The organism is Lysinibacillus sp. NPDC096212 (genome assembly GCF_044763105.1).
Classification (GTDB): domain Bacteria; phylum Bacillota; class Bacilli; order Bacillales_A; family Planococcaceae; genus Lysinibacillus.
Window position 1 is genome coordinate 1 of record NZ_JBIWFQ010000040.1, and the last position, 40,801, is coordinate 40,801.

General features: G+C 35.9%; 35 protein-coding genes, 5 pseudogenes and 1 riboswitch. Of the genes and pseudogenes, 8 read left to right on the forward strand and 32 right to left on the reverse strand.

Annotated features, from left to right (window positions below; translation table 11 throughout):
* Positions 1–175: 175 nt before the first annotated feature.
* Together ACIQ7T_RS25525 and ACIQ7T_RS25530 are read right to left on the reverse strand one after the other, a co-directional pair.
* A complete protein-coding gene (locus tag ACIQ7T_RS25525) occupies positions 176–496 on the reverse strand; it encodes a hypothetical protein (RefSeq protein WP_370079915.1) in 321 nt (106 codons plus the stop codon).
* A 366-nt stretch (positions 497–862) separates the two neighbouring features.
* Positions 863–1,096 (reverse strand): hypothetical protein, encoded by a 234-nt coding sequence (locus ACIQ7T_RS25530; protein WP_370079911.1) that lies wholly within the window; start codon positions 1,094–1,096, stop codon positions 863–865.
* Between the two features lie 506 nt (positions 1,097–1,602).
* Here ACIQ7T_RS25530 and ACIQ7T_RS25535 point away from each other — a divergent pair.
* Positions 1,603–2,049 (forward strand): hypothetical protein, encoded by a 447-nt coding sequence (locus ACIQ7T_RS25535; RefSeq protein WP_370079857.1) that lies wholly within the window; start codon positions 1,603–1,605, stop codon positions 2,047–2,049.
* Positions 2,050–2,351: 302 nt separating this feature from the next.
* On the opposite strand, the gene ACIQ7T_RS25540 is transcribed toward ACIQ7T_RS25535, so the two are convergent.
* The 15 genes from ACIQ7T_RS25540 to ACIQ7T_RS25610 form a co-directional block, all read right to left on the reverse strand.
* Positions 2,352–2,942, reverse strand: coding sequence for a hypothetical protein (locus ACIQ7T_RS25540; RefSeq protein ID WP_370079855.1), 591 nt, complete (start codon positions 2,940–2,942; stop codon positions 2,352–2,354).
* Positions 2,943–2,968: 26 nt separating this feature from the next.
* Positions 2,969–3,205 (reverse strand): hypothetical protein, encoded by a 237-nt coding sequence (locus ACIQ7T_RS25545; RefSeq protein ID WP_402874665.1) that lies wholly within the window; start codon positions 3,203–3,205, stop codon positions 2,969–2,971.
* Positions 3,206–3,293: 88 nt separating this feature from the next.
* Positions 3,294–4,652 carry an acetyl-CoA carboxylase biotin carboxylase subunit gene (gene accC / locus ACIQ7T_RS25550; protein WP_370079851.1) on the reverse strand — a complete coding sequence of 453 codons (1,359 nt, stop codon included), beginning with the start codon at positions 4,650–4,652 and terminating at the stop codon, positions 3,294–3,296.
* A 13-nt stretch (positions 4,653–4,665) separates the two neighbouring features.
* Entirely contained in the window at positions 4,666–5,166 is a 501-nt protein-coding gene (gene accB / locus ACIQ7T_RS25555; protein ID WP_370079849.1) for an acetyl-CoA carboxylase biotin carboxyl carrier protein, read from the reverse strand.
* A gap of 200 nt (positions 5,167–5,366) precedes the next feature.
* Positions 5,367–5,924 (reverse strand): SpoIIIAH-like family protein, encoded by a 558-nt coding sequence (locus ACIQ7T_RS25560; protein ID WP_370079847.1) that lies wholly within the window; start codon positions 5,922–5,924, stop codon positions 5,367–5,369.
* Positions 5,925–6,344, reverse strand: a complete 420-nt coding sequence (locus ACIQ7T_RS25565) for a hypothetical protein (protein ID WP_370079845.1) — start codon at positions 6,342–6,344, stop codon at positions 5,925–5,927.
* A gap of 62 nt (positions 6,345–6,406) precedes the next feature.
* A complete protein-coding gene (locus tag ACIQ7T_RS25570) occupies positions 6,407–6,550 on the reverse strand; it encodes a hypothetical protein (protein ID WP_199777723.1) in 144 nt (47 codons plus the stop codon).
* Position 6,551: 1 nt separating this feature from the next.
* Positions 6,552–7,463 (reverse strand): stage III sporulation protein AE, encoded by a 912-nt coding sequence (locus ACIQ7T_RS25575; protein WP_402874669.1) that lies wholly within the window; start codon positions 7,461–7,463, stop codon positions 6,552–6,554.
* A 12-nt stretch (positions 7,464–7,475) separates the two neighbouring features.
* Positions 7,476–7,853: a hypothetical protein gene (locus ACIQ7T_RS25580; protein ID WP_370079841.1), complete on the reverse strand. Its 378-nt coding sequence runs from the start codon at positions 7,851–7,853 to the stop codon at positions 7,476–7,478.
* Positions 7,854–7,858: 5 nt separating this feature from the next.
* A complete protein-coding gene (locus tag ACIQ7T_RS25585) occupies positions 7,859–8,068 on the reverse strand; it encodes a hypothetical protein (protein ID WP_012295089.1) in 210 nt (69 codons plus the stop codon).
* Between the two features lie 136 nt (positions 8,069–8,204).
* The gene (locus tag ACIQ7T_RS25590; protein WP_402874672.1) at positions 8,205–9,212 is read right to left on the reverse strand and encodes an NAD(P)H-dependent flavin oxidoreductase; all 1,008 of its coding nucleotides are present in this window, start codon (positions 9,210–9,212) and stop codon (positions 8,205–8,207) included.
* A 266-nt stretch (positions 9,213–9,478) separates the two neighbouring features.
* Positions 9,479–10,036, reverse strand: coding sequence for an elongation factor P (efp, locus tag ACIQ7T_RS25595; protein WP_370079837.1), 558 nt, complete (start codon positions 10,034–10,036; stop codon positions 9,479–9,481).
* A 17-nt stretch (positions 10,037–10,053) separates the two neighbouring features.
* Positions 10,054–11,115, reverse strand: a complete 1,062-nt coding sequence (locus ACIQ7T_RS25600) for a M24 family metallopeptidase (protein WP_402874675.1) — start codon at positions 11,113–11,115, stop codon at positions 10,054–10,056.
* Positions 11,116–11,117: 2 nt separating this feature from the next.
* Positions 11,118–11,552, reverse strand: coding sequence for a type II 3-dehydroquinate dehydratase (aroQ, locus tag ACIQ7T_RS25605; protein ID WP_053483682.1), 435 nt, complete (start codon positions 11,550–11,552; stop codon positions 11,118–11,120).
* Positions 11,553–11,612: 60 nt separating this feature from the next.
* Entirely contained in the window at positions 11,613–12,038 is a 426-nt protein-coding gene (locus tag ACIQ7T_RS25610; RefSeq protein ID WP_402874678.1) for a hypothetical protein, read from the reverse strand.
* A gap of 170 nt (positions 12,039–12,208) precedes the next feature.
* Here ACIQ7T_RS25610 and ACIQ7T_RS25615 point away from each other — a divergent pair, with 170 nt between their 5' ends.
* The gene (locus ACIQ7T_RS25615; protein ID WP_402874681.1) at positions 12,209–13,141 is read left to right on the forward strand and encodes a DUF1385 domain-containing protein; all 933 of its coding nucleotides are present in this window, start codon (positions 12,209–12,211) and stop codon (positions 13,139–13,141) included.
* 57 nt (positions 13,142–13,198) lie between these two features.
* Here ACIQ7T_RS25615 and ACIQ7T_RS25620 read toward each other — a convergent pair whose 3' ends face one another.
* Entirely contained in the window at positions 13,199–14,107 is a 909-nt protein-coding gene (locus ACIQ7T_RS25620) for an NAD(P)H-dependent flavin oxidoreductase (protein WP_370079829.1), read from the reverse strand.
* A gap of 876 nt (positions 14,108–14,983) precedes the next feature.
* Here ACIQ7T_RS25620 and ppsA point away from each other — a divergent pair.
* On the forward strand, positions 14,984–17,584 hold the full coding sequence (ppsA, locus tag ACIQ7T_RS25625; RefSeq protein WP_402874684.1) for a phosphoenolpyruvate synthase: 2,601 nt from the start codon (positions 14,984–14,986) through the stop codon (positions 17,582–17,584).
* A 168-nt stretch (positions 17,585–17,752) separates the two neighbouring features.
* Here ppsA and ACIQ7T_RS25630 read toward each other — a convergent pair.
* The 4 genes and pseudogenes from ACIQ7T_RS25630 to ACIQ7T_RS25645 all read right to left on the reverse strand — a co-directional run.
* Positions 17,753–19,534, reverse strand: a pseudogene (locus ACIQ7T_RS25630) (vitamin B12-dependent ribonucleotide reductase); the annotation flags it as partial.
* A 228-nt stretch (positions 19,535–19,762) separates the two neighbouring features.
* Entirely contained in the window at positions 19,763–20,644 is an 882-nt protein-coding gene (locus ACIQ7T_RS25635) for an endonuclease domain-containing protein (RefSeq protein WP_402874687.1), read from the reverse strand.
* A gap of 93 nt (positions 20,645–20,737) precedes the next feature.
* Positions 20,738–21,532: pseudogene (locus ACIQ7T_RS25640) on the reverse strand (ribonucleotide reductase N-terminal alpha domain-containing protein); the annotation flags it as partial.
* A gap of 202 nt (positions 21,533–21,734) precedes the next feature.
* A complete protein-coding gene (locus tag ACIQ7T_RS25645; RefSeq protein WP_402874690.1) occupies positions 21,735–22,565 on the reverse strand; it encodes a lipoate--protein ligase family protein in 831 nt (276 codons plus the stop codon).
* Positions 22,566–22,917: 352 nt separating this feature from the next.
* On the opposite strand from ACIQ7T_RS25645, the gene ACIQ7T_RS25650 reads away from it, so the two are divergent.
* Together ACIQ7T_RS25650 and ACIQ7T_RS25655 are read left to right on the forward strand one after the other, a co-directional pair.
* Positions 22,918–23,307 (forward strand): rhodanese-like domain-containing protein, encoded by a 390-nt coding sequence (locus ACIQ7T_RS25650; RefSeq protein WP_132357268.1) that lies wholly within the window; start codon positions 22,918–22,920, stop codon positions 23,305–23,307.
* Between the two features lie 524 nt (positions 23,308–23,831).
* Positions 23,832–23,908: riboswitch (glycine riboswitch) on the forward strand.
* Between the two features lie 164 nt (positions 23,909–24,072).
* Complete coding sequence (locus ACIQ7T_RS25655; protein WP_370079821.1) at positions 24,073–25,413, forward strand: amino acid permease; 1,341 nt, start codon at positions 24,073–24,075, stop codon at positions 25,411–25,413.
* A gap of 139 nt (positions 25,414–25,552) precedes the next feature.
* Here the strand turns inward: ACIQ7T_RS25655 and ACIQ7T_RS25660 are convergent, their stop codons facing one another.
* The 3 genes and pseudogenes from ACIQ7T_RS25660 to ACIQ7T_RS25670 form a co-directional block, all read right to left on the reverse strand.
* Complete coding sequence (locus ACIQ7T_RS25660) at positions 25,553–26,521, reverse strand: glutaminase (RefSeq protein WP_370079819.1); 969 nt, start codon at positions 26,519–26,521, stop codon at positions 25,553–25,555.
* Positions 26,522–26,823: 302 nt separating this feature from the next.
* Positions 26,824–27,148: pseudogene (locus ACIQ7T_RS25665) on the reverse strand (amidohydrolase); the annotation flags it as partial.
* A gap of 224 nt (positions 27,149–27,372) precedes the next feature.
* Positions 27,373–30,234: a hypothetical protein gene (locus tag ACIQ7T_RS25670; protein WP_402874694.1), complete on the reverse strand. Its 2,862-nt coding sequence runs from the start codon at positions 30,232–30,234 to the stop codon at positions 27,373–27,375.
* A 406-nt stretch (positions 30,235–30,640) separates the two neighbouring features.
* Here ACIQ7T_RS25670 and ACIQ7T_RS25675 point away from each other — a divergent pair, with 406 nt between their 5' ends.
* The 3 genes from ACIQ7T_RS25675 to ACIQ7T_RS25685 are packed head-to-tail and all read left to right on the forward strand — an operon-like array spanning position 30,641 to position 33,282.
* Positions 30,641–31,090, forward strand: a complete 450-nt coding sequence (locus ACIQ7T_RS25675; RefSeq protein WP_370079816.1) for a hypothetical protein — start codon at positions 30,641–30,643, stop codon at positions 31,088–31,090.
* A gap of 10 nt (positions 31,091–31,100) precedes the next feature.
* A complete protein-coding gene (locus ACIQ7T_RS25680; protein WP_370079815.1) occupies positions 31,101–32,003 on the forward strand; it encodes a tetratricopeptide repeat protein in 903 nt (300 codons plus the stop codon).
* On the forward strand, positions 31,996–33,282 hold the full coding sequence (locus ACIQ7T_RS25685) for an AAA family ATPase (RefSeq protein ID WP_402874698.1): 1,287 nt from the start codon (positions 31,996–31,998) through the stop codon (positions 33,280–33,282). Before ACIQ7T_RS25680 ends, ACIQ7T_RS25685 begins: the two co-directional genes overlap by 8 nt.
* A gap of 82 nt (positions 33,283–33,364) precedes the next feature.
* Here the strand turns inward: ACIQ7T_RS25685 and ACIQ7T_RS25690 are convergent.
* The 7 genes and pseudogenes from ACIQ7T_RS25690 to ACIQ7T_RS25720 form a co-directional block, all read right to left on the reverse strand.
* A pseudogene (locus ACIQ7T_RS25690) lies at positions 33,365–33,976 on the reverse strand (SMI1/KNR4 family protein); the annotation flags it as partial.
* Between the two features lie 18 nt (positions 33,977–33,994).
* Positions 33,995–34,525: an SMI1/KNR4 family protein gene (locus ACIQ7T_RS25695; protein ID WP_402874701.1), complete on the reverse strand. Its 531-nt coding sequence runs from the start codon at positions 34,523–34,525 to the stop codon at positions 33,995–33,997.
* Between the two features lie 197 nt (positions 34,526–34,722).
* Positions 34,723–35,409 (reverse strand): endonuclease V, encoded by a 687-nt coding sequence (locus ACIQ7T_RS25700; protein ID WP_402874704.1) that lies wholly within the window; start codon positions 35,407–35,409, stop codon positions 34,723–34,725.
* Positions 35,410–35,666: 257 nt separating this feature from the next.
* On the reverse strand, positions 35,667–36,959 hold the full coding sequence (locus ACIQ7T_RS25705) for a serine hydrolase domain-containing protein (protein ID WP_402874707.1): 1,293 nt from the start codon (positions 36,957–36,959) through the stop codon (positions 35,667–35,669).
* A gap of 193 nt (positions 36,960–37,152) precedes the next feature.
* Positions 37,153–39,492 carry an ATP-binding protein gene (locus ACIQ7T_RS25710; protein WP_402874710.1) on the reverse strand — a complete coding sequence of 780 codons (2,340 nt, stop codon included), beginning with the start codon at positions 39,490–39,492 and terminating at the stop codon, positions 37,153–37,155.
* Entirely contained in the window at positions 39,483–39,644 is a 162-nt protein-coding gene (gene comX / locus ACIQ7T_RS25715) for a competence pheromone ComX (RefSeq protein WP_402874713.1), read from the reverse strand. The genes ACIQ7T_RS25710 and comX overlap by 10 nt, the downstream gene beginning before the upstream one ends.
* 322 nt (positions 39,645–39,966) lie before the next feature.
* A pseudogene (locus tag ACIQ7T_RS25720) lies at positions 39,967–40,616 on the reverse strand (SMI1/KNR4 family protein).
* Positions 40,617–40,801 lie beyond the last annotated feature (185 nt).

Below are 40,801 nucleotides of genomic sequence, written 5' to 3' on the forward strand. Positions count from 1 at the left end.
GAGTTAGCCCAATTTATTTCACCAATCTGATGTTTAGATAAGGATCAGAGTTGAAAACTTTGTATAAAATTTTACACAATATTAAGGACTTGACTCCCTAATTGAATAAGTGAGAGTCTACATTACCACGCTTCTCACTTTATTAACTTATATAAATTATTGTGAATATGTAGTGTTACTGTCTCTTTTCAACAAATAACAAAATTAGTGTTGCTAATGGGCCTAACAAAAGAGAAAGTAAAAACCAATTGAACCCTGTTCTATTCTTCCCTTGTGCAAGTGCAGCATTTATCAACGCCAATGTACCCCAACCTACGACATATTGATTATCCATCATCTGTCCCCCTATTTCATTTAACCATACTGCACCGTTAGTGTAGATTTCTTCATAAATTTGATTATAACACATCCAAATAACATGCTTCATAAAAGGTGGCAATACTGTTAAATCAAATAAGCCTGACCTCGAATTCTGCTTACGAGTAATATAAACCATTACAACCTCCATAACTACCTAGCCTCTCACAATTCCGATATCTCCAAGACAAAAGCATTCTTATTAGTATGTAAGCCTAGCTTTATGCGTACTTGGTCTACTGATAAATTTCGTGTATGCACCGTCAATCACTCTCCTTAATTCGGAGTATAATGCCCTTGACACAACATGATAATCGGCTGTCATGACTTTTATTTTGGGCTATTAAAACGAGTTATGAGCTTATGGGGATTCCTGCGCTTATTTTTTTAACGCAAAACTGACGTAAGTTAATCGGGATAACTAAATTCTATATATTGCTCATGACTACCAACTATCCACTTAAACGATCTCGATACGTCTGACAGCGTTGAATAAGTGAGGTAACTAAAGAATGATAATTTCACCAGAGTATTCTCTTAAATGTTCAATGGCTAATGTCACTGCACCTTCTTCTGTCTCAATTAAACTCAATCCTATCTTTATTGGACTCCAAAATTCATATCCGCAGTCTTCTTGCCACATATATACTTCTGTTGTATAAAGACCATCCCTCCTTTTTATAATTTGAACTTTATATTGATTACTTGGAGACATCATTTCCTTTATCATCTGTTCCATCGTTTCACCATCTTTACAAATATTAATGTGTATATTATAACTATTATTCTTCAAAATGTTTAAAAGCTGTGCGCAAGTTCCGAACACCAGAATGCACCTGTCAGAATAAAGGGCTTTGGGGTCACGCACTTTCAACGCAAAAAAGAACGACCAACAAACGAGATTTAATTCTTTCGTTGATCGTTTTGTTATCGTTTTATTCCTTCACGTCCAAGCAATCGATAAATTGTTCCTTTTCCGGCTTTGTAAGTCTTGCGAATGTCAACAATTGAAACGCCGTATTGATAATCCTTAATGATTGCGTTGCGTCTGACTTCTTCTTCTTCGCCTTCAACTAACTTCGTTTACGCTCTTTAAACTTTCCTTTAGCTTTAGACCCCTTTATTCAAATTAATCATGAATAATAATCCTGTTTACCTTGATAAGAATAATACGATAAAATATGTTAGGCCAACTTCAAATTTGCACAAGGAAATATTCAACAGTTATACATAGGAAGTGAAGAATTGTATTATATAGTACTCTCAATAGGATTAATACTCGCTCTCTCGCAAGCTATATCATTAATTTTTATGTATCAAGACAAAGAATTGCTATCTTTCGATGGATTTAAGTCTCTTTTTGGTTTTTTAGTAGGTGTTACGTTATTAGTGATTACCCTACCGAGTCTAAAATCTATTATCCAAAAAGATTATGACGTTATTAGTGGAGAGTGTACGATCGAAGTTGGTTCATTCGGACGCCGTACATCAGCAACTTTTGAAATGATCGAAACTGGTGAACAATATACCTCATTCGATATTCCTGAACTGGATGCTTATGGTATGTCAATTCCTTACTATTGTAAGGTGTCAGTTGCAAAAGAAAATATGTTTACAAAAGACAATATGTTTACTATGGGTTACGAAATTTACGATGTAAAATCCCGAAAATTAATATTAAAAAATGACTAGAGACGAATGCAAACGTCTCTAGTTTTTTTTAATCACTATTGGCACAAAGACCGTGTATGGGATTGTTGGCAAATGAAATGCTTGGAGATAATTTTAAAAAAGAGCAATGCATTAGCGATTTTGATGCCCTTCTCCTGACTACTCCCACAGCTAAAGCAGTGGGGTTCTTATGTACTTAAGAGAAGCGTTACAAAGCTCTCCACAGATGGTGTTGCCATGTCCTGTGTACAACATCTTTGATTTATCCTCTGTTCCATAAGACTTTCTTATTTACACAACCGATGTTGTGTTGGCAATAAGTTTTAACGAAGGCAGGTAGCTCTACCTACGAAGGAATACCCCTCAATTACAAACAAATCTTGTTTGCGAATACGCACAGGAAGGGTTAATCCATTCCAATAGACAATATTCTCTTTAAATCGAATGCCTGCTTTATTAGATTTCCCTTCTACAGAATGAAGCATTCCGTAACGTTTAAAGTGTTCTTTACTCCCTTTAAATAGAACATCTTGAACCGCTTTCCAGACAGTAGAGGCGATCTTCTGAGAAGTATTGCTATCTATATGTTTTTTATAGTTATGTTGATGCTTTTTAATATACGCATGCAGTTGATATTCACTTAACCCAAAAGATTGACGAATGTTATCTAATTCTTTTGCAGTCTGCTTCAACTCTTTTGAATCATTCGATTTTTTCGCTTTTTGGTAGCAACGTAATTGTTTTCGATAGTGTTTTGATTCTTGCATTAAAGTATATTGTTTTACTGCATAAGACAAAGTTGTATTATAGAGTGTACGGGCAATTTCAAAACGTTTTAATAGAATATCCTTTTGCCATGTATCTATAAGTAACTTGAGTTCTATAACAAAACAATCTTTCTTCCCTTTCGTCATTACCCGTCACTCCTTTCTTTTTTTGATTATTCACAATATACAATATAAACATATGTTCTATAAAGAAAAAAGCACTTCATTCCTTCCATCTCTGAAGAAGTGGGCTTCCAGAAGCTCAATTCTGTGACGTCCACTAAAAATTTTGGAGGTGCAATTAGCTCTTTGTCATCCTGTTGAAATGCTCCATTAAAGTTTGGTATCTGTATGCCTCCTGTAAAGTCATTCAAATCAAATATCCCTGTTCTCTGTATATTTTGGGACATAAAAAAACCTCCTAACTAATAAAAGTTAGGAGGTAATAAAATTAAGAACTTTGATGGGTGTTCTATTCCCTAAATCCACAAATCACAATTACTTGCTTTTCCCCAAAACATCATTCTCTTCTAGGAACTTCGTATTGAATTGCGCTGATTTGAACACGTCATTGTTCATCAATGCTTGGTGGAACGGAATTGTTGTATTGATCCCAGGACCAGATACTTCAAATTCGCTAAGCGCACGATTCATTTTCGCGATCGCTTCTTCACGTGTATTGGCATGAACAATTAGTTTCGCAACCATTGAGTCATAGTATGGTGGGATTGTATAGCCAGCATATACAGCAGAGTCAATACGTACACCGTAGCCACCTGGAGTTACGTAAGTATCTACAGTACCAGCTGATGGCATGAAGTTTTTATAAGCATTTTCTGCGTTAATACGGCATTCAATTGCCCAACCATTTAATTGTATATCATCTTGAGTGAAAGGAAGTTTTTCACCAGATGCAATTTTTAATTGTTGTTGTACAAGATCCACACCAGAAATCATTTCAGTTACTGGGTGTTCTACTTGGATACGAGTATTCATCTCCATGAAGTAGAATTTATCTTCTTGATAGTCATAAATAAACTCGATTGTTCCGGCACCTTCATAGTTACAAGCTTCAGCAGCTTTAACGGCAGCGGCACCCATTTCAGCACGACGCTCAGAAGATAGCGCTGGAGATGGAGCTTCCTCTACTAATTTCTGCATACGGCGTTGAACGGTACAGTCACGTTCACCTAAATGTACAACGTTACCATAGCCATCCGCTAATACTTGGATTTCACAGTGACGGAAGTACTCGATGAATTTTTCTAAATATACGCCTGGGTTACCGAATGCTGCAGCAGCCTCTTTTTGCGTAATTTCAATGCCTTTTACAAGGTCTTCTTCTGTACGAGCTACACGGATACCTTTACCGCCACCACCAGCAGTTGCTTTGATGATCACAGGGTAACCAATTTTAGCAGCCCATTCTTTACCTGTTTCGATATCTGGAACAATACCAGTACCCGGAACAAGTGGAACACCTGCTGCTTCCATTGTTGTACGTGCAACGTCTTTAATACCCATAATTTTAATAGAATCAGATGAAGGTCCAATGAACTTAATGCCTGCGTTTTCACAAGCCTCAGCGAAGTCAGCGTTTTCAGATACAAAACCGTAACCTGGGTGGATACCGTCTGCACCAGTTTTTTCTGCTACGCTAAGTAAAGCTGGGAAGCTAAGATATGAATCTTTTGAAAGCTTTGGCCCGATACAATATGCTTCGTCTGCTAATTTCACATGTAATGCGTCAGCGTCTGCTTCTGAGTATACGGCAACAGATTGAATGCCTAACTCTTTACAAGCACGAATAATACGCACAGCGATTTCGCCGCGGTTTGCAATTAAAACTTTTTTCATGGTTGTGCACTCCTTACTCAGCTTTTACAAGGAATAATGGTTGACCGTATTCTACTAATTCACCGTCTTTAACAAGTACTTCAACGATTTCCCCTTGAACTTCTGCTTCAATTTCGTTGAATAGTTTCATAGCTTCTACGATACATACGATTGTTTCATCACCAACTTTGTCCCCCACTTTAACGTAAGCTGGTGAATCTGGATTTGGAGATTGATAAAAAGTTCCAACCATCGGTGACACAATTTTATGTAACGATGGGTCGTTATTTGCTGGTGCTGCAGCTGGTGCTTCTTCAGCTTTTGCTGGAGTAGCTGGTGCTACAGGAGCTGCTACAGGCGCAGACTGTTGTACAACAGGTGCAACTACTTCTTTTTTAGGTGCTACAGTATCAGTAACAACAACACCATTCTTTTTTAATTTAACTTTTGCGCCATCTACTTCGTAAACGAACTCGTCAATCGAAGAAGAATCTACTAATTTAATAATTTCGCGAATTTCTTGAATTTTGAACATTTCTAACTCTCCTTATGAAATAAAATCTACTACAAATACTATTTTATATTTTTTTCGAACAATTTGAAATACTTTAATGCAAATTAAGTAAATATGAACAAAATAAAAGGCTTTCCTTTACTAAACGAAAGCCTTTTCATTATACTGATATATAACAACAGTTTCAAATAAACAGAAAATTCCTCTTTTTCTCTCTATTTTTAATAGTTATTCGCGCTGAATTTTACTTGGACGTCATTTGCGCCTTCCATCTCTGTTTTTACCAAGTAAATAATTTCATTTGCTTGAGCTTTTGATAGCTCCTCAGCCATAACAGTTACCTGTACTTTATCACCATCTGCTCGAACAAACGCATCGGAGTAACCTGAAGATTTAATAAGCATTTCTAACATTGCTTCAGAGGATTCTTGTTTTATAAGGTTATCCATTTCATTATAAGCTTCACTTTTTTGTTCTGCTGTGTAATCTTTTGAACCGATCTTCTGCTCTAATTGCAAACGAAGCTGGCTTCTTTCATCACTAACTTGCATGCGCATTTCTTCAAATAAATGACTTGGAGAAGATACTTCCTTCGTCTCTCCCTCTTTCGTTGCTTCTTGATCAGTCACACCCGTTACCGCAGTTTGCTGTAATGCGTCATCTGTGAAAATAGTTAGTCCATTAAATTGTTTTGCTGGATCAACCAAATAATACACTGAGATAACCGCTACTAGACTTAATAATGTCATAAACCAAACTGTTCTTCTACGTACGCGCATTTACTTTTCCTCCTTATTCTCCATTGGAACGATAATAATTCGATGAATCGGCAATTGCATTACTTGACTAACAACAGCACGAATTTCATTTTTCACAAAGATATCTGATGCTCCTTCTGAAACAATTAGCATCCCTGTTACTTCTTTCGTGCCTTGTTCAGTTCCTCGAAAATATTGACTGAATAGTTTATTGTCATCCTTCTCAGCTGTCATATCTCCGTAATAAAAATAGACTTTAACCTCCCCAACACCTTTCATAGCCTTTAGTGTTTGTTCAAGTTTTTCTTCACTGGTCATCGAAGTTACTTGCCCATTCGTTGTACCCGTTTGATACATTGGTAAAATGATGAAAATTCCCACGGAGGCAGCAATAAGCATTAAGACTATAAATGACGTTGATTTTTTTCGTTTCTTTTCCACATCACTTGTACATTGCCTCCTTTCATCTTCTCTTTTTCAAGTGTATGTACGCTTGTTTCCTCCTATGAATTGATAAATGGAATCTTTAATAGCAATTGCAAAAATACTAACGTAATAACAAGCTTTGTAAGTGAAATTATTTCTTTATCTTCTGTTAAAAACACAAATATCTGACAGATAAAGAGCATCGCTAATAAAAGAATCAATCTATCTCCCCCCAGCCATAACTTGCACAAAAACGATGAGGAATAAACAAGAAAACATAAATGAAAAAGCAATTAGAAATGATACAGCACATAAGGTAAATAGAGATTTACTAACATGATCAAGTAGTTTACAAATATCATCAAAAGCAATCGGTTCTAAAATAGCAGCTAACATTTTCAACGAATACGCACTGACAACAAGCTGAACTGTTGGAATAAACGACACGGTAATAACCGCTATAAAAGCAGAAATACTAGTAATAGAAGAGGAAAATTGTGTCATATGCTGGAACATCGAAAAACTATCTACTATAAAGGAACCAACAACCGGAATATTTTCCTCTATTAATTTCTTCACAGGCTCTGCAACAGCTGCATTGACACTAAATGCGGCCACGCCACTCGCCGACATTAAAATGATGTAACAAATTACAGATGCCGAGACGATGCTCATAATGGTAAAACGAATCAATTCGGCAATTCTCGTAAACGAAATTTCTTTAACAATGACACTGCAGACATCAAACACAATGGCAAAAAGCACTCCTGGAATAAGCCATTTACTACTAATAATCGTTAAGACTTGTACAAAGAAAAGTAAAAAAGGCTGCCAAGAAGCAATCGCTGTAATACTGCTAGATAAAAGAAAACTTGAAGTAAGAATGGGATAAAATGCAGTAAATATATGTGCAAGTCCCTGTGCTATTTCGTCTATCAAATTAAATGAACTCACAACAACTGGTCCTATAGTCGCCAGTACAATAAGAAAAAAAAGTATCCTTGTCCCTTTTTCAAATTCTGGTAAAATCATATTAACAATCAAAATAATAATGACATAGCCACACAAAATAAGCGTCATCTTCAGCAATAGAAAAAATGGATCCGTTAAAAACGAAAATATTTGCTCCAGCAATGTCTTCGCCCCTTAGTTTAGCCGTTGTAAAATGGCCGACACCTCCTGTAAAACAGCCAAAAATTCCTTAAACCAGTACAACAAAATAACAATCTTGACCCCATCGTAGACAATATGCCCGAGTACTTTATAGCTTTGTTCTACAAGTAAAAAAGACACCCATTGCCCTACATAAAAAAGGCTAGCACTTACTACAATTGCTTTTGCATAAGGCAAAAAAGCTAATGTCTCAAGCAATTGCTTGATGAATGGCAATAGGAGTGTAGAAAACAGCATACTAAACAGCAAAAACGAAAACATTACACTAATCAGCGCATGGAGTGGCTTTATGACTTCTTTTATAAGCAATAATAAAAGCAGCATGACAACAGCTACAATGACAATTTCCATTTACATTACCCAGAAGAGGTCAGCCATTGAAAGAATGTAAGGATTTCATTGAAAAATAGACGTAAAAATCGCAGTAATTCCGCTGTCATATATAAGTAGGCAATGAAAAATAGGAAAAATGAAAATTCTTTTTTTCCTGTTTGATCAAAGAAGACATGAAGAAGCGCAACTACTAGTCCCACTCCAGCGACTCTTAATACGTCTTGTAATTCCATTTCATACGCCCCCTCGTGTACAGCAATATATGTTGCTACCCCAAAAAAAAGACCTCTATACATACGTATAGAGATCTTAGTATTTTTATGAAATTAATGATGCCTTGGCAAACCTACGTCCGGGATTGGAAATAAGTTACAGTAGCTTTTCAATGATGCTTTTCACAGAACCTGGTTGTTTCACTAAATAGCTCTTTTCACCCATCCACATCGATAAATATTCGGCTTTGCTCTGTTTTGCACTTTCTTTACGAATAGTTGTAGTTAGATCATTTTGCAATGGATAAGGTGCTACAACAGCATCCTTCATACGTTCCGTAAAAGCATTTGCTAAGCCTCTTGCTGGTTTACCAGAAAAAGCACGAGTAATCGTCGTCTGCTGCGCTTTCGATTCAAGCAAGGCATTTTTATAAAGAGGTGAAATTTCACACTCATCTGCTACTAATAACGCTGTACCAATTTGAACCGCTTGAGCACCTATTGCTAGTGCTTTACTTACATCTTCCTTTGTGACAATGCCCCCAGCACCAATAATCGGTATGGAAATTTGTCCTACTACTTGCTGCAGTAAATCATGCAAATCAATTAATTGCATTGGTTCAGTGAAAGAACCACGATGACCACCGGCTTCACCACCCTGAAGGACAACAGCTTGCATCCCTGCTTGTTCTACACGCTTCGCTTCCTCTAATGTAGTAGCTGTACCAATAACATAAACATTGTTGTCCTTTAAACGATGAATCACATCTGCTGAAGGAATGCCAAACGTAAAGGAACAAATGGCTACATTTTCATCAAGAACAGCTTGTACTTGTTCTTCAAATACTTCCTTGGACGTGACACTTTGTACAGGCGAAAGCCCAAGCTCATCATAAAACGGTTGTAAAGCCATTCGAGCTTTTTGAAGTACATCGATATCAATACGTGGCTCTTCCTGTACAAATAAATTAACAGCAAATGGCTTTTTCGTTAGCTTTTTAACTTCCTGAATAAAACTTTTTGTTTGCTTGCCATCTAAATAGCCTGCTCCAATCGAGCCTAAAATACCTTCCTCTGCACAGGCAGCCACAAATTTTGGCGTAGTTACACCAGCCATTGGCGCCTGTATTATTGGAGACGTGGTCTCAAAAATTGTTTGTAACATAGCATTCACTCCTTACTATTATTGTAAACAACTTTTCCAAATATGACCACATACCAAATGGTAGAAACTACTTTTTATAAAAATAGTAAAGGTCGCTATTTCTCTATCTATTGTCACAAAAAATAACTTTATATGTATAGAATACGAGCAGATATTTTTTGTACCGAAAGCGTAGCGACAGGTACAGATGTTTTGACACCCCTGAAAGAAGTTAAATAAAAACCTACCCTTTTGTTAAAAAAGAGTAGGCTGAATGTTTTTATTTATTACGCACGAGAAACGTAAGAAGCTTCTTCTGTATTGATGATTAACTTGTCACCTTGGTTTACGAAGAATGGCACTTGTACAATAAGACCTGTTTCAAGAGTTGCAGGTTTTGTACCACCAGAAGCTGTATCACCTTTAATACCAGGCTCTGTTTCTGTTACTTCTAGCTCAACAGTATTTGGTAATTCAACACCTAGCATTTCACTTTGGTATGATTGAATATGAACTTCCATGTTTTCTTTTAGGAATTTTAATTCATATTCAATTGCAGCTGAAGCAAGTTCAGTTTGCTCATATGATTCTAAGTCCATGAAAACATGCTCGTCACCTTGTGCATAAAGGTATTGCATTTTACGGTTATCGATTTGTGCTTTTTCAACTTTCTCACCAGCACGGAAAGTTTTTTCATTTACTGAACCGTTACGTAAGTTACGTAATTTAGAGCGTACGAACGCAGCACCTTTACCTGGTTTAACGTGTTGGAAATCTAACACGCGATATAATTGGCCATCTACAACAATTGTTAGACCTGTACGGAAATCGTTTACTGAAATCATTTGTGTTCCTCCATAGTTTATAAAATAATAAGTTCTTTTGACGAATGAGTTAGCAGTTCATTACCTGTCTCTGTGATTAAAATATCGTCCTCGATACGTACACCACCGATTCCCGGTAAATACACTCCTGGTTCAATCGTTACGGCCATACCTGGCTCTAGCACCGCTTCTGAACGCATTGATAAGCCAGGGCCTTCATGTACTTCAAGACCAATCCCATGTCCTAATGAATGACCAAATGCCGTGCCATATCCTTTTTCTGTTAAGTAGTTACGTGCAATCGCATCTGCTTGTATCCCTGTGAAGCCAGGCCCAACCTTTTCAAGTGCTAAGAGCTGGGAAGCAAGGACTGCGTTGTACATATCCACTAATTTTTCAGATGGCTCGCCAACTGCCACAGTACGTGTAATATCCGAGATATAGCCATTGTACAGTGCTCCATAGTCTAATGTGACAAAGTCGCCTTTTTCAATCACTTTATTCGTTGCAACGCCATGTGGTAAAGCTGAGCGAAGACCAGACGCAACAATTATATCAAACGAGGATTGAGTTGCTCCTTGTTTACGCATGAAAAATTCTAATTCATTCGAAACCTCAAGCTCTGTTTTACCAGGCTTAATGAAGTTTAAGATATGTGTATATGCGTGATCAGCAATTTCACACGCAACCTTAATAATATTAATCTCTTGTTGCGTCTTAATCAAGCGAATTTTTTCAATTAGCCCAGAAATCGGCACTAAATCAGCTTGAATTTTATTTTTATACAGCTCATACGTGCCATAGCTAACAGTATCTTTCTCAAAGCCCAATAATTTGATGCCCATATTTTTTACTTGTGTTGCAATTTCTTCAATGATCGTCGCCTCATGCTTTACAATTCGGAAGTCCTGTACTTGCGCAGCTGCTTGCTCTGTATAACGAAAATCCGTGATAAACACAGCATCATTTTGAGACACAATCGCTACGCCCGCTGTTCCTGTAAAACCAGTCATATAACGACGATTGTACTCGTTTGTAATTAAAATACCGTCAATATTTTGTTCCTGAAGTGCCTTACGTAGCTTTTGTAATTTCATCATAATCAATTCTCCCTCTCAATAAATGTGCGTAGTGCCAGTTCATAGCCTTTCGTACCTAGTCCACTGATTTGACCAAGGCATGCCGGAGCGAGATAAGAATGATGACGGAAAGCCTCACGTTTATGGATATTTGAAATATGTACTTCTATAACCGGCACAGAAATCCCTGCAATTGCATCATGTAACGCAATGCTTGTATGGGTATATGCACCGGGATTAAAGATTATACCATCATATTTTTCGTCCTCTGCTTCATGTACCCAATCAACAAGTACCCCTTCATGATTAGATTGACGAAACTCGACAGTTGCACCTAAAGACGCCGCAAGATTCTGAACATTGTTTTTCACATCTTCTAATGTTTCATACCCATAAATATGTGGCTCTCGTTTACCTAGTCGATTTAAGTTAGGTCCATTCAAACATAATAACTTCACGCATATTCGCCTCTTTCTATGTACTTGCCATTATTTTATCATACAAGGCGCAGACAGCAACTAATTTCCTTTTTGTGCTGTGTGTTCCTTTTGATGAAAATTCGCAGTTTCAAGCAAGAAACGTAATAGACAAATAACAATGACCATGAAAGGGATTGATAGTTTTTTAAAGGAAGAAGATTGTAAAGGCAAATCCAGAACAATCCATTCTAATGTGATGGACAAAAATAGGCCAAGTAGAAAAGAAGATAGCACAGCTGGGATAATATAGATATATCTCAATGTAATAAATAATAAAAATCCAATAAAAAATAAGACTAGGATGAGAAAGCTCCATTGAAATAGTTTTGAGCTACCTTCAAATATATCCCACTTCTTATAAAAACCTATTGGATTCCATTTAATGAGTTGAAAGTATTCAAGTCCCTTTAAACACAATGCTAAAACAAGTGCACTGACGAGCGATGTTATACTAGCTACTTTCAAGTAAAATCCTCCTAACTTGTACCACGAGTTTATTTTCAAACGTTAATCATTTCCTAAACTGTACGATTAGTGTAACCATATAGAAATTTTACTATGCGTAACTCTAGAGGTTTTTCACTAAATTTAGTACAATGGTACAGTTGAAATATATAAAGAGAGTGGTGTTAGCCTTGAGCAATTCACCTGTATACGGGGGACAAGCACAATTAGAAGGTGTAATGTTCGGAGGAAAGGAACATACGGTTACCGCTATTCGCCGTAACGATGATTCCATTGATTATTATCATTTTAAAAAAGTTCAAAACCCTATTTTACAAAAGCTTAAAAAAATTCCATTGGTACGGGGCGTTGTAGCACTGATTGAATCAGCTGGTTTAGGCTCTCGCCACATGCAATTTTCAGGGGACCGTTTCGACGTTACACCTGGCGAAGAAGAAGAGCATAAAGAGGAAGGCTCGAGACTTCAAATGATTTTAGGCGTTGCAGTTGTAGGTATTCTTACCTTTTTATTCAGTAAATTTGCCTTTACATTAATTCCAGTATTTATTGCGGATTTTTTCTCTAAATGGATAGAAGGCAAAACTGGTCAAATTTTACTTGAAAGTGGCATTAAGTTAGTTTTACTACTTTCCTATTTATATTTTATATCTTTAACGCCACTAATTAAACGAGTATTCCAATATCATGGTGCAGAACATAAGGTTATCAATTGCTATGAAGCTGGTATGGACGTAACAGTGGAAAATGTGCAAGCACAATCACGCTTACACTATCGTTGCGGTAGTAGTTTTATGCTGTTCACTGTGTTCGTAGGCATGTTTTTATATTTCTTCGTGCCAACTGATCCACTTTGGTTACGCATTTTGGACCGTATTCTATTAATTCCAGTTGTTCTTGGTATATCATTTGAAGTACTTCAAGCGACAAATGCGTGCCGTAATATTCCCGTGTTACGCTTCCTGGGCTATCCAGGCTTATGGCTGCAATTACTAACAACACGTGAGCCTAAGGATGAGCAAGTAGAAGTAGCCATCGCATCCTTCAATATGCTGCTTCAAGTTGAACAGCAACCAGAAATCGCAGCTACTTTAAATCATGATTAAAAATTAAGGGCAAGTCCAACTGATGAGTTTGGTTGGACTTGCCCTTTTTTATAGTTTTTACAATGGCTGTACAGAAATTATTTGTTGCTTTGCTTTCTCGTACTCCGCTTCCAATGTTATGAGTATTTCACGAACCGATTCTCGCTTGATAACATTTGTGATACCATGACCCGCCGACCAAATATCTCGCCATGCTTTTACATTGACAAGATGTGTCAAATCAACATCCTCTCTTGGCTTCAATGTCGCTGGATCAATGCCTTCCTTCAATAAAGATGGAATTAACACATTAACATGGACACCGCTAAAGGCATCGGTATATAAAATATCAGAGGTATCACTGTCAATTACCATATTTTTGTACTCCTCAGGTGCATTTCCTTCATCACAAGCTAAAAAACGAGTACCCATATAAGCATAGTCTGCCCCCATTATTTGAGCAGCTAATACGTCTGCACCGCTAGAGATGGAACCTGATAAAATAATTGTCCCCGTAAAGAATTTCTTTACGGCAGATACAAAGCCAAATGGGTTCAGTTGCCCACCATGCCCACCAGCACCTGCACAAACAAGAATTAGTCCGTCTACACCCGTTGCAGCAGACTTTTCTGCATGCTTGACGTTCGCAACATCTGCATAGACCCTCCCACCATAGCCATGTACAATGTCCAAAACTCTCTTTGGATTACCGAGTGACGTAATGACAATTGGTGGCTGAAACTGTTCAATTAACTGTATATCTTCCTCAAAACGTGTATTCGCTACAGGATGACATATTAAGTTGACTGCCCATTGCTCAGTCGGTAGTGCCTTTTTTATTTCTTCTAGCCACTCAGCACATGTTGAAGCGGGTCTTGCGTTTAATAATGGAAATGAACCGATAGCCCCTGCTCTACTAGCTTCAATAACCATCTTAGGGTTAGAAACTAAAAACATCGGAGCTACTATAATTGGTAAACTAAACATACACTCTCCCCCTCTATACTTAAATATTTCGAGAGATTTCCTGAAAATCCTACTAAAAAAATTTAAATTTTAGTTCTGACCCCACATCTTACGTTGAAATGACAAGGACCCATCTCCCCTCTCAAAGGTGGGAGACTTCCGTAGCTAGGGTTTGTCTAAATGAAGATAAAAAAAGTACCTATCCGTCTTGTTAACGATATAGATGGTTACTTTGAAATAAAGTTCGATCAAAAATACCCCACAACCAGTATTTTACGATAAATAAAAAGAATCCATTTTGAACATAGATAGATCAAAATGGATTCTTATCCAGAAGAATTAATTATCAGTTTTATAAAAAAGTTTGATCATTTTCTACCTGCGTCCTTCACAATCGCGCCCTTTAATGGATATCATATTATTTTTATTATGTGGTTTTGTTGAAGAACATTGCTTAAGCGTAATTCAACATAAGCACCCGTTGGTGGCAAGATAATCCGTATAGGCAATTTTTAATGACGGTTATGGGTATAGTAAATCCGTTAGACGTGATCTAATTCGAATACGTCAACGTGAAGGAATTAATTTAGCGAAATAGGAAAGAAAAAACCGCAGAAGAGTTAAAAAGTATCTTAGGCATGCCGGGATTAACTATGTATTGAGTCGGATTAAATCAGGTTTTTGATGTGATTAGCGGAAGAGGGAAATCAAGAAGAGACTTGGATATTTTCACCAAGTTCTTTAATATTGCACAAAAACAGACACGAAGATATAATTATATTACAATTGTCGTCTACAAAATGTGCATAGTAATCCTATTTTATAATTTAATTATATCGCACTGGTAAGCTCTTGTCAAATATTTTTTCTCAATAAAATGGTTAGGAGAGATGCAGAATGAATTCTTTAGTTCTTGGTTTTCAGGAAATGGATAAAACACAGCTTTTGCTCGTTGGTGGAAAAGGGTCAAATTTAGGGGAATTATCAAAAATCGAAGGAATACAAGTACCAGAGGGATTTTGTGTTACAACGGTGGGTTATCAAAAAGCCATCGAACAAAACGAAACGTTTCAAATATTGTTGGACCAACTATTAACGCTAAAAGTAGAGGATCGAGATCAAGTTGGCGAAATCAGCAGGAAGATTCGACAAATCATTATGGAAGTAGAAATCCCTTCGGACGTTGTAAATTCAGTTGCACACACACTCTCTCAGCTAGGTGATGACCATGCTTACGCAGTGCGTTCTAGTGCGACTGCTGAAGATTTACCACATGCCTCTTTTGCTGGTCAACAAGACTCCTATTTAAATATCATCGGCAAAGATTCCATCTTGCAGCATATTCGCAAATGTTGGGCTTCCCTATTTACGGATCGCGCGGTAATCTACCGTATGCAAAATGGATTTGACCACAGTCAAGTGTATTTATCCGTTATCATACAACGGATGGTTTTCCCACAAGCATCAGGGATTTTATTTACCGCTGATCCGATAACTTCTAACCGAAAACTGCTATCAATCAATGCCAGTTTTGGACTCGGAGAAGCACTGGTCTCTGGCTTGGTCTCTCCCGATTGTTATAAAGTACAGGAAGATAAAATCGTCGATAAAATGATAGCAACCAAGAAATTAGCTATCTATAGCCTAAAAGGAGGAGGAACAGAGACACAACAGATCGATCCGAATCAGCAAAAGACACAAACACTTACCGATCAACAGATTTTACAACTAGCACGCATCGGCAGACAGATCGAAGCTTATTTTGATTGCCCACAAGATATCGAATGGTGTTTGGTTGATGATACATTTTATATTGTCCAAAGTCGCCCAATCACGACCCTTTTCCCCATCCCTAAAGCGAATGATCAAGAAAACCACGTCTATATATCTGTCGGTCACCAACAAATGATGACCGATCCTATGAAACCATTGGGATTGTCTTTTTTTCTGTTAACGACTTCTGCGCCCATGCGTAAAGCAGGCGGAAGGTTGTTTGTTGATGTTACGCATCAACTAGCTTTACCGGTCAGTAGAAACAATTTATTAAATGCTATGGGACAACACGATCCGCTCATGAAAGACGCACTTATGAACATCATTGAGCGTGGAGATTTTATAAAATCGTTACCGAATGATATTAAAGCACCGAGTCCCAACAGAGGCAATACAGATACGCTAGCACAAATTGAAAACAATCCATCAATCGTTTCTGAATTGATTAAGCGAAATCAAACATCCATAGAAGAGTTAAAACAAAACATCCAAACGAAATCAGGAATAGATTTATTTGATTTTATTCTAGAAGATATTCAGGAATTAAAGAAGTTTTTATTTGACCCACAAAGTTCAGCTGTATTTATGGCTGCTATAAATGCTTCAATATGGGTTAATGAAAAAATGAACGAGTGGTTAGGTGAAAAAAACGTAGCAGACACGCTTTCTCAATCTGTACCAAATAATATTACTTCGGAAATGGGTCTAGCACTATTAGATGTCGCAGATGTGATCCGTCCTTATCCAGAAGTAATTGCATATTTACAACACACAAAAGATGATACCTTTTTGGATGAACTAGTTAAATTCAATGGTGGACAGGAAGCTAGAGACGCTTTCTATGTTTTTCTCAACAAATACGGAATGCGATGTGCTGGAGAAATCGATATTACGAAACCTCGTTGGAGTGAAAAACCGATTACACTTGTCCCCATGATTCTTAACAATATCAAAAACTTGCAGCCTAATGCCAGCACTCGGAAATTTGAGCAAGGGCGACAGGAAGCTTTGAAAAAAGAACAAGAGTTATTAGAGCGATTGAAGCAATTACCGGATGGTGAACAAAAAGCCAAAGAAACAAAACGAATGATCAGCCTAATCCGAAATTTCATCGGTTATCGCGAGTATCCAAAATACGGCATGATTAATCGCTACTTCGTTTATAAGCAGGCTTTACTGAAAGAAGCCGGACAACTCGTACAAGCCAACGTTATTCATGAAAAAGAAGATATATACTATCTCACTTTTGAAGAACTTCGTGAAATCGTACACACAAATAAACTAGATTACCAGATCATCAGCGAGCGAAAAGACGAGTACAAATTATATGAAAGAATTACTCCCCCACGCGTTATCACGTCTGATGGTGAAATCATTGTAGGTGAATACAAACGAGAAAATCTCCCAGCCAAAGCTATTGTAGGGCTGCCTGTTTCTTCTGGAGTTATCGAGGGACGCGCTCGTGTCATCTTAAACATGGAAGATGCCGATATAGAAGAAGGAGATATATTAGTTACCTCCTTTACTGACCCTAGCTGGACACCATTGTTTGTATCCATAAAAGGTCTAGTTACCGAAGTTGGTGGACTGATGACCCATGGAGCAGTTATCGCGCGTGAATATGGCTTACCAGCAGTTGTTGGGGTGGAAAATGCCATTAAACTGATTAAAGACGGGCAACGAATTCGCGTACATGGAACAGAAGGGTATATTGAAATATTGTAATAACTAAAAACGTCAAGTAAGAGCCTCTGTCTTAATGGACGGCAATCGGCTTTGTGCTTAGGCCTCCCCCTCAAAGGTGGGGGTACTTCCGTAGTTAGCTTTTGTCTAAATGAAAATAAAAAAAGTGTCTATCCGTCATTTTGACGAGATAGACACTTTTTCATTATTTTATAGGCCACATTTCAACTGTGCAGCACAGTTTGTACATGTATTACAGCCACCAATTTCTTCAACAGTTCCTTTACGGCATACAGGACAAGTATTCCCTACATCCGAACCAATAACTGTTGTCGATTCTAATGCTTGAATCGTATCTACTAATACAACAGGACGCTTCGTTGGTACTTCTACTAATTCTTCTTCAAATGATAGTTGATCCATATCATTTTCTTCAGCTTTTAGTGTCAGTACTTGTGAATCACGGCTACCATCTACATAGACCGTACCACCTTTAGCGCCACCTTTATATAAGCGCTCGTATACTTTTTCAACTTGTTGTACTGTATAACCTTTTGGTGCGTTTACAGTTTTTGAAATAGATGAATCGATCCATTTTTGGATGATACATTGTACATCAGCATGTGCTTCTGGTTTTAACTCCATAGCCGTAACGAACCATTCAGGAAGTTCATTCTCATTAGCTTCTGGATGACGTCCTAAATATTCTTGTACGATTTCTGCTTTTACCTCGATGAATTTACCTAAACGACCAGAACGGTAATATGTGAATGAGAAGTATGGCTCAAGACCTGTTGCCACACCAACCATCGTACCAGTAGAACCAGTTGGAGCTACTGTCAGTAAATGTGAGTTGCGAATACCAGTTGCTAAAATTTGTTCTTTAATGTGTGCAGGCATTTTTTGCATAAAGCCTGTTTCAGTAAATGCTTTACGTAAACGTGCTGTCTCTTCCTCAGTTGCTCCTACAAGGAATGGGAAGCTACCGCGTTCTTTTGCAAGCTCCGTTGACGTCTCATACGCAGTTTCAGCAATCGTTTTAAAGATTTCATCAACTAGCTCATTACCCGCTTCTGAGCCATATTCTTTCTCACAATAAATTAGTAAGTCCGCTAAGCCCATTACACCCAAGCCAACACGACGCTCTCCAAGAGCTTGTACACGGTTTTCTTCTAAGAAGTATGGTGTAGCATCAATAACATTATCTTGCATACGAACACCAACACGAACTGTTTCACGTAGTGCTTCATAATCAATTGTTTGATCTTCCTTATTCGCAAACTGTGCTAAGTTCACAGCCGCTAAGTTACACACAGAATATGGTGCAAGTGGTTGTTCCCCACACGGATTTGTCGCTACAACGCTTTGACCATAAGCTTTTGCGTTTGTCATGTCATTAGCGTTGTCGATGAAGAAAATACCTGGCTCTGCAGAGTATGTTGCACAAACGTTGATTAAATTCCATAATTCCTTCGCTTTAATCGTGCGGTAAGTGCGTACTTTATAGCCCATTTTCTCCCATTCGCGTACATCTCCAACTTTATGCCATTCACTGTTGTAAATAGCCATCTCTTCTTTTGTATATTCTTCAACAGCTGGGAAACGAAGCTCAAAGTCAGCGTCATTTTCTACAGCTTGCATAAATTCTTTTGTTAATGTTACAGAAATATTTGCACCAGTTAAAAACTCTTGATTGTGAACAGTATAAGTACCACCATCACGAAGTTTGTTTTCTGCTTCACGAATAATAGCCGTATCAAAACCGCCTAAGCCTTCGATACCTTTATAGTTAACAATACCTTGGTACATAGCTTCCTCTTGAGATGAAAGAGGCTTAAAGTTTAATTTTTCTTTTGCTAGACGAATAATTGAATTATCCGTTGTATTTTCGATTAGGTATCGAAGAATACGTGGATTTTGCATTTTCGAAATAATAAATTCCACGATATCAGGATGCCAATCTGCCAGCATAATCATTTGTGCCGATTTCTTACGCGGGTTCGCTATACCCACTCTCTATGTCACCATAGAAGTTGAGACCATATCTTACATCTTATTAGATGTCCTCGCACTTCGGAGTGGCTTCACTCCTACTCTACTCACTTCCGCTAACATAGCGTGCTTTCGATGGTCGTTGAACCTTCCTCTCTGAAAGAGGCTTGGCTGCTGATTGTCTTTATCCCACTGCTATTTTCAAGCATTCACGCTTACCGTTTCCAGTTACGTTGTAGCTAGCAGTGCATTTATAATGCGTTTTTTAACATTTTCAAAATCATTTTTTATCTCATCTTCCCAGAAACGAAGTAAAGTGTACCCGTGAGCCGCTGCAATTCGATTTTTTTCAATATCCCTGGCTTTTATCCTCTTTTGAACTTCATAAAAAGTGGAATAAAATTTTGGATTCCCATGCCAAAAATCGCCATCACACTCAATTAGAATATTTGTCCCTAATAGTAGAAAATCAAATTGTGCTCCTTCAAAGATGAAGGAATATTTGTAGGGAATTGATTGTTCAACTAAGAAATGCTCTAAAGCTCTTTCAATACTAGTTTTTCTAAATGTTTCCCTCTCTAGTTGCTTTAATGCAGCTTGTCGAATCTTTTCGATGGTTTCTTCACTATAAACCCCTGTCTTACCGCTATTCCATGAAGGAGTTCCATTTATTTTTCTAGTTTTAGCTGTTTTTGAAATGATATTTTCAAAATGAACCTTCTTTTGTTCATCCGGCATTTCATTATGCCATTTTCCTGTATTTTGTGATCGAAGCCTACTCGCACACTCTTTACTACAAGTTTTAGTCTGCCGATGTTTTTCATCGAATAGTTTTCCACAAATTACACAAGTTAAAGGCTCACCTTTTCCTCGACAGCTTCTACTACAAAATTGATTGGGAATACCACGCCTCAATTTAACCTCTTTATTACATAAAATATATTGGCAGGTAACCATTTCTATTGGATAAAAATAAGATATTAAATAATTATCTAACGTTAAGTTATGCTCATTTTTCAAATGAGACGTATACCAACCTTGTTTATTATGATTTATTGTAAAACCACATATTAAACAAGTCTGTGGCTGTTTCGCATCATAAACATCCATAATTCCCACCTCGATTAAAGTGACAATATTTCCGTTAAAGAGTTTCCAGCAATTCACGAGGTTTGTTTACGCAGAAGCACCTAGATTATGCTTACCTCTGCGGCTACCACCTTGTTCAACAAGATGAGTCAGCTTCGCAATATCATCTAACCATGATACAGAGCCAGATGATTTACCATTTACACCACGTGCTAAAGTGTTACGTGGACGCAATGTCGAACCATTTGTCCCTACACCACCACCGCGGCTCATAATTTCCATTACTTGCTTACGGTGATCACTAATTCCTTCACGTGAATCTGCTACAAATGGCATTACGTAACAGTTGAAGAACGTTACATCTGTTTCAGATCCTGCTCCGTAAATAACTCGTCCAGCTGGAATGAATTTTAATGATACTAACTGCTCATAAAATTTCTCAAACCATTCTTGGCGTTTCTCTGGTGTTTTTTCAACAGAAGCAAGTCCTGTTGCATTTCGTTTTGCGATTTGTTCATAAAATATTTCAAGAGGCTTTTCTAGCACGTCAATTGAACGCGTAATCACACCCGTTTCTTGCTCTTTCGGATCATCTAAAGCACTACGGTAATCTTCCTCAATCAAAATTTCTGCTGTTTTTGTAGACATATCAAGCTTTTGGATTGTCCCTAAACCACGTGCAGGGAATTTTGGATCTGACTTCACTGTTAATACGACGAAATCACCGGCTTTTAACGTTTTCTTCTCCGTATCCTTAAACGAGTAGCGATCGATCATCACAAGTCTAGATACACCTTTATGCGTTATGTGCATATTAGGTGTTACAGGATGAACCTGTGGAAATTGTTCAATATCTTTGTTTAACTGTTCAAATTTGTTTACTTCGGGTTGATGATTTGTAAGTACCATCGTTTTGCCTCCCTTGTTTTCTGCATTACAATAATAAATACACAATATCATGTGTCGTTAAACACTACATATTGTGTATGTTTCTTTAAAAAAGATACTATATATAGTTTTTTAATTCAACTCTTGCAATTTCGAATAGAATCCGAACTGCTTGTTATTACAAGGGTTGAACGATAAAAAAATATTTTTCTTATACCATTTTTTATTTTTTGAAGTTCCAATCATCACATGCATATTTTTTTTCTTCTAGTGCATGTACATATTCTAATTGCTCCTCAGAAAGTGTAAATGGTTTTAAATCAATTTGCAACGATTTTGCAAAACCATCACGAAAAGCTGTCACACATTGTTCAATAGTCACTGGTTCTTTGACAAGGTTATTGATAGCAACCGCTTTCTCTGGCATCTTTCTACGCATGCGGTCCTTCGCTTCTTCACTTGAAAAATTGAAAACAGACAATAATTTCTCCTGATCTAAATCAAGTAAAATAGCTCCGTGCTGTAAAATAACACCTTTTTGACGAGTTTGTGCACTACCCGCTACTTTTTTACCTTCTACAACAAGCTCATACCAGCTTGGCGCATCAAAGCAAACTGCGCTTTTTGGTTTCTTTAAGTCTGCTCTTTGTTCTTCTGTATCAGGTACACTAAAATAAGCATCCATACCTAGATTATGAAAACCTTTCAATATACCTTCACTTAACACTCTATACGCCTCTGTCACTGATTCAGGCATATTTGGATAGCTTTCTGAAACAATGACACTATATGTCAATTCATGTTCATGTAAAACAGCTCTACCACCTGTTGGACGACGAACAAAGCCTAGTCCTTGTTCTCGTACCGCTTCTAGATTAATATCTCTTTTCGCCTGCTGGAAATAGCCAATCGAAAGTGTTGCTGGCTCCCACTCATAAAAACGAATAACTGGTGGAATTAAACCTTCACTATGCCAATCAAGTAATGCTTCATCTAATGCCATATTAAAAGAAGGGCTACATTTCCCTGAATTTAGAAAATACCAAGTTGTCATATTTTCATCTCCTACAAATATTTAATTAAACTTTAGCGAAAGTGTACAAAATAAGTCACCTTATATATGGCATTCATTTTAACAAATGTTATCCAATTCTTTGTTATGAGCCAAAAATAATGCTTCTCAAAATTTTGACACTCTGCTTTAAGTTCTATTCTTTATGAAAGTATCCACCACCCTAATCCAAGAAAATAGTGGAAAGATACTGTGACAGTTCACTAATAAAATCCATATAAATAGAGATAAATTAATTCTAGCCACAATCTAATTTATTTTATCAAACTCATTGGACTATCGCTAGCGCATCTTTTATAATAATAAAGAAGATAGAAAGGGGTAAGAAATTTTGTTGAACATACTTATCACAATCGGTGTTATTTTAGTAGTTGTAATTGCTTATATCGGCATTAACGCCCTACGACTAAAAAAAGCCGTAACAAACCTAACACAAGAACAATTTATTGAAGGCTATCGTAAAGCACAGCTTATCGACGTACGTGAACAAAAAGAATTTGATGCTGGTCACATCCTTGGTGCACGCAATGTTCCTTCAACTACTCTACGTCAACGTCACAAAGAAATCCGCCCAGATTTACCAGTATATTTATACTGTCAAAATACAGGCCGTAGCTCACGTGCTGCTTTATTTCTTAAAAAACGTGGCTACAACCAAATTTACCAACTTCAAGGCGGCTTCCGTACTTGGACAGGTAAAATAAAGTCCAAAAAACAAAATTAAAAAATCAATAAGACATTAGTGACTAATATAAATAAATCTACTCACGGAAACAAAGTAAATTTATTTATATTTACCTATATCACATTGTTTAAACTAAAAGAAACCATCTCAAATGACTATGAGATGGTTTACTTTTTGCAAAAAATTCTGAGTTTCTACTATATTATATATTTTGTTTAATGTCTGACAAGTTAGTTGGAGTAAGTTAAAGCAACGAAAGATACATACTCTCTTTCACATTCCTTTACCAAAATGCGAGCCGCTTCCTAAGCTAGTTCCAATTTTCATCTCTTCCAACTCCATATACCGCGAATTAAAACATTATCCTTAAATTTACATATGTCTAAAAATACTATTTTTCGTAAAGTATTTACCTAGATGAACTCCATTCTTCTTTTTTTCTGAAAATGTCTGAAATTTATCCTTGAATAATTAAGTAGGCACTGATAGGATTTATAATATCTTAAAATAATGTCATACAGACATACAATATAAGCTATGAATGCTATGGATAACACTATAGCAGGAGCAGTTCTGGAGAGAGCGCATTTTGCGTCGCCGAAGGGTTCACTATCTCAGGCAAAAGGACAGAGGAGTAATATCAACTTTCAACATGAAAGCTATACCACACGAATGTTTTCTTTTTTTACATACAACATCCGCAATTGGTATTTGTTATTCTGTCATTTACGAGACTAGTGTCACTACTAGTCTCTTTTTTTATTTTCCAGTCATAGTTTTTACGTATCTTTGAGGGGGATTAACGTGGAACAACAACAATTAAAACGTGAATTAAAAAATCGCCATGTGCAGCTCATAGCGATTGGTGGAACAATCGGTACTGGTTTATTTTTAGGATCAGGCAAAGCCATTGCTTTAGCGGGACCTTCCATTATCTTTGCTTATCTCATTGTCGGAACCGCCTTATTTTTTGTTATGCGGGCATTAGGTGAACTATTATTATCGAATGCTGGCTATACATCGTTTACTGATTTTGCATCCGAATACATAGGACCTTGGGCAGGTTACATCACTGGCTGGACATACTGGTTCTGCTGGATCATGACCGCTATGGCAGATATTATTGCTGTCGGCGTTTATGTACAATATTGGTTTGATATACCACAATGGGTGCCTGCAATTGGCTGTTTAGTACTGTTATTAATGTTGAATTTATTAACTGTAAAACTATTTGGCGAACTAGAATTTTGGTTTGCACTTATAAAAGTCATTACAATTGTGGCACTGATTGTGATTGGAGTATTCATGTTATTTACAGGTTTTCAAACAAGCTCTGGCACAGTTTCTGTTGAAAATCTTTGGGCACATGGCGGGTTATTCCCGAACGGCTTACACGGTTTCCTAATGGCATTCCAAATGGTTGTTTTCGCTTTTGTTGGTGTCGAGTTAGTAGGGGTTTCTGCTGCTGAAACAGCCAATCCTAAAAAAAATATTCCTTCTGCCATTAACAAAATTCCATTACGCATTTTATTATTCTACGTAGGGGCATTATTTGTTATTTTATGCATTAATCCTTGGAATGAAATGTCTGCCTCTAGTAGTCCATTTGTACAAGTATTTACACTAGCTGGTATTCCAATTGCTGCAGGTATTATTAATTTTGTCGTACTTACATCTGCCGCTTCTGCCGGTAATAGTGGTTTATTTTCTACTAGCCGTATGCTTTTTAATCTTGGGAACAACAAGCAAGCTTCGCCAAAGTTTGCAAAGCTCAATAAAAACAGTGTGCCAAGTAACGCACTCGTTGTTTCTGCAATTGTAGTTTCCGCTGGTGCATTACTAAGTAAATTAATGCCTGAAAACGCCTTTAGTGTTGTTACAACGATTAGTGCTATTTGCTTTATATGGGTATGGAGTATTATATTAATCTCTCATATCATTTATAAACGTAAAAATCGCGCACTTCATGAAGCATCGATTTTCAAGGCACCTTTTACTCCGTTCGTGAACTATTTAGTACTTGCCTTCTTTGCTTTTCTATTAGTAGTCATGTTCATTTCAGAGGCAACACGTACCGCATTACTGTTAACACCAATTTGGTTTATCATACTAATGATTATTTATAAAATGAAAAGAAAGAACTAATACGGTAAAATGAATTGTCCCGAATAGTGACACTTTTAAAGAAAGTGTACCTATTCAGGGCTTTATTTATTGTGCGAAAGCGAAGTAAAATCACAAAAAAGATGACTACGTCCATTTACGAAGTCATCTTTCATATTGATTAAAAAATATTCATATTCCACTCGGTAGCAATATGCTTGAGTAAATTCACTCCGGCTACACTGTTCCCAATGTCATCAATTGCTGGTCCATAAATGCCTATACCACAGCCGGTAGGAAAAGGTGAATCTAAGCCTGCGTGACTTGGTACAGCCGCCAAAATTGCCCCAGAGACACCACTTTTAGCGGGTAATCCTATAAATGCCGCAAATTTCCCAGAAGCATTATACATACCGCAAGTAACCATCAATGCCTTCGCTAATTTTGCTACTTGTTTAGGGAAGAGCTGTTTATTTAAATGAGGATGATAGCCATCATTGGCAATGACTAAACCAATCATTGCCAAATCCGAAACATTTACTTCAATAGCACATTGTTTCAAATATACCTCTAATGCTTCTTCTACAGGACAATTTAAAAAGCCCGAATCCATTAAATAATAGGCTAATGAACGGTTTCGATTTGCAGTTTGCCACTCAGATTGATAAACCTCTTCATTAACCTTTAATTCCTTGCCAACGATTTGTTCTAAAAATTGAAGGATTTTTGAAACCTTCTCTTGCGGAGAATTTCCATCAAGCATAGAGGATACTGTAATTGCACCTGCATTAATCATTGGATTAAAAGGTTTTCCAGGTTGATGGCTCTCTAGACGAATAATTGAATTGAAGGTGTCACCTGTAGGTTCAACATCTACTCGTTCTAAAACATAAGGTAGCCCTCGTTCCATACACGCTAAAATAAATGTAACGACTTTTGAAACACTTTGCAGGGTAAATAGTTCAGTTGTCTCTCCGGCTTTCATTTCCTCATTATTAGTACCGATAATCGAAATCGCTAATTGATTTGGATCTTTTTCCGCTAAAGCGGGAATATAGCTTGCGCATTTCCCCTCTTTTGCGTAAGGACGAAACTGTTTCACCCATTCTGCCGCAAGCTGATTATTATGATTGATATGTTCTGTCGGCATTTTGTGATCTCCTTTCAAAAAACGGCATTTTTACGCCATAACTACTCAATAAATACACTTTACTAAGAAAAAAACTTAATAATAGGCAAAAACAGAGTCTCCATAGTTTACCCTACGAAGACTCTATTTGGTATAACTTTTTAAAGACTTTTTAAAGTTTTCGAGGCTTAGCCTTCTGGAATTAGCGAAACATAAGTCTCCCCATCCAGACGTTCCTACCACTCTTTTTTAGCTTCTTCAATAAGTACTGGATTGTCAATTAAATCAACAGCAGTCTATTTCATAAGTTGGTATTCCTAAATCACTAAGTATGTCACCCCTGCAAATGGTTGAACGACATTTGGAGACGATCCTCCTATGTTTGTAACCGCATAATGCGTGCTTCTGGAATGATATGCTCATGTAAATAGTTTACCCCAACATTCATGAGTTCAACTGCATCTAATGCACTTCTTCCTAAATGTGATGTGGCTGCTTCTCGCTAAGCTTAAAAGTAGCTGCATAGTTTGCTAGAGAGGTGTAAGTCAAAACAGATGTAAAAGTACCAGGATGATAAGATATTGCATCATTGACATCATCAAAAATACCAGCTTTCTCCATATAAGCTTTACCTGAACCATTTTCCTCTCTCCAATCAACTTATCCACATGACATCCTTTTAACATAATGTCATTCAACTTTTGAATTTCATCGGAACATTTTTTTGTTTTATCAACCAACTTTTGAATTTTATCGACTAACTTTCACGTTTTATCACCCAACTTTTAATTTTTATCGACATCCACCTTCCAGGCACACACACTAAAACCCCGAATAAATTCGTTATTCGGGGTTTTAGTTTAAACTATTTTTTATAAATCGTTTGCATACATTTTATTATATAAAATTTCTAATTTTTTCGAGAGCTTACCGTAAGCAGTTTGCCAAGTTTTACGAGCTGCTGCATTCTCTTCTGTCGAAGGTACATAAAGAGCATGTACATCGGCTACCTTTTTCAAATCACTCTCGGCCTGTGTTAGCTTAGAATAATTTTTTACGATGCTCTTTTCTGAAGCACTAAGGCCATCATATGCTGTACGAATTTCTTTTACTTTAGTCTCCAAATCATCAATATATTCACCATTTACAAGGAGTGAATTAATTGATTCTACTAACTTCAAAGCACTTTCATTAGACTGTTGTTGACCTTGATCCTTATCGATAATGGATTGTCGTATTTCTGGACTGACTAAACTCATTTGTTTTGATGTTAGCTTATAAAAAGCTTTAATGACAGTTGTTGGGTTATTAGTAAATGATTTTTCATACGTCTTCATAAATGATTCTACTTTTTTCACATCGGAAACCGCTGTTGTTAAGATAGACGCATTCGTAATACGTTTTTTATCACTAGAGCTCAGCTTATTATATTGCGTTGAAAGCTCATTAATTTTTTCTATTGAAACTGTATACGTATCATTTGAGACAATTTTTGCAATTTCATTATTTAACTTTGTGATATCTGGTGCATTAACATCTTCTAAACGATGGTTAAGCAAGTCTTCATATTGCTGTTTTGCTAGAAACTGTTGATTTGCAGGTAGCTTTGCATAAGCAGTTTGTACTGTTTGAATTTTTTTCGCTTGTTTCGTAGCATCTGTTTCTTCTCTTGCAGTTTGCACTTTTTTATGGAATGACTTAACACCAGAAAGATCTTTACTAGCCGCTGTTAATAAATAATAGTTTGTTACGTACTTTCGTCCAGCGGAAGATAAGTTTTTATATTTTGTTGTTGCTGCATTAACAGCACTTTCGAATTGGGTAAACGTATATTTCGTTACATCAGTAAGCTTATCAACATCAGCCTTTAAAGCCAATGCAGCAGCTTTATCAGCAGGTTCCTTACCATTTAAATCAACCGTAATAGTCGGGGTATTTAATAAAAAATCGTTTGCATTATAAACAAGTGATTGTTGTAGACTAGTTAACTTATTATAAGCTTTCAATACATTAGTGTAATTAGTTTTCAACTTACTTTCAGCTACCCCTGGCGTTACTGATAGCTTTTGATAGGCGTCCATGTCCTTAATAATTTTTTCAGCTGCTTTAAAATCCTTTTGCAGGGTTACCATGCTATCATATCCGACAATTTTAGCCGCTGAATTTTTCGTTAAGCCCTTATATTCATTAATAATACGGTTTACATTATTAACATGACTTTGCCAAGAAGTTACTGACGGATCAATTGGGTAACTGTCATCCACATCGCCTACATAATTGTCAATCTCGATATTTAATCTGTCAATTTGACTGTTTTCTGCGTTTTCTGCTTGAAGTAATGTACTAATATATTTTGCTGGTACAAGTTGAAGTTGTTTATAAGTTAACTTTTCATAAGACGTACGAATTGATTTTGCTGTTGTCACCTGTTTGCTAGGCGAATCATTTTGTGACAGCTTATCGAAAAGTTTAATAAATTGTTCAATCTTTTTAATATCCGACTTAGCATCACTTAAAATTGTTTGATTTTGAACAGTTGCTCGGTAAGTTTGAGATAATTTTGCTATATCCTTTTCAATTGTTTCAACTGCTGTTTGTAAAGATTCTATGCTAGTAGGTACATACGTAACAAAAGAATTTTTATATGCTAACAATTCTACAATTGCCTGATTTAGTCTTCTAACTTCTTTAAATTCTTCGATATGTGACGGATCTATCAAAATGTTTTTAATACTATTGTATAAAGCATCATTTATATCTAAACTACGTTGTAATAAATCAAACTTATCATAGGACTCATCGATTTCTTTTAAATATTTCGGTAGGTCTTTTTCATTAACCTCTTTTACCTTATCTACTTTCTCATTTAACTTGCTAATTAAATCTACATCTGCAGCTGCTCTCTTTAATACGTCATAATTTGTCACATTCGCCTTTGCTGCAGTTGATAGTGCCTGATATTTACTTTCTAATGCCGTTACTTCTGCCTTAAAAGATTCTAAACTTGTTACATTATATTTGTTGTCATTTATTAGTAAAGTTTTTATTTCCTTAATCATTGACTCAGATGGTTCGTTAGATACTGTTACCACACTAGAAAACTCAGATTCTACGAAAGCAGTTCCTACCTTTGCCTTTACATTAACCATTATATCTGTGATGCCAATACTTAAAGCATTATTAGGAATTCGGTATGTGTCGTTAGTAGCTCCATCAATTATTGTGAAGGATTCACCTACTTTATAAAACCATTGATAGCTATATGTAATCTGACTGCTTTTCAACTTTGCTCCGGCATCATCGGTTACAATCGCACCTGCGACTTGTACCAATTCACCAGGTACTGCATAATTTGAACTACTATCAATTCTTGGCGCAGTTATTGAAAGTTTTAGTTCATTAATCGAACGGGGTTCACTCTTATACTTATCGCCATTTGTTGTAGTCGCTTCCACGAAAACTGCTTTGCCTGCCGCTTCTACTGGTATTGTAAATGACGCTGTTGTGGCACCAGAGATTGGTTTATTCGTTGAATCGTTAGAACCATCTACATAATACCACTGATAGCCTTTAACAATCGAATTTGCTGGTAAGTTTTCAATAGAAGCTTTTAAAGTTTCATTTACTGTATTTTGTCCTGTGATGGAAACTGTATTGGCTGCTGCTCCTGCAACTGTTGGTACAATAAGAGCTACTGGGATAGCTGCTGCTGTCAAAAATAATTTTTTATTCAAATTTTCATACCTCCTCTATCATCTATTGAATTATATCGGTTACATTTTTAATAATTCTCTTCATTTTATTGAATATTTCTAAAAAGTGTATTTCCTCCCTATTTCAATAACGAAAATAATAATATTTTGATTATCTATTGATTTTAATACTACTTATTTCCCCTTCCACATTTTCACAGCAAATGTCATTCACTTGAGATAATGAGATCCAAAACGACGAAACAAAAGAGATCATTGAATGAATTTGATTCAAAAAATTAACCTGAACAATATTGTAAGTAATGAGAATTAAGGAGCATAATAACTGTTTTACAATCCTGCAAAGAAGGTTTCCAGTTTCAAGAAATATATGTATAATACAACTATTATTAGGATATTAATAGGGAACAAGGAGCTTGATGGTATTATGGAAAATCTTTATGAACCTAGTTTAACAAACAATGAAGTAGACAGGACAAGAAGCTACGAGATTGGTAATCTATTTTTTGTTGCTATGTTTGGTGGTATTTTTGCCATTACCATACTAGGTATACAAAACGCTAAATGGCTAAAAATCGAGAAAAAATACATACAGTTGTTAACGATTATTAGTATTGTACTTATTATTGCGAAGCTTGCAATCGTTTACGCAATCGGTCAACAACTAATCCTCATAGATGAAAAGTATATTAAATTAGTTGGCCGACTATTTGGGGTTGCCTGTTTTTTCATTTTCTTCGTTTTTTTAGACGAGCCATATAAAGAACATTTAGCAGTAGATGGTGTTGCTGAATCATTATGGAAGCCAGGGTTTATCGCAATCATCTTCTCTGGCTTAATCGATGCTTTGATTACGTTATTCTTACTAGCACTATAGGAGGTATATTATGAGTGAATTCGAAGAATATGATGAATATGAAGAACCATCCTTTGAAGTTATCAATCATTATTTTAATATAGGGAAATATCCCCAAGTTATCGAGCTTATTAACGAGGAATTACAAGACAATATTGAAAATAGCGGGCTTTGGTATATGTTAGCTTACAGTAACTATGCAATAAATGAATTTGACGAAGCTGAAGAACAATTTCATGAAGCCATGAGATTAGGATTCGATGAGGAACTCATATTTTATTTTCTCGGCCATCTATACATGGAAACGGAGCGATGGCAAGAAGCAGAAAAAGCCTTTCTTGAATCACTTCGCTTAAATCCAAATAATGCAGAAACACATGCAAGCTATGCTGTTTTAATGAAACAAACAGGATATCGTAATAAATCAAAGTTATTAATCAATAAAGCATTAGAATTAGATCCAGAAAATTCATATGTGTTACGTAGAAACTTTATTTTACAAGGTGTACATGGAAGTAAAGAACAACAAATCCTTGCATTAGAACAATATATGAATTCAGCAGATAGTGAAGTTGCAAAATTGTTGCACCTTGGAATAAATGCCTCCTTCCGAAATAATGAAAAAGAAGCGAAAGAATATTACAGACAAGCCTTTCTTTTAAATCCTGAGGATCAAACATTACTATCTATATTAGAAGAGATGGAAATTACAACTCACCCTCTGCTAGCGCCTAATCGTTTTATGGAACGTTTAGGGGGTCCCTCTATCATGTGGCTTGTAGGGATTGGGCTAACCTTTTTATTAATAGCATTAGGGTTTGATAGTCTAGCCATGCTGTTTTTAAAATGCTATGTAGTACTTGCACTTTATACATGGATATCAGTTCCTTTGACAAAAGGGCTAAGAAAAATAAGGGGTTATCGATATGGATAAAATTAAATGGTTACAGCAAATGGTGGAACAAAGCCCAACTGACCCTCAAGCACATTACTGGCTTGGAAAAGAGCTTGCTGAAAACGATCGCTGGCTAGAAGCTGTACAATCGTATTCAACAGGAATTTCTCTCTGTACAGATGATACACTACGTATGGAAATCATTAATGAATTAACAAAAACGAGTATACAAATTCAGCAAACGAAGTCCATGGATATCCAATCACCAGTTATTGAGCAGGAAAGTCCTGATTTAGATGAAGTGATTGAGACTACTGAAGACATTGCCGCTTCAGCAGAAGAATTACTTGAAAGAGAAGTCAAAAGTGAAGAAACCAAGTCGGACCAATTAATAGACTTTACACCTAGGTTAAAAATTATTGATGGTAAAGCCCCTAAAACAGTAAAAAAAGGGAAGGAACAAATCACTTTTACGGATGTTGCTGGGCTTGATGACTTAAAAAAGACCATTACTTTACGTATTATTAGCCCATTTTATAACAAAGGTCTATTTGCTAAGTTTCGAAAAAAAGTTGGAGGCGGCGTTCTTCTCTATGGTCCCCCGGGTTGTGGAAAAACATTTATCGCCAAGGCAACCGCTGGTGAATGTAAGGCTAATTTCTATCCTGTTCATATTACAGACATATTAAATCGCTATATTGGAGAAAGTGAACAAAATTTAAAAGCTGCTTTTGATAAAGCGCGTTTTCAAAAGCCAAGTATTATGTTTTTTGATGAAGTAGATACGATTGGTATGAGTCGGTCTAAAGCTTCTGAATATACTCGAGGAATCATCGACACATTCCTTACAGAGTTAGAGGGAATTGATACAAGCACAGATGAAGTGCTTATTATGGCTGCTACAAATACCCCTTGGGATATCGATAATGCCTTAAAGCGCCCTGGTCGATTCGACCGTCTCATCTTTGTCGCTCCACCAGATAAAAAAGCGAGAGAGCAAATTTTTAAATTGAAGCTAGCGGGAAGATATGCTGAAGAAATAGATGTAGCAACACTAGCCGCTCAAACTGAATTTTTCTCAGGTGCAGACATTGAAAATATGATTGAATTAGCTACTGAAAATGTACTTGCTGAAATTTTAGCAACCGGTGATGAACGTCCAATCACAACTAATGATTTATTACACGTTTTAGAAGAGATACAACCATCTACATTAGATTGGTTACGTACTGCAAAAAACTACGTGAAATACGCAAATCAATCAGGGTTATACAATGATGTTGAAAAATATCTACGTACCCATGCTAAACGCATTTAAAGAATGACATCAAAGAGGCATCTCCATTGTTATTTGGGATGCCTCTTTCACATGTATGTTACTATCAATTATGCCTCGGCACAGGGTCTAGAACAGGCAATTCAATGGCGTTTAGTATATCTAAAAAATGGGTGCTGTTTACATAATTCCAGTAGATATAATCTTCTTCTTGTTCAATTTGATAATTACCCTGTACTATCGTTTCAGAAATAAATAGTAGGAATTCTGATAATTGATTTGCTATCACATACTTTATTTCCTCATCACGCCCAAAATTGATGACTTGCCCTATTCGCCCTTTCTTATCTGGATCGAGATCTATGCCGATATTATTGCCACCAAAATCTTTACTAATAGGTATCCACTTACGATTGATACCCCTCTCTTTTATGTATCCAGTTGGGACGGAATAAGAAGCACCTTCCAATGCAAATTTCTCTTCTAGCTGTGCCCATACATGCCATTCCTGTAAAACATCATCTAATGGTAAAAACGGCATTCCAAAAAACAAACCCGGCCCATCTTCGTTCTCTCCATTATGCAAAAGATAAAGCTCCCTTAATTCATCAGGAAATTTAATACCCATCTCAATTTCAGCCTTCTGTATCTCTTCCTCAGAAGCTGGTGGATTTAAAAAAGGTGAAAATAATTGGTCTAATTGAACCTTTAATTTGTTCATTATCAACTGAATCATCGTCGTTTACCTCCTTTTTTAAATAGTTTCTTCATTTAAAGCGATTTTTATAAATTCAAACAGACCATCTGCATCAATTGTTCGATCTCCCCAATCATGCCAAAAATACAACACTTGACCCACTACTCCTTTTTCTGTTGGATCTGTATCAAGACAAAGATAATCGCCTCCACCATTTTCAGCAATCGGAATCCATTTTTCATTCCAAAGCGTTGGTTTTACCTCAACAGCATACTCTGTATCTGAAAGCAAATCATCTGGATCAAACTCCTCCTGTAGAAACTTCCAATTGTCAATAATTTCAGAAATGGGGGAAAGTGTTAAATTCCTAACAAAGGGCTGTACACCTTGCGACCAGACTTGCCCATTACATATACGATAAAAATTTTTCATCTCTTCTGGAAGAGTAATACCTAATGTAGTTTCGATTAGTTGAAATTCTTCAGCTGTTGCACCAGGCTGAAGGTTTAATGCTTCTATACCATTCACTTCTAACTTCGAATTTTTTTCAATTATACGATTCCATAGAATTTCAGCTTCACTTTTCACTTGTTATCCCTCTCATTTTAATTATTAATTGAATTCCTTAACACTAATCAATTATGCCCCGGCATAATTGCGTCCGGAGGATTTAGGCCGACACGATGTCCGTCACTCAGGCGTTTTCACAGGATGTGAAGTACTTAGCCTGAGTTCCTCTATTTCAGCGAGTTTGAATACCCGCTGAAAGAAGTTAAACACTTACTCTAATCTCGTTGTATTTTTCTTGCCTGATGAGTCGCTAAATCCGCATATCTTGTAGGGATTGGTAAACGGCTGTCTTTTTTAATAAAATGCATCGTTATATTAGTTGCCGTATCTAAATCAATCTCGTTACCACATGACACAAATATCGGTTTAACATCCTTTCTACTTCTTAGAGCACGACCATACACTTCCCCATCAATCACAATATCAGTAAACGCTCCAGTTATATTTTCCGGCATTATAAAATCTGTGTTCTCTATTTTATAATAAGTTTTAGCAACTCCAATTGTCGGTTTTTCCAAGAAAAATGAGGCATGTGTAGCAATGCCCATATGACGACTATGTAAATAACCATTTCCATCAAACATATAAATGTCTGGATCCGTTCTCAACTTTTTAACAGCCTCTAATACAAGAGGCACTTCACGAAAGGCTAAAAACCCAGAAATATATGGAATTGTGATTTCATTTATGTACTCAACTTGTTCAACGATTTTTTTGGAACTAAAATCAATAACTTGAATGCAACAAGCTCCATATTCTTTATTATTTTCGCCCCAATAGGCAATATCCACCCCTGCAACGAGCTGAATTTGATCATTAGAAAAATTGTTTTGTAGGGAAATACGCTTCCTCAATTCATTTTGTTGCGATGTATAATTCAGGATCATTTCTTCCATTTCCATGAAGATATCATCTCCTCTCTATATAAATATACTATCATGATACATAAATAACAGTGTTTGTTATAGGAAATATAGCAACCAAAAGCAAAAACCTCCAATCCATACACGTACCGTGAATGCTGCACAATACGAAAAGTACCGGAAAGTATCTTCGGTTTCACGCTAAGCGCATATAATAAATAAAATCAAAGAGGCATCTCAACTAATGATTTGGGATGCCTCTTTCTAAGTTTCAAAATATAATATTGATGCTCCATCTATTGCTTATGAAGCGTATAAGTTTTTTCATAACAATCGACGTACTGCACACGCTCTATTTCGCCTGATAATGAATAATAAAATATCAATCGTTCATAAATCATCTCGGTTAAAAAAGCCGTTTTCGTTGCGTCATGACTAAATGGTATAAGCTTAAATTTATATAAAGCTCCATACATCTTAGGGACTGTTAGATAAAGTTCTTCATTTTTAATTGAAATAGTAAGTACTTTATTTTCCATTAAATATTGCCCCACGATAGATTCTTTCTTTGTGAATGCTATCGGAACTCTAGGTGCCGGTGAAGATACATTTTTATCAAAAACAATCTTTGCAATCTCTCTACTTAAGTGCATGACAGGTGTAACATTCATATTACTTAAAAAGATAATCGTAACTTGGTCATCAATAAATCTAAGGAAATCACTTGAAAAACCGCTAACATCTCCAAAATGATGCACACATTTTTTCCCCATTACTTCAGAGACCATCCAGCCACACGCATAGGATCCACGATTTGGAGTCAACATTTTCTCTGTTAATTCTTTGCGAAGTATTTTGGATGATGTTAATGCCTGATCCCAAATAAATAAGTCCTCTGTTGTTGAATATAAACCGTAGGAACCTAATGGGAATGACATATCCGCATAGGCTGAATGAATGGGTTCTTCCCAAAATGAATAACCAGAAGCTAAACCTGGAACAAGCTTCACCCCATCATCACAGCCTGTATGATACATACCTAATGGATAACATATATGCTGCTGTATGTAATCTGCATAAGACATGTCTGAAACTTCTTCAATAATAGCCGTTAACAACGCATACGCTGAATTCGAATAGCCAAATTTACTACCAGGTTCAAACTCTATTTCCCTTTCTTTAAAGGAATCAATTAGCTGATCTAAAGTTGATGGCAATCTCATTGTGCGAAACCAAAAATCAGGGGCATTTGTATAATTAGGTATTCCAGAACTATTAGTTAAACAATGAAATATTGTTATCTGTTGACCATTCGGATAATCTTGTAGATATTTTCCTACACAATCATTTATATTCAACTTTTGCTTTTCATGCAATTGAAATATTGCCATCGCTGTAAATGCTTTCGTGAGCGACCCTATACGAAATTTAGTTGTGGGTACATTGGGAATGCTATGCTCCCAATTCGCCATACCAAACCCTCTGTTTAAAAGAATATTCTCATTAGATGCAATTAATAAAGTACCATTCAAATAACCGTTTCGATTATAAGAATCTACCCAATTATTTAACCGTTCTTCTAATAGCATGTGAGTTTCTCCTTACTAAAATGAATAATCATTCTTTAATTTTTTTACCTGATGAGTTGCCAAATCCGCATATCTTGAAGTTCTATATACTTCAATGCAAAACCTCCCAATCCAACTCGCACTGTAATTTCTACACAATACGAGAAGATTAGGAGGTGTTTAAATGGTTCATATCTTTCTTTCTATTCATATATTATCCTCTACTAAGAGTTGGCTTTCTATTATAAGTATCGTAGTCATAGGAATGCGTATGATTTCCTTCATTTATCTTAATTCGAATGGACATTCCTTCTCCTACATTGGTATTGATAGAAAACTGGCCATTAAAAGCATGTACCCTCTCTTGCATCCCCCTGATTCCCATTGAATCAGAAACAATAATTCCATCCATTTTGCATCCTACACCATCGTCTAAATAAATAATTTCAAAGCCATCGTCTGTTTCTAACAAATGAATTTCGACAGTGTTGGCATACGAATGTTTTAATGCATTGTTTAACAACTCTTGAAAAAGCCGATAAATCATCAAGTTTAAACGCTCATCTTCTAAATATAGACGATCGATTGTGTAAACTAAAACAAAATTCGCACGCTTATGAACTTTTTGAATAAGCTTCTCAAGCGCAGCATTTAAGCCTAGTGTATCTAATAATGGCGGCTTCAAATTTTCACAGTAGCCTCTTAAATCATTCAACGATGCAATCATATGATCATGAATCTTAGTAAGGTTCACCTGAATATCCGTTGTCCTCTTCGCATGAATACATACATCCATTTCTCGAGCAATATGTAGCTGCTCTTGTAAAACCGTATCATGAAGCTCTTGAGCTAATTGATATTTTTCTTGTTCAAATCGTAGCCAAAGAAGCTTATTGAGCCATGGTAGCTGACTTTTATCAGCCTCTTTCATATGCTTTAACTGTTCTAATAGACCTTCCACCATTTTCGTATTTTCAATAAAATTATTTACATATAAAAGTAATAATTCAAGCCATAATAACTCCTCATCCTTTAAATAAATCGATTTATTATGGTCTACGACTAGTATTCTTTTATAATTTACATCTTGGTGGATAAAAGCTATATAAAAATGCTCCGTTTTCTTTATATCCCCCATGTGGAGATTCTCAAGTAATATTTCGTCCATTTGATTTTGAGTATAGTCTTTTGATGTACTTGTGGAAGTAACTTGATGTGTTTGCAAATCATAGGTTAATACGTAAACATGTTTAATCTCAAGGTGTAAAGCAATTTCTTGAACAAATTTATCTAGCAAGTCTTCAATCTTCACGACCCTACCTATACTATCAACTGTCGTATACAATCGATGGATATAATCCCCTTTTGTTGAAAAAAGAATTTTTCGCTTATGATAATCTATTTTCTCTTTAATATAGAAAAGTGCTATTAATGATAAGAAGGCAAAAAAGAATAATTCCGCCATTCTTGAAATAGACAAATCAGTAATTACATACAGACCTATTAATAACCAAATCGTAAAAACAAATGAAAAATTAAAGTAATAGCGTAAACGGGTAATAAAGTATTCCATATCAAATATACGTTCAGTGAGCTGTGTACATATAAAGCTATATGGTATGAACATTAAAAATAAGGAGCATATTTCGGCAGAAAGTATATATTTATAGGAAATAATCTCAGGTATGGCAAACAAAAAAAGGAATGGTAAGAATGGGATAATAATACTTAGTAAAAAAATTTTCAATTGAGGGGTCTTATATTTTGAATAACCTATCCCTAAAATACAAAGAATTATTATTAATAAAATAAAAAATAACCACAAGGTAAAATTAGAGAATAAAGTATTTGTAGATGGGAAGATGATACTAAAAATACTAAGAAAAACTATAATTAAAGGTAGTATATATAGTATTTTAATGTTGTGAATTAATAACCATTTTAAATTCAAGAATAAAAAATAATTTCTTAAAAAGTGAATCAAAAGAACAAGACAAAGTAGCATACTACTTCGATTCACAACTGTTCCAACACTATCTAATCTTCCTGATGCACCGATACTAACATAAGCTAATGATACTGATAGAATAAACAGAATAAGTAAATTTATTAGACTCGAGTTCTTTTGTTTCTTGTATATATAGAGAGAAATAATTAGACTTAACAAATAATAACATGCTGGTAAAAAAAATATATAGAAAAGTTGTTCAGGAATGTCAAATGGTTTTATTTGTATATTAATTAATCGTCTATCTTCTTGTTTCTCCAACGTTAACTCTTTAGCTACCCTAATTACAGGATCATATTTAATAATATTTAATTCATTAATATTATTACCATCAACTTCTAAAATAATATCCCCAGCTGAGATATTTTGCTTATTTGCCCACTCCTTAAAATATGGTTCTATTATTAGCCATTGTCCATTCTCTTCTTTCAATTTAATTCCCAAATAAGGCGTGCTATAAGTAACATAAAGCAAATAGCTTCCAAAGATGAGATAAGTACTTATAGCAAGCCATAGCCAATTATTTTTTAAAAAGTTTAGTGCCAAAAGCCGCTTTCTAAACATGTTTCTTCATCATCAAATGATGTTATGATTGCCTTCTGCTCAAGCTCAGTCATACCAACTAGAGAAGCTTTTTTTTCTTTTATCAAAGTTACCATCGACGGATTTTGCTCTAAATATTGAATCACGCTAATCATAAAATCTCCTCATTTCATTTATTTTTTATAGCTACACTTTCTGGGGTACTCATTATATTGAGCTCCAATTTTCATTTACCAATTCTTTTACAAGGAATTAATAACCATAAATGTAACTACAACTCCATTATACTATCGTTTTACTATTAATCAACAATATTTTCTAGAATTCGCCAAATAAACAATAGATTACGCAGCATTTTCACACAATGTACTAATTTTCCGAATATTCAACCTCAATAACTAAATTCCATTTCAAAAATATAAAATATTAAAAAGCGTATTCCTTCTACTTTTATAAAGTTGGAATACGCCAATGTTTTTATATTTTATCTTTTTTAAAAGGAACTACTTTAAGTACTTGTCCAATTTCCCCCAATGATTCAATTTGCATTATAGCTTGATAGTAAGGGTATTCATTAACAAGTTCACAAGGAAGTGTTTTAGAACATTTTAGTAAATCAAAAGTAGATATCTTTAAGTACAAAACATTTTTTATTTTGACTAAATCTTTTAATCCCCAATGGGTGAAGCTGTTAACACAATGCTACAAGTTTCAATAGAGTCATCTAACTCCTTTAACTCACTAACACAACCGCTACCAATCCAACTGTTAAAGTCTAAGGCAATAATAGTTGCATTTTGTGGATTCATATCTCCGCAATCCAAGACGAATATCTTACTCTCTTTTGCATTTAGTTCCATTAAAAAAACATTGCCGCCACCAACATCGCCAATAGCAACGTAACCTTTTGCATACTCATTTACTTCCCAGGTTTCGTTTCTCTCTATAAGATCCTCAGTACCATAAATCAACACACCACCTGCAATGGAAAAGCCATTAGCGTTTTTTAGTAAGCTTCTATATGGAACAGGTAGTCTAATGTTCATTTTATCTTCTAGACTACCGATTTCCTTCTCACTTGCTGGGACATTTTTAATTAAATCGGAAATATTATTTAAATGAAACATTGTTCACCACCTTATAATCTAAATCATCTGCTGGATTACTTTTCATAACTTTTTTCTTCTAAATTAATTATTATTAAACTATTTATAAATGAATCAATTTCATAAATCACTTTTTTCAAGAGCTTAGACTGCTCCTATTAAGAAAACTTACGTTTTTAAAAATTATGCTGCTTGAGTTTGTACTT

What these genes read in the sequence shown, in the direction of transcription:
- comX (WP_402874713.1), bottom strand. Translation starts at nt 39,644, where the DNA reads ATGATTAGCGTGATTCAATATTTAGAGCAAAATCCGTCGATGGTAACT.
- ACIQ7T_RS25530 (WP_370079911.1), bottom strand. Translation starts at nt 1,096, where the DNA reads ATGGAACAGATGATAAAGGAAATGATGTCTCCAAGTAATCAATATAAA.
- ACIQ7T_RS25540 (WP_370079855.1), bottom strand. Translation starts at nt 2,942, where the DNA reads ATGACGAAAGGGAAGAAAGATTGTTTTGTTATAGAACTCAAGTTACTT.
- accC (WP_370079851.1), bottom strand. Translation starts at nt 4,652, where the DNA reads ATGAAAAAAGTTTTAATTGCAAACCGCGGCGAAATCGCTGTGCGTATT.
- ACIQ7T_RS25590 (WP_402874672.1), bottom strand. Translation starts at nt 9,212, where the DNA reads ATGTTACAAACAATTTTTGAGACCACGTCTCCAATAATACAGGCGCCA.
- efp (WP_370079837.1), bottom strand. Translation starts at nt 10,036, where the DNA reads ATGATTTCAGTAAACGATTTCCGTACAGGTCTAACAATTGTTGTAGAT.
- accB (WP_370079849.1), bottom strand. Translation starts at nt 5,166, where the DNA reads ATGTTCAAAATTCAAGAAATTCGCGAAATTATTAAATTAGTAGATTCT.
- ACIQ7T_RS25580 (WP_370079841.1), bottom strand. Translation starts at nt 7,853, where the DNA reads ATGGAAATTGTCATTGTAGCTGTTGTCATGCTGCTTTTATTATTGCTT.
- ACIQ7T_RS25680 (WP_370079815.1), top strand. Translation starts at nt 31,101, where the DNA reads ATGAGTGAATTCGAAGAATATGATGAATATGAAGAACCATCCTTTGAA.
- ACIQ7T_RS25660 (WP_370079819.1), bottom strand. Translation starts at nt 26,521, where the DNA reads ATGCCGACAGAACATATCAATCATAATAATCAGCTTGCGGCAGAATGG.
- ACIQ7T_RS25705 (WP_402874707.1), bottom strand. Translation starts at nt 36,959, where the DNA reads ATGCTATTAGAAGAACGGTTAAATAATTGGGTAGATTCTTATAATCGA.
- ppsA (WP_402874684.1), top strand. Translation starts at nt 14,984, where the DNA reads ATGAATTCTTTAGTTCTTGGTTTTCAGGAAATGGATAAAACACAGCTT.
- ACIQ7T_RS25635 (WP_402874687.1), bottom strand. Translation starts at nt 20,644, where the DNA reads ATGGATGTTTATGATGCGAAACAGCCACAGACTTGTTTAATATGTGGT.
- ACIQ7T_RS25600 (WP_402874675.1), bottom strand. Translation starts at nt 11,115, where the DNA reads ATGATGAAATTACAAAAGCTACGTAAGGCACTTCAGGAACAAAATATT.
- ACIQ7T_RS25675 (WP_370079816.1), top strand. Translation starts at nt 30,641, where the DNA reads ATGGAAAATCTTTATGAACCTAGTTTAACAAACAATGAAGTAGACAGG.
- ACIQ7T_RS25685 (WP_402874698.1), top strand. Translation starts at nt 31,996, where the DNA reads ATGGATAAAATTAAATGGTTACAGCAAATGGTGGAACAAAGCCCAACT.
- ACIQ7T_RS25645 (WP_402874690.1), bottom strand. Translation starts at nt 22,565, where the DNA reads ATGACAACTTGGTATTTTCTAAATTCAGGGAAATGTAGCCCTTCTTTT.
- ACIQ7T_RS25585 (WP_012295089.1), bottom strand. Translation starts at nt 8,068, where the DNA reads ATGGAATTACAAGACGTATTAAGAGTCGCTGGAGTGGGACTAGTAGTT.
- ACIQ7T_RS25700 (WP_402874704.1), bottom strand. Translation starts at nt 35,409, where the DNA reads ATGGAAATGGAAGAAATGATCCTGAATTATACATCGCAACAAAATGAA.
- ACIQ7T_RS25560 (WP_370079847.1), bottom strand. Translation starts at nt 5,924, where the DNA reads ATGCGCGTACGTAGAAGAACAGTTTGGTTTATGACATTATTAAGTCTA.
- ACIQ7T_RS25545 (WP_402874665.1), bottom strand. Translation starts at nt 3,205, where the DNA reads ATGTCCCAAAATATACAGAGAACAGGGATATTTGATTTGAATGACTTT.
- ACIQ7T_RS25525 (WP_370079915.1), bottom strand. Translation starts at nt 496, where the DNA reads ATGGTTTATATTACTCGTAAGCAGAATTCGAGGTCAGGCTTATTTGAT.
- ACIQ7T_RS25620 (WP_370079829.1), bottom strand. Translation starts at nt 14,107, where the DNA reads ATGTTTAGTTTACCAATTATAGTAGCTCCGATGTTTTTAGTTTCTAAC.